Consider the following 41755-nt stretch of genomic DNA (forward strand, 5'->3'; position numbering starts at 1 on the left):
ACGCGACCGCGCCCGCATCCTGCACAGCGCAGCACTTCGTCGCCTGGCCGGCAAAACCCAGGTGGTCACGCCCGGCACACGCAGCCTCGCATGGGACGCCAGCCCCCGCACCCGCCTCACCCACTCCCTGGAATGCGCCCAGGTGGGCCGAGAGCTGGGCGCAGCCCTCGGCTGCGACCCCGACCTGGTGGAAGCGGCCTGCCTCTCGCACGACCTGGGTCACCCGCCCTTCGGCCACAACGGCGAAGTCGCCCTGAACGAATTCGCCGACGACTGCGGCGGTTTCGAGGGCAACGCCCAGTCGCTGAGGCTCCTCACCCGCATCGAGCCCAAGCGCTTCACCCCCGAAGGCTCCGTCGGCCTCAACCTCACCCGCGCCGCCCTGGACGCCGCCACCAAGTACCCCTGGCCGCGCGGCGCCCACCCCACCGTCCCAAAGTCCCCGAAGTTCGGCGTGTACGAGGACGACCGCCCGGTGTTCGACTGGGTCCGCAAGACCGCCCCCGGCACCCGCACCTGCTTCGAGGCCCAGGTCATGGACTGGTCGGACGACGTGGCCTACTCGGTGCACGACGTCGAGGACGGCCTGCATGCCGGCCACATCGACCCCAACTGCCTGCACGCGGAGCCCGAGCGGCAGGCGGTGTTCGAGGTGGCCATCGGCCGCTACGTCCCCGCGGACACCGACCCGGCGGAGCTGGCCGCCGCCCTCGACCGCCTCCAGGACGAGGAGTGGTGGCCGCACGGCTACGACGGCACCGCGGTCGCCCAGGCCCGCCTCAAGGACACCACCAGCCAGCTCATCGGCCGGTTCTGCCTGGCCGCCGAGACCGCCACCCGCGCCGCGTACGGCACCGGCCGGCTCACCCGCTACGGCGCCGAACTCGTCGTACCCCGCGAGACCCGCCTGGAGTGCGCGGTGCTCAAGGCGGTCGCCGACCGGTACGTCATGCAGCGCGCCGAGCAGGAGCGGCTCCGTGCCGACCAGCGGGTGGTCGTCGCCGAGCTGGCCGAGGCGCTCACCGCCCGCGCGCCGGACGGTCTGGAGCCCCAGTTCCGCGCGCTGTTCGAGGAGGCACCCGACGACCACGCGCGCAAGCGGGTGATCGTCGACCAGATCGCCTCCCTCACCGACGCCTCCGCACGCTCGCTGCACGCGACACTGACGGGGCATATGTGAGAGGAACGTGACCCAGGGTGGCCTGATCGGGGCACTCCCTCTTCCCGCATCACGCTGCGTGCGGGACGCTCGCATGTGGCGGCACCCTTACGAGGAGGCATCAAGTGGTCGACGCGGATCAGACATTCGTCATCGTCGGAGGCGGTCTCGCCGGTGCGAAGGCGGCCGAGACGCTCCGGGCGGAGGGCTTCAGCGGCCGGGTGATACTGATCTGCGACGAGCGTGACCACCCGTACGAGCGCCCGCCCCTGTCCAAGGGCTTTCTGCTCGGCAAGGAGGAGCGCGACAGCGTCTTCGTGCACGAGCCGGCCTGGTACGCGCAGAACGACGTCGAGCTGCACCTCGGCCAGACCGTCGACCGGATCGACCGCGGCGCGAAGACGGTCCGCTTCGGCGACGACGGCACCCTCGTCCACTACGACAAGCTCCTGCTCGCCACCGGCGCGGAGCCCCGCCGCCTCGACATCCCCGGCACCGACCTGGTGGGCGTCCACCATCTGCGCCGCCTCGCCCACGCCGAGCGGCTCAAGGGCGTCCTCCAGCACCTCGGCCGGGACAACGGGCACCTCGTGATCGCGGGCGCCGGCTGGATCGGCCTGGAGGTCGCGGCGGCGGCCCGCGAGTACGGCGCCGAGGTCACCGTCATCGAACCGCTGGCGACCCCGCTGCACAGCGTGCTCGGCCCGGAGCTGGGCAACGTCTTCGCCGAGCTGCACCGCGAGCACGGCGTCCGCTTCCGCTTCGGCGTCCGGCTCACCGAGATCGTCGGTCAGGACGGCATGGTCCTCGCGGTGCGCACCGACGACGGCGAGGAGCACCCGGCGCACGCCGTCCTCGCGGCGATCGGCGCGGCGCCGCGGGCCGCGCTCGCGGAGTCGGCGGGGCTGGAGATCGCCGACCGGGCGCACGGGGGCGGTGTCGTCGTGGACGAGCGGCTGTGCACCTCCGACCCGGACATCCACGCGGCCGGCGACGTCGCCGCGTTCCCGCTGGCGCTGTTCGGCACCCGGATCCGGGTGGAGCACTGGGCCAACGCCCTCAACGGCGGCCCGGCCGCCGCCCGCGCCATGCTCGGCAGCGACGTCGTCTACGACCGGGTGCCCTACTTCTTCACCGACCAGTACGACCTCGGGATGGAGTACAGCGGCTGGGCGCCGCCGGGCTCCTACGACGAGGTCGTCATCCGGGGCGACGCGGGCAAGCGGGAGTTCATCGCGTTCTGGATCAAGGAAGGGCGCGTCCTGGCCGGGATGAACGTGAACGTGTGGGATGTCACAGAGCAGATCCAGAACCTGATCCGCTCCCAGGCCCAGGTGAACACGGAGGCGCTGGCGGACCCGCACATTCCGCTCGAAAGCCTCGTCTCATGAGTGTCGGTCCGCCCCCGTAGAATCACCTCGTGGCAGGACGGATCAACGACGAGGACGTGAAGGCGGTACGGGACGCGGTCCCGATCGACGCCGTGGTCTCCGAGTACCTCCAGCTGCGCAACGCCGGTGGCGGCAACCTCAAGGGGCTGTGCCCCTTCCACGACGAGAAGTCGCCGTCCTTCCAGGTCAGCCCGAGCAAGGGACTCTTCCACTGCTTCGGCTGCCAGGAGGGCGGCGACACCATCACCTTCGTCATGAAGGTGGACCACCTCTCCTTCTCGGAGGCGGTCGAGCGCCTGGCCGCCCAGGCCGGCATCACGCTGCGCTACGAGGAGGGCGGGTACAACCCCGCCCACCAGCGCGGCGAGCGCATCCGCCTGGTCGAGGCGCACAAGATCGCCGCCCAGTGGTACGCCGAGCAGCTCGCCACCAGCCCCGAGGCCGAGACCGGCCGGATCTTCCTCGCCGAGCGCGGCTTCGACCAGGCCGCCGCCGTCCACTTCGGCGTCGGCTACAGCCCCCAGGGCTGGGACCACCTCACCCGCTACCTGCGCGGCAAGGGCTTCACGGACAAGGAGCTGGTCCTCTCCGGACTGTCGCAGGAGGGCCGCCGTGGTCCCATCGACCGGTTCCGGGGCCGGCTGATGTGGCCCATCCGGGACATCGGCGGCGAGGTCGTCGGCTTCGGCGCCCGCAAGCTGTACGAGGCGGACAACGGCCCGAAGTACCTGAACACGCCCGATACGGCGATCTACAAGAAGTCCCAGGTCCTGTACGGCATCGACCTCGCCAAGCAGAACATCGCCAAGGCCAGCCGGGCCGTCGTCGTCGAGGGTTACACGGACGTCATGGCCTGCCATCTCGCCGGTGTGACGACGGCCATCGCCACCTGCGGTACGGCCTTCGGCGGCGACCACATCAAGATCCTGCGCCGGCTCCTCATGGACAACGGCTCGGCCAGGGTGATCTTCACCTTCGACGGCGACGCGGCCGGCCAGAAGGCGGCTCTGCGCGCGTTCGAGGACGACCAGAAGTTCGCCGCCGAGACCTACATCGCGATCGCGCCCGACGGCATGGACCCCTGTGAGCTGCGTCTGGCCAAGGGTGACGAGGCGGTCGCCGACCTGGCCGAACCCCGCACCCCGCTGTTCGAGTTCGCGCTGCGTCAGATCGTGAGCCGCTACGACCTCGACACCCCGGCCGGCCGCGCGGCCGCCCTGGACGAGGCCGCGCCGATCGTCGCCCGTATCAAGAACAGCGGCGCCCAGCACGAGGTGGCCGTCGAACTCGCCGGCATGCTCGGCATCCTCGACACCCAGTTCGTGGTCAAGCGCGTGGCCCAGCTGGCCCGCTGGGCCCGCGAGCGCGGCGGCAAGCCGCAGCAGCAGCCCCGCGGCCCCCAGCAGCAGTGGGAGGCCGGCCCCCGCCCCGGCCCCTCCGGCCCGGCCCTCACCCTGCGCAACCCCGTCTTCGCCGCCGAGCGCGAACTCCTCAAACTCGCCCTGCAGCGGCCCGAACTGGTCTCCCCGGCCTTCGACGCGTACGGCATCGACGAGTTCACCGCCCCGCCCTACGCCGCCGTACGCCAGGCGATCGCGGAGGCGGGCGGCGCCGAGTACGGCGTCCCGGACTCGCAGGAGTACCTGGTCCGCGTGCGCGAGGCGGCGCCCGACGACGCCGTCCGCGCGATGGTCACCGAACTGGCCGTCGAGCCGATCCTGCGCCGCACCGTGGACGAGACGTACGCCGGCACGGTGCTGGTGCAGATCCGCCGCCGCGCCGTGGAGCGCCGCATCCGCGACATCCAGTCCCAGCTGACCCGCCTGTCCACCGGCGGCGACCCCGCTCAGCTGGCCGCGGTGCAGAACGAGATGTGGGTTCTGCAGCAGTACGACCAGACCCTGCGCGTGCGGGGCGCGGAGGCGCTCTAGGCCTCCGGGAAGGCCGGCGTCACGGCCCGCAGCAGCCGGTCCGCGAATTCCCGTTCCCGGTCGGCGAACTGGGGGTACTCGCCGGCGAAGTGGTGCCACTCGACGTACCCTGCGGCCTGCGCCACGTCCGCCGGGGTGACCTCCTTGCGGTGCCGGCCGGCCAGGGTCTCGCTGCCCGAGAGGTGGAAGACGCGCAGCAGCAGGTCGTAGGGGAGCGGGTGGCGTTCGGCCAGGAGCACGGCGTCGTAGAGGTCCTTGCCCTGCGGGTACGCGTCGTCGATCAGCCACATGAGCTTCCAGGCGAGCGACAGCGCGGGCGTGGCCGCGAGCAGGACCGGGCCGCCGGGCAACTGCGCCGGCTCGGGCGGTTCGGGCAGCTCCTCGCCGAAGACGAGGTCGAGCTGGACGTGCCCGCCGGGCAGGCCGGGCGCCGACCAGGGCAGCATCAGCCGTCGGCCGGGCACGCGGTCGTAGGTCCAGATGTCCTCGACCACCGCGCCCCGCGCGGAGAGGGACACCCCGTCCCCGTGCGCAGCGGCGAACGCCTCCGCGGCGGCCGTGACGCCGTCGAACATCCGGGTCGTCGCGGCGTCATGGATGTGCCACGAACGCGGTACGACGACGAAGTCCAGGTCACCGGGCTCACGGGCGGCCTCGCCGAACCAGGCCTCCATCAGCACGCTGCCGCGCAGCACCAGCGACTCGACCCACTCCGAGTCCGCGACCGCGGCCAGCACGAGGTGCAGCGCCCGCCGCCGGGCCGTATGCCAGGCCTCGCCCCGGGCCGGGTCGGTGAAAACGGGGTCGGTGGCCCGGTAGGCGTTCTGGTACTGCTTCAGGGCCGGCTCGAAGACGGACCGTTGCACGACGTCGTCACCGGGCACCCGGACCAGCGTCCTCGGCAGGTCCTGCGCCCGGCGCGTCGCGTCGTCCAGGGGCTCCCGGGGGATCTCCGTGTTCCGCCATCCGAAGTCCTGCCAGGTCCCGCTCATGCCCGTACCTCCCGCGTCGGCCCGTCCTCGAGCCACCCCTCGTCCACCGACTCGTCGCTGTCGTAGAGCACGAACTCCCGCTCCACGGACAGCACGTCGAACCCGTCCAGCTCCGCCAGCAGCCGCTCCAGCGCCCGCCCCGCGTCCTCGTCCGCCACGCCCCGGCAGCGCTGCGTCACGAACCGCTCGTGCCGGCCGCCCTGCTGTACCCGCCGGGCGTTCCACGACAGGTGCGCGCCGTGCGGGACGACCCGTGCGGTCAGTGCGCCGAGGTCGGTGTCCGCGTCCAGCAGCAGCTTCACGTGGTGCTCGAAATACTGTCCGCCGGACCGCCCGCCTGCGCACGGCCCGGCCGGCACCTCCGGTGCCCACGGCACCGACTCGATCTTCACCCGGACCGGTGCGAAACCGTTGGCCCGCAGCGCCGCCACGGTCCGGTCCGCCCGCGCCGACTCCTCGGCGTACGACGTCGATCCGGCGAGGGTGAGCATCGGCTGCTGCCGCATCCGGCCGCGGGCCAGCACGATGTGGGTCAGCTTCAGCCCCGCGGCACCGGCCCAGACGCGCAGCCGCTCCGCCTCGGCGGTGGCCGCGCAGGCGACGGTCACATGGGTTTCGTACAGGAGTCCGGGCACCGGGAGATCGTCGCAGACCGGCCGGGGTGCGGCGCCCGGGTTTCCGGCCCTGGTCACCAACCGGTCACGAGCCGGATGCAAAAAGTCACCGCAAGCCCCTCGTGGCGGAGATGTGTCTTCCCCCACACTGGGGGCGGTGCCCGAGTCCCCAGGGCCTGTCCAGGAGCGCAGGCCGTCGACTCTCCGCTCCCGAAGTACCGCTGCCGCACACCTTGAGCAGCGATCATCCTGGAGGTCGCCCCCGTGCAGACCCAGACCCTCAGCCAGACCGACAGCAGCACCAGCGCCACCGCCGACGAGTCGGACGCCGAGTCCGACGTCCTCGTGGCCGTGCCCCCGCAGGGTCGTGCCCTCGGCCACCCGGAAGACGCCTCCGAGCCGGCGGAGCCGCCCGCCGAGGCGCTGCGGGAGGAACCGGACGAGCCCGAGGCGCCGGAGGAGGCCCCCGAACCCGTCGAGGCCCCCGCCGCCGCCCGTGCCGAGACCGGCGGGCCCTCCTCCGACCTGTTCCGGCAGTACCTGCGCGAGATCGGCCGCATCCCGCTCCTCACCGCGGCGGAGGAGGTCGAACTCGCCCGCCGGGTCGAGGCGGGGCTGTTCGCCGAGGAGAAGCTGGGCAACACCCCCGACCTGGACAGCCAGCTCGCGCTCGACCTGGACCGGCTCGTCGTCATGGGCCGGATGGCCAAGCGCCGCCTCATCGAGGCCAACCTGCGGCTCGTGGTCTCCGTCGCCAAGCGGTACGTCGGCCGCGGCCTGACCATGCTCGACCTGGTCCAGGAGGGCAACCTCGGGCTCATCCGGGCCGTGGAGAAGTTCGACTACGCCCGCGGCTACAAGTTCTCCACCTACGCCACCTGGTGGATCCGGCAGGCCATGTCCCGTGCCCTGGCCGACCAGGCGCGCACCATCCGTGTCCCCGTGCACGTGGTGGAGCTGATCAACCGGGTCGTCCGGGTCCAGCGCCGCATGCTCCAGGAACGCGGCTACGAGCCGACGCCGGAAGAGGTCGCCGCGCATCTGGACCTGCCCCCCGAGCGGGTCGGCGAGGTGCTGCGCCTGGCCCAGGAGCCGGTGTCCCTGCACGCCCCGGTCGGCGAGGAGGACGACGTCGCGCTCGGTGACCTCATCGAGGACGGCGACGCCACGAGCCCTGTCGAGTCGGCCGCGTTCCTGCTGCTTCGCGAGCACCTGGAGGCCGTGCTCTCCACCCTCGGCGAGCGGGAACGCAAGGTCGTCCAGCTCCGCTACGGCCTGGCCGACGGCCGCCCGCGCACTCTGGAGGAGATAGGCCGCCTGTTCGGCGTGACCCGGGAACGGATACGGCAGATCGAGTCGAAGACGCTGAACAAGCTCAGGGACCACGCCTTCGCGGACCAGTTGCGGGGATACCTGGACTGAGGGGGCCGCCCACCTGACGTGAGCGACCCCCGGGGATCAGTCGACCTCGGCCACGGCCTGCGCGAACTGGGCCTTGTACAGCCGGGCGTACGCCCCGTCCGCCTCCAGCAGCTCCGTGTGGGCGCCCTGTTCGACGATCGAGCCGTTCTCCATCACCAGGATCGTGTCTGCGTCCCGGATGGTGGAGAGCCGGTGCGCGATGACGAACGAGGTCCGCCCGTCGGCGAGTTTGGCCATCGCCTTCTGGATCAGCACCTCGGTGCGGGTGTCGACGGAGCTGGTCGCCTCGTCCAGCACCAGGATCGTCGGGTCGGACAGGAACGCCCGCGCGATGGTGATGAGCTGCTTCTCACCGGCGCTGACCCCCGTGCCCTCGTCGTCGATCACGGTGTCGTACCCCTCGGGCAGGGTGCGGATGAAGCGGTCCGCGTGGGCCGCCCGCGCCGCCTCCTCGATCTCGCCCCGGGTGACCTCGCGCGAGGCGCCGTACGCGATGTTGTCCGCGATGCTGCCGCCGAACAGCCAGGTGTCCTGCAGCACCATGCCGATCCCGGACCGCAGTTCGTCCCGGGACATCTTCCGGATGTCCACGCCGTCCAGGGCGATCCGTCCGCCCGAGACGTCGTAGAACCGCATCAGCAGGTTGACCAGCGTGGTCTTGCCGGCACCGGTCGGGCCGACGATCGCCACCGTCTGCCCGGGCTCCACCTTCAGCGACAGGTCCTCGATCAGCGGCTTCTCCGGGTCGTACCGGAAGGACACGCCTTCCAGCGCCACCCGCCCGCGCAGTTCCGCCGGCCGCTCGCCCGGTACCGGATCCGCCTCCTGCTCCTCCGCGTCCAGGAGTTCGAAGATCCGCTCGGCCGAGGCGACACCCGACTGCACCAGGTTCGCCATCGACGCGACCTGCGTCAGCGGCATCGAGAACTGCCGCGAGTACTGGATGAAGGCCTGCACGTCACCGATGGACAGCGCGCCCGACGCGACCCTGAGGCCACCGACGACCGCCACCAGCACGTAGTTCAGGTTCGACACGAACATCATCAGCGGCTGCATCACACCGCTGTTGAACTGCGCCTTGAACCCGGCCTCGTACAGCGCCTCGTTCTGCTCGGCGAACTGCTTCGCCGACTCCTGCTGCCGCCCGAAGACCTTCACCAGGGTGTGCCCGGTGTACATCTCCTCGACGTGCGCGTTCAGCTTGCCGGTGGAGCGCCACTGCTGCACGAAGTGCGGCTGCGACCGCTTGCCGACCCGGGTGGCGACCACGAACGACAGCGGCACCGTCACCAGCGCGACCAGCGCGAGGATCCAGGAGACGTAGAACATCATCGCGAGCACGCCGATGATGGTCAGCACCGAGTTGATCAGCTGGCCCATCGACTGCTGCAGCGTCTGCCCGATGTTGTCGATGTCGTTGGTGGCCCGCGAGAGCACCTCGCCGCGCTGGCGCTTGTCGAAGTACGACAGCGGCAGCCGGGACAGCTTCGTCTGCACGTCCTCGCGCATCCGGTACATCGTGCGGTTCACGGCCCGGTTGACCAGCCGGGTGGCGACCGCCATCAGCAGACCGGCGACCAGGAAGGTGCACAGCGCGAGCAGCAGGACGTTCCCGACGGCATCGAAGTCGATGCCCTTGCCGGGGGTGAAGTCGGTGCTCTTCAGCATGTCCGCGATGGAGCCCTGGCCCCGCTCGCGCATCGACTGGAGCACCTGTTCCTTGGTGGCCCCGGCCGGCATCCTCCGGCCGATGATGCCGCCGAACACCAGGTCGGTGGCCCTGCCGAGGATCTTCGGGCCGATCACGTTCAGAGCGACGCTCACGACCACGCACAGCAGCAGGGCGTAGATGGTGACCCGTTCGGGCCTGAACCGGGCGACGAGCCGTTTGCCCGACCCCTTGAAGTCCATCGAGCGCTGGTCGGGGCCGCCCCCGGCCATCATGCGTCCCATGGGCCCGGCCATCAGGCAGCCTCCGCTTCCGTGAGCTGGGAGAGCACGATCTCCCGGTACGTCTCGTTGCTCGCCATCAGCTCGTGGTGCCGGCCTGCGCCGACCACCCGGCCCTCGTCCAGCACGACGATCCGGTCAGCGTCCCGGATGGTCGCCACGCGCTGGGCGACGATGACGACGGTCGCCTCGGCGGTCTCCTCGGCGAGCGCCGAGCGCAGCGCCGCGTCCGTGGCGTAGTCGAGCGCGGAGAAGGAGTCGTCGAAGAGGTAGATCTCCGGGCGCTGTACGAGCGTGCGGGCGATGGCGAGGCGCTGGCGCTGACCGCCCGACACGTTCGTGCCGCCCTGCGCGATCGGCGCGCCCAGGCCGCCCTCCAGCTTCTGCACGAAGTCCTTGGCCTGCGCCACCTCCAGCGCGTGCCACAGTTCCTCGTCGGTGGCGTCCGGATTGCCGTAGCGCAGGTTGGTCGCGACCGTCCCCGCGAACAGGTACGGCTTCTGCGGCACGAGCCCGACGGTCTTCGCGAGCAGCGCCGGCTCGACCTGCTGGACGTCGACACCGTCCACCAGGACCTCTCCCTCGGTGGCGTCGAACAGCCGCGGGACCAGACCGAGCAGCGTCGACTTGCCGCTGCCGGTCGAGCCTATGACGGCGGTCGTCTCACCCGGCCTGGCTACCAGGTCGATGGACTTCAGCACCGGCTCCTCGGCACCCGGATAGCGGAAGCCCGCGCCCCGGATCTCCAGATGCCCGTGCCGGCGCAGCTCGACGACCGGGGAGAGCGGCGGCACCACGCTCGAGTCGGTGTCCAGGACCTCCTGGATGCGCTCGGCGCACACCTCCGCGCGCGGCACCATCATGAACATGAAGGTGGCCATCATCACGGACATGACGATCTGCATCAGATAGGCGAGGAACGCGGTCAGGTCGCCGATCTGCATCCCGCCACTGTCGATGCGGTGCGCGCCGAACCACACCACTGCGATCGACGACAGGTTCACCACCGTCATGACGATCGGGAACATCAGCGCGAGCATCCGGCCGGTGGCCAGCTGCATCTCGGTCAGGTCACCGTTTGCCTTCCCGAACCGGCTCTGCTCGTACTCGTCCCGGACGAAGGCGCGGATCACCCGGTTGCCGGTGATCTGCTCGCGCAGCACCCGGTTCACCGTGTCCAGGCGGACCTGCATGGACCGGAACAGCGGACGCAGCCGGCGCACGATCAGTGTCACGGAGATGCCGAGCACGGGCACGACGGCGATGAGCACCGCGGACAGCGGCACGTCCAGGCCGAGTGCCAGGACGATCCCGCCGACACACATGATGGGCGCCGACACCATCAGCGTGAACGTCATCAGGGCCAGCATCTGGACCTGCTGGACGTCGTTGGTCGTACGGGTGATGAGCGAGGGTGCCCCGAAGTGACCCACCTCACGGGAGGAGAAGGACTGCACCCGGTCGAACACGGCGCCGCGCACGTCCCGGCCGAGCGCGGAGGCGGTGCGGGCGCCGTAGTACACGGCACCGATGTTGCAGACGACCTGGGCCAGCGAGATGCCGATCATCAGGGCGCCGAAGGACAGGATGTAACCCGTGTCGCCCTTCACGACGCCGTTGTCGATGATGTGCGCGTTGAGTGTGGGCAGGTAGAGGGTGGCGCAGGTCTGCAGGAACTGCAGCAGCACCAGGAGAGCTATGGGTTTCTTGTAGGGCCTGAGGTAGGTCCGCAGAAGTCGTATGAGCACGCTACGTCTCTCGGAGTCGGCGGTAGGGGCTGGTCGGTTGCCCCTGGCCCCTATCGTCGAACACTCCACCCGCGTTACCTCAACCGATTAACCCAGCAGCGGTGCCCGTACGGCCTTGTGAGTTTGTGGCGTTATGGGCGAAATGCCCCGGGGTGGGTCTGCTCCCGCACCGACACGTACTGCTGCCGTACGGCCTGACCCACAGCCAGTTGGTCGCCGGGCTCCAGCACCTGCGCGGCCGGCCCCGGCCAGGCCGGCGGGGTGCGCGGGTCGAGTGTGCCCTGCGACACGCCGAGCGCCCACGCGGCCTGCCGGGCCGCGCCGATCGCCGCGTAGTCCGCGGGCTGCGGTACGACGACCTGCGCGCCGAACAGCGAGGGCGCCGCGGCCTGCACGGCGGGCAGCTCGGCGGCCTGTCCCAGCAGGAAGATCCGCCGCACCTCCACACCCCGCCCGCGCAGCACGTCCAGCGCGTCGGCCAGCCCGCACAGCATGCCCTCGAACGAGGCCCGGGCCAGATGCTCGGGCTTCATCGACTCGCGGCGCAGCCCGGCGAGGGTCCCGGCGGTGTGCGGCAGACTCGGCGTCCGCTCACCCTCCAGGTACGGCAGGAGTACCAGCCCGTGCGACCCCGGAGTCGACTTCATCGCCAGGTCGGACAGGCTTTCCAGGTCCGGCAGGCCGAGGAGTTCGGCGGTGCCGCGCAGGGTGCGTACGGCGTTCAGGGTGGTGACGACCGGCAGGTGCATGCCGGTGGCGTCCGCGAGGGACGTGATCATCCCGGCCTGGTCGGCGAGCGCCTCCGGGTGCACGGCCATCACGGACCCGGAGGCCCCGAGCGACACGACCGCGTCCCCGAGCCCGATCCCGAGCCCGAACGCGGCGGCCATGGTCTCCCCGGTCCCGGCCGAGATCAGCAGCCCCTCCGGGGTCGTGCCGGCCGCGTCCGCCGGGCCGATCACCTCGGGCAGCATCGCCTGGTGGCCGAGTGCCAGCTCGACCAGGTCGGGCCGGTAGCCGCCGGTGGCGGCGGACCAGTACCCGGTGCCGGAGGCTCCGCCGCGGTCGGTGGTCCGGCGCACGGGCCGCCCCAGCAGCTGCCACACCAGCCAGTCATGGGCCTGCAGCAGGGCGGCGATTCGGTGCGCGTTCTCGGGTTCGTTCTTCGCGAGCCAGCGCAGCTTGGTCACGGGCTGCGCGGCCTGCGGCACACAGCCGACGGCCTGCGCCCAGGCCTCCCGGCCGCCGAGCGCGTCGATGAGGTCGGCCGCCGCGATCTGCGCCCGCTTGTCGCCGCCGACCAGCGCCGGACGCACCGTGTTGCCCTGGGCGTCCAGCGGGACCAGCGCGTTCTGCTGCGAGGAGACACCGATGGCCTGCACGCCCTCCAGCAGGCCGCCCCCCGCGGCCTCGCCCAGGGACAGCAGCCAGGCCTGCGGATCCACGTCGCTGGGCCGCCCGCCCGCGCCTTCCGGTGCCTCCACCGGATGCGGGGCGTACCCCTGCCTGAGTACGGCGCCCGTGTCCGCGTCGCAGACGACGATGCGCGTGAAATCGGGCGAGCTGTCCAACCCGGCGACTATCCCCATGTCCAAAATTCTGCCGCATCGCGGCGCTTGTTTTGGCCGTGGGCGCCGTGGGAGTTGCTGTGCTTTGCCGGGTGGGGGCGCGACTACGTGTTGCTCGTGCCCCAGTCGTCCTCCGGGAAGCCGTTGGTGTTGCGCTCGCGGAGGGAGCGGACGCGTTGGGTCACCGAGTCGGGGACGTGGTCGCCGACCTTGTGGGTGACCGTGTGGAAGGCCTTGCCCGCGTAGACGCGGCCCTGCTGGGCGGCGGTCTCCGCGGTGTTGCGTACGGCGGGGTTCTGCGCGATCTGACGAGCGGACTTCTTCAGCTGCTCGTAGCGCTCGCGTCCGGCCCTCGTGCCGAGTACGTAACCGAGGGCCACTCCGGCGACGAACGTGAGCCGGTAGCGCATGGCTGCCACCCTTCCCTGGGGTAGGTCTGTGGTGCGACGTCGGGACCGTGGGGAACCGATTGGCGGAGCACCCCCCTGCTTGCGCTAATGTATGTGTCGCAGCGAGCGAGCGCCGCCTGGCGAATACCCAGGTAGGTACGTTCGATGCAACGAGGCGATCCTCCGTAGCTCAATTGGCAGAGCAGCCGGCTGTTAACCGGCAGGTTACTGGTTCGAGTCCAGTCGGGGGAGCTTCGGTCCTCCGTAGCTCAATTGGCAGAGCAGCCGGCTGTTAACCGGCAGGTTACTGGTTCGAGTCCAGTCGGGGGAGCACGCTGAACGAGGACCCTACGGGGTCCTTTTTCATGTCCGTGGGAACCACGGCGCGCGCGCCTAAGTCCTCAAGGTCAGGAAGCAGCGCAGAAGCCGACCATCCGAAGCAGGAGATCGTATGAGCGGCTATGCTGCGGCAGACGGCGCGCACACATGTACGCGACACGCCGCTATGGGGCGGTAGCTCAGCCGGTTAGAGCAGCGGACTCATAATCCGTCGGCCGTGGGTTCGAGTCCCACCCGCCCCACTCTCGCCCGTCGGCGCAGGAACGTTCTCACCTGGGTCGACATTGCGCCCCCGGGACGCCGGAACGGTGGAGCGACACGCCAGGGATCGTCATCCGGCCCACTGCGTGCCCGTAGGGAAGACGATCAAGCTTCTCTCGCCGACTTGGACGCCCCCGCCAGTGCGCCTCGGCACTGGTCGAGACTCGTCTGTGCAGCTACGTAGTCCACGTCACGCCGTGGGCGTCCGTTACGGCGGTTCGCCCCGTGCGGTGGTCGACATGCTGCCGATCTTCGTGCGGAGGCCTCGTGCACCGCGCGGCCTCCCTCGTGCGGCGCCCAGCAGTACCCGGCTGCACGGCCGGCGGCCCGCGACGCCTCCTCGGCGGCGGTCCGTTCCGCCGCCTGTCATCGGCCCGCTTCGCTGACCAGCCGCACCAGACCCAACCCCGTAGCGCACTGGGTGTGGTCGTCGGCGCACTGCTCGCACATGGCGGAGTGAAGCTGCAGGGCCTTCAGGGCGCGAGGGCGGGTGCGGGGGCGGCAGGCGCGCGGGAGCCGGCTGGTGCCGTGGTGAATGTGAGGGCGCCCTGCAGCGGGGTGCCGGCGAGCAGTCCGGACGGTTTGCCGTCGCCGTCGGACGGTGCGCTGTCGCGGCGGCGGACGAGCGCGTCGGGATCCCATGTCGGGGTCGGCAGGCTGTACCCGTCGGGGCAGGCCGGACCCGCGGGACCTCGCTCGCCCTGCGGTCCGGAGGGCCTTGGCTCGCCCTGGGGTCCGGTCGGGCCGACCGGCCCAACGAGACCCGGAGCGCCGGTTGCGCCGGCGGTGCCGGGCTCACCGGCAGGCCCCTCCTGGCCGCTCCTGCCCGGTTCCCCGGACGCTCCAGGTGAGCCGGGTGATCCGGACGGGCCGGGGGATCCCGGCTCGCCCTGAGGCCCTCGTGGCCCCGGAAGGGGGACGGGCGCCCGGGTGCGGTCCCCAAGGTCTTCGGCTGCCTTGCCTGGGTCGGGTGCCTCAGGTGTCCCGCCTGCGGCTTTGCCCTGTGCGAGGGCCCCGGCCGGCGGCGCGGGGCCGCGGGGCGTGGGGGAAGGAGGGGCAGGACGCGGCTTCGTACACGAAGGCGAGTCGCACCTGCGCGCCGGAAGGCGGACAGCTCCGGCACCGGTCCCGTCAGCAGCCGCACAGCGATGAGGTGGGGCAGGACCCCAACCGCACCAGCCTGCCCGCGGCGGAATTCGCGTGTCTCCTCACGCCCGTTGCCCGTTGCCCGTCATCCACCGCACCGCCTGCCGTCTGCCGCGGTCCCCCAACTCTCCATCAGTTGAAGGATGTAACGCCGCAGGGACCCCTCATACGTTGACTCCGTCGCCGCGGGCGACAGCCAGGGTGGGGCGCTTGCTCTCCCGTCCGGCGGACGTTCTGCGGCGCGAGGGCCGGTCATCGAGCCGCCCCGCAGGCAAGAACTGCCGAAGGAGAACAGAAAAGCCATGACCACCAAGCCGACCCCCCACGGGCCAGGGTGGCGGACGGCGGCCGCGTGCGCCGCGGTCGCCTTCGCCGCCCTCGCCACCTCGGTGTCTCCGCTGACGGCCGGAACGGCCCACGCGGACACCTCCGCCTTGGCGGGCCTGTCCCTGTCGCCGCGCCTGCCCCAGGGCGACGGCCTCGCCCCGTCGTTGGACCTGGCGAAGGACTCGCCGGACTACCGGACCGGAATCGTCGTCAACAAGACGCCGATAGCGGACTGGAGCTTCCTGCCCAACGGTGACGGGAGCTTCCTGATCCGCAACGACAAGACGCAGAAGTGCATCGATTTCGACACCGACAACAACCACCTCGTCGAGCCGGTGTACTGCGACCAGAGCAACAGCAAGCAGAACTGGTACCTGCAGCCCTCGGGCAGCGGTGACGGCTACTACCTCATCCGGAACGTCAACACCAACAAGTGCATGGACGTGTTCGGGGGGAGCGGCAACGACGGCACGACGGTCGGCATCTACGACTGCCATGGCGGCAGCAACCAGGAGTGGATCATCGGCCCCACGCCCAGCCCGGGGTCCACGGGTCCCACCCTCGCGGACCTGGCCACCGAGTACGCCCTGAAGCAGTGCAGCAACGGTTCCAGCATCATCAAGTCGTGCGACTACACGGTCACCGGCGACAGCGTGGCAACGGTGGGGAACCTGCAGCGGGTCAGCTCCAACGTGTGGAACAACAGCACCGACGTCGGGGACCGGACCATCACCTGGACGCAGACCACGTCCCAGACCAACACGGTGGGCAGCTCCATCACCGTCACCAGCGAGGTCGGGATCAACGTCGAGTTCGTCACCGTCAAGGTCAGTAGCGCGATCAGCGCACGCTACGAGCACTCCTGGACGCAGACCGACACCGTGAGCGACGCGAACAAGATATCCGTGAAGCCGAACAACTACAGCTGGGCCATGCGGGGCCAGCTGATGAAGACGGTGACGGGTCACTGGACGTTCACCAATGACCTCGGTGACAAGTGGTCGGGCGATGGCACCGCCACCGTCCCCGCGAAGGACGGCACCGACAATCACAGCAGCGACCTGGTGCTGTGCACGAGCGACAGCACCGCTCAGGTGTGCGTCGACAACCGGTGACCGGCCGGAGTGGCTCCCTCGTGATCCGAGAGCCCTCCACCCCGTGATCTGACGGCATCCCGTCGGACGGTTCTCCGGCTCCGTGAACGGAGCCGGAGAACAACGCATCGCCCCACCGGTCCCGACGAGCGCCGAGTACCGGGAGGTCAGTCCTGCGAAGGTGGCCGCCCGGACCTCTGCCGGCGGGTCACCTCCGCGGCGATTTCGACCCGCGAGGTCATCGCCAGCTTTCTGAGGATGCTGGACACATGGGTGCTGACGGTACTTCGGGCGATGGACAGCCGCGCTGCGATCTCGGGATTGGAACACCCTTCGGCCACGTGCTCCGCCACCAGGCGTTCGGTGTGGGTGAGAGCCTCCCAGCCGTCGCGCACGCCGGTCCGGGTCCGGTGTGAGCCCCGCCGGACGGCGACGGCTCGCAGACGGGACGTCGCCCGTGCCGCGTCCCAGTCCGCGCCCAGCTGCGCGAAGGTGTCCAGCGCCTGGTCGAGCAGGACGCGGGCATCATCCAGTTCCCCTCTGCGTGCCAGTATTTCCGCCGCGTCGGTACAGGCATGTGCCGCATTGAGCGGCCGCGGAGCGTTGCGGTAGCAGCGGACCGCTTCCACGAGCAGATCAGGGTCCCCGCTCAGCAGACCTTGACAGCGGTAGGCATCACCGAGGTGATAAAGGCCGCCGCTGTGGTCGGCCCGCCGCTGCGCGGCGGCGGTGTACCGCTGCGCGTTCACGCGGTCCCCTTGGGCCAGGGCGAGGCGGACCAGATCAGGCGTCAGGAAGCTCAGGATCAGCTGACCCGGCAGATGGCCTATGCCGTTGTCGAACGCCTCGGCGAGCCGGGAGCAGGCGCGCCCGGCATCGCCCTGGGCTTCGTCCAGAAGGGCGCCTGCGCACAACGGCAGGTACTCGTAGAAGGCGGCGACCGTCGCATTGTCGAGCTCAGGCACCGCAGCGGTCAGGTGTGCTTCGGCAAGGGGCCGCCGGCCTCTGTGCACGGCGATCAGCGCTGCCAGCGCCCGCAGCGCCCGGCTCATCGCGGTCTGACCTCCGCAGTTGAGGCCTGCTTCGATCTCGGCCGACGCATCGTCCCAGCGCCCCGCGTGGAACGCGAGGAGCGCGCAGGACAGGTGGTACCAGGGCAGATACATCCCTCCGATGTGCTCCGCCGGTCTTCGTACGGTGGCAAGGGCCTGCTGGGCGTCGTGACGGAGATCGAGGTCGGCGTAGCAGTTGACCAGGGCGAGTTGCAGCCCCACCCACTGCGACGGGTGCATCGTGTCGGGCGTGAGCCGGGACGCCTGCCGTGCCAGTTCCACCGCTTCGGCGTCAGGCGTTTCGAGGAACCGCTTGGCGGCCAATACGTACAGGGCGTTGGCCAGGGCGGAGCTGTCACCGGTCCCGTCGGCGGCGCGCCGCGCACGTGAGGCGACCGCGCCGGCTTCGGAGAGGTCGCCCAGCGCGAAGAGACATACCGCGCTGAAGGCCTGGAGCCGCACTTTCTCGGTCGCTGGTACGTCCGCGCTCCGGCATCCGGCCCGCGCCTCGGTCAGCGCCAGATCAGGCCGGCCGCGGGCGAACGCGGCCTGGATGACGACCCAGCGCGTCAAGCATGCCGACCCGGGCTCGGCCGCCTTGGCCAGCGCGCGGCGGGCACTCTCCTCCGCGTCGGCGAGGTGACCGCAGGAGAGCTGAGCGAGGGCGTGGTACAGGCGGAGGTTGCCATACCCCTCATCCGTGGGGTCGCCGAGCTCCAGCGCCGTGGTGAGCAGCCGTAGAGCCATCGACGGTGCCCGCGTGGTGAGCCGTGCCGCGGACCCGTCCAGCCACGTGATCAGGAAGTCCGGGCTCGGCAACCCGTTGAGCAGGTGCTCGGCAACGCGTTCAGGAGCCGCCCCGGCCTCGGAAAGACACCGCGCCGCTCTCCCATGCAGCATGGCTCGGACCGACTCCGGCACGGCGTCGTACAGGGCGTGGCGGATGAGCTCATGGCGGAAGCGCAGGCACGGGCCGGTGTCCTTCAGCACCCCGGATGCCTCGGCCTCCTCCATGATGGTCAGCAAGTCACGCACCGGAATGTCCACGACGGCGGCGAGTTCGGCGGTGGTGCAACCGGCGCCCAGTACGGAGGCGACGCGCAGCACCTGGAGCACGTCGGCACGCAGATGACGGAACCGGTGCGTCACCAGCGCGGTCAGCGGCGGCAGCGGGCAGTCGAGGGCGATCTCCGCCTGCGCCCCGCCGGTCTCGATGGCATGCTCTCGCCTCAGTGCGGCGATCAACTCGCCGAGGTACAGCGGGTTGCCGGCGGCTCCCTCGGCCATGCGCCGCAGCTGCGGACCGGCCTCCTGGCCGCACAGATCCGCCAGCAGCGCCGTCACGGCCTGCGTATCGAGTGGCGCCAGCTCCAGCAGGGTGCGGTTGCCGGCGACCAGGCTCCGTGACAGACGGTCGACTTCCCCGGCTCCTGGCGCGGGTCGGTGGGCGCCCACCACCAGGAGCGGCAGTTGATGCACCGAACGCACCAGCTCGCGCAGCGCCGCCACGCTTGCCTCGTCCGCCCACTGAAGGTCGTCGAGGAACAGTGCCAGCGGCCCTTGCGCACACATCTCCTCGACCAGCCCGAGCATCGCCTCGATCGTCGCGGCATAGGCCCCCGCCGCCTCGCTCGTGGTGCCCGGAAGCCCGTAGCGAGCCTCGCCCCGCAGGACCTCGGCGGCCCGGGCCCGCGGGGCATCCGAGGGAGACTCCTCCAACCTCAGACAGCTCGAGACGACCGCGAACGGGCGTGGCAGTTCCAGGTCCTGGGCACTTCCGTGCAGCACCCGGATGCCCATGCGCTCTGCGTTCGCGGCAGCCTGCTCGAGCACCGCGGTCTTCCCGACACCGGCCTCACCGACGACGAACGCGACCTGTCCCTCGCCCGCGAGCGTGGACTCCGCCAACCCGGACAGCTCCGCCAGCTCGGTCGCACGGCCGACAAGACGACCTTCGAAAGCAGTCATTACCACGTCCCAATGCCATGCAATGCCAGACAGTTCTTAGCACATGTCTTGGATACGCGTAGTGAGTGACCGTCAACCGGTCGAGATCCGTAAGATCCTGAGCCGAGTCCTCATTTGAGATACGGTCCGTCGGTGCCGATCTTGCCGGGCGCTGCGTTGGAGCCGCCCAGGTCCAGGACGTAGACCCGCAGGTTGCCCTTGCCGGAAGCGGGGACGTCGAGGGTGCCGTTGGTGACGGTGACGGACTGGCCGGTGACGGCCTCCTTGTAGGTGCCGTCGAGGATGCCGGTGAAGGTGGCGCCGTTGCCGACCGAGACAAGGGCGTAACTGTCGACGCCGGTGGCCGCGTCGGTGTAGCGGCGCTTGAAAGCCATGTCACCGCTGACGCCCTCGGTGGAGTACTGGCCCATCTGCAGGGCGGGGACGGCCCGGCGGATCTGGTTGAGGCGCTGAAGGTGTTTGACCAGGGGCTGCTGCAGTGTGGTGGCCACGGCACCCGAGGCGCTGGAGACTTCGGAGAAGTCGCTCGCCGTGACCTCGCCCGCCACCTTGTCGCCGTAGTAGGCGCGCCCGGTGTCGGCGAGCGGGCAGGTGGGGCCGCAGTCGATCCGCTTGCCGGCCTGGAACTCGATCTCCGATCCGTAATAGAGGGTGGGAATACCGCGGAACGTCCACATCAGGGACATGTTCTCGGCCCAGGCGTCGGTGCCCCCGGCGTAGCGCGTGCTCGACTTGTTCGGGCCGTAGTCGTGGCTGTCGACGTAGACGACGTTGTAGGTGGCGTCGTTGGTGGAGTCGTCGGAGTCCTTGCCGTTGTTGAAGGCGTTGGACGCGTAGCTGAAATTGTTGTGCATGCGCATGTCGATGATGTTCATGCCGCTGAACCGGCTGTGGTCCGGGGTGTGGTAACTGTTGCCGTCGAGAAAGGCGTTGGCCGACGCGGGCTGGCCGGCGGGGCCCAGGTTCTCCTCGTAGGTGTACTGGTCGAGTGCCGCCTGGACGTCGTCGTCGGTGTAGTCCTTGCGTTCCTTCCACGTGTAGAACTGCGCGGAGTGGTTGACCGAGCCGTGGTTCCACTTGTCGTTGACGAAGGCGGCGACCTCGCCGAAGACGAAGAAGTTCTTTGCCTTGTCCGGGCCGAACCTACGGGTGACTTCGTCGTGGATCGCGGGCAGGAAGCGGCGGTTCCAGGTGATGCGGGGCACGTGTACGGCGGTGTCGATCCGGAAGCCGTCCACGCCCATGTCGATGTACTTGTCGTAGGCGCCGATCAGGTAGTTCTGGACGGTCGCGTTCTCGGTGTCGAAGTCGGCCAGGTCCTCGTGGATCCAGCAGGAGCGGGAGTCCTCGCCCTCCCAGTTGCCCAGCCAGCACTGGTGGTAGAGCGCTGCGGGGAACAGCTTGTTGGTGGGTGAGGGCCACTGGCAGTTGTAGAGGGTGTAGCCCTCGGGGCTGTACTGGCCGGTGGGCTTGCCCCAGTTGAGGCAGGTGTTGCCGCTGGGCTCCGCGGTCGACCACAGATCGCCGTTGTAGTACGACTTGCCGGAGACGGGTTCGACGGTCAGGCCGTCGTAGTCGAAGTCCGCGTTCGGCCGGTCGTAGTACCAGGACCACTGGGAGTCGCGCACGCCGTAGACCTTGGGGACGAACAGGCCCTTGGCGCCCCAGCGGGAGGAGTGGTTGTAGACCACGTCCTGGTAGATCTTCATGCCCTTGGCGTGGGCGGCGTTGATCAGGTCCTGGTAGGAGGCGCCGGCCGACTCCAGGCGCGGGTCGACACGGTAGAAGTCCCAGCCGTGGTACCCGTGGTAGTCGTAGTCCGAGCGGTTGAGGACGACGGGGGTGATCCAGACCGCGGAGAAGCCGAGGGCCTTGATGTAGTCGAGCTTCTGGATCAGGCCCTTGAAGTCGCCGCGGAACATGGGGTCGTTGTTGGCCGCGTTGCCGGACTTCACGTCTTGGCTGCCGCCGCGGTCGTTGGAGCTGTCACCGTCGTAGAAGCGTGCGGTGAGCACGAAGTAGACCGGGTCCTTGCGCGGATCGCCGCCGAGCGGAGTACCCGAGGCGGCGGGCGGCGGTGCGTCGCCGGTGATGGCGCACTCCGACGCGCTCGCGGCGGAGAGGTTGCCCGCCGAGTCCAGGGCCTTCACGGTCCAGCAGTAGGAGGTGCGGGTCTCCAGGCCGCTCACGGAGAGGACGGTGGAAGAGGTGTTGGTCACCGAGGTGCCGCCGCTGCCGCCGGTGCGGGTGATCTGGTAGCCGGTGACGCCCACATCGTCGGTGGCTGCGTTCCAGGTGAGCACCACGGAGGTGTCGGTGACGCTCGCGCTCACGCCCGTGGGCGCGCCGGGCGCGGTGGTGTCGGGTGCGGAGGCGGCGCAGGGGTCGGTGGCGTCGGCCGTCACCGTGTGGTCCTTGACCTTCGAATTGCCCTGGGGGAGCTGGTAGTTGGCGCCGTTGTCGTTGTCCCAGACACCGTTGCCGTTGTTGAACGTGGCCTGCCAGGTGGTGGCGGAGCCCAGGTCGACGGTCTTCTTCACCCAGCCGGTGCAGGCCGGGTCCATGCCGACGCCCGGGACGGTGGTCCAGCTTCCGCCCGCGGGCGCCCAGTGCAGGTTGACGGTGGGCCAGCCGACGGTGGCGGTCGAGTACCAGACGGTCGCAGTGTTGCCCGCCGGGGGCTGGGTCGAACCGCACGGGTCGCTGTGGGCGACCACGCCGTCCCTGACCGTGATCTTTCCGGTGCCGAGCTGGTAGTTGGCGCCGTTGTTGTTGTCCCAGGTGCCGGAGCCGTTGTCGAAGGTCGCCTGCCAGGTGGTGGCGGAGCCCAGGTCGACGGTCAGCTTGACCCAGTCGGTGCAGGCGGAGTCCATTCGGGTGCCGGGGACGGTGGTCCAGCTACCGCCGGAGGGCGCCCAGTGGAGGTAGTACGACGACCAGTTCCGGGTCGGCGTGTAGTAGAAGACCGTGGCCGTGTTCGTCGCGGCGACGGCGTTCGTCACCGCGTGCGCGGGCGCGCCGGACAGCAGCGGCGCGAGCAGTCCGAGCAGTGCGGCGAGGAGAGCGGTCAGCGGCCGGGGCCGGCGCCTTCTGCCAGGTGGGCGTGCGCGGTCCATGGTGGGGGGAACTCCTCGTGCCGGGGGCCGCGGCGGGGCGCGGCCGTGCGGGTGGTGGTGCGAATCCGGCGGTCACTTGGCGATCAGGACCAGGACGGCGCGGCCGTGCAGCCGGTACACGGTGCCGGTGCCGCCGATCGAGGCCTCGCTGCCGGGGCGGGCGACCTGGTCGGCGCCCTCGGCCCAGGCGGAGGTGTCGGTGACGCGGTACCAGGTCTTGCGCGCGCCGGGGGACGGGAGCGTGAAGTCGACGTCGCCCGACCAGCCGTTGTTGGCGACGTAGATCGCGCTGCTCGGGTCGCCGAGTTCGGTGCCGTCGTAGCGCCAGGCGAGGGCGTGGTTGTTGGGGTTGCCCCAGTAGGTGCCGTCGGGTGCACTGCCCGTGGGGGTGAACCAGTCCAGCTCGTCCATGCCGTTGCCGTTGCCGTCGGCGGCGCTGTAGAAGTCCGCCGGGCGCAGGGCCGGGTGGGCCTTGCGGAAGGCGATCATGCGCTCGGCGTAGGTGTGGAAGGTGCTCTGGTCGCCGGTGAGGGACGTGGTGAGCCAGTTGGCCGAGGAGTCCAGGTTGTAGGGGTTGTTGTTGCAGCGGATCGAGCGCAGGTACTCGTCGCCGCCGGTCATCATCGGCGTACCGGCCGACAGCATCAGGAACGCGAAGCCGTTGCGGGCGGCCTTGCGCTGATCGGCCGCGACTCCTCCCTGGTCCCAGGACAGGTTGTAGTCCGATCCGCCGTCGGACGGGCCGTAGGGCCAGGCCTGGGTGTTGTTCTTGGTGGTGCAGCGGTAGAGGTCGGCGAGGGTGAAACCGTCGTGCGCGACCATGAAGTTGACGGAGTTGAAGGGCGCGCGGCCGTTCGGCTGATAGAGGTCGGAGGAGCCGGCGAAGCGGGTGGCCAGGTCGCTGGGGGTGACGTTCTCCACGCCCATGGCGTTCTGGTCGCGGCGCATGGTGTCACGGAACTTGTCGTTCCATTCGGACCATCCGGCGGGGAAGTTGCCGACCTGGTAGGTGCCGCTGCCCAGGGCCCAGGGCTCGGCGATCCAGTCGGTGCCGGTTCCGCCGGTTGCGGGACGGGCGGGCATCAGGGCGGTGATGCGGTTCAGCGCGGTGTCCGGGTCGGTGCGGCTGTACTGGAAGCAGCCGTGCTGACAGGTGTTGCCGAGGACCGGCGCGAGGTCGAAGCGGAAGCCGTCGACGCCGAGGCTGTCCTTCCAGTACGCCAGTGAGTCGGTGATCAGGTTTCGTGTGACGGGGTTGTACGTGTTGACGTTGCCGCCGACGCCGGTGTTGTCCCACGGACTCTGCATGTCGCTGGTGAGCGAGTAGTAGGTGGGGTTGTCCAGGCCGCGCAGGGAGAACAGGTTGTAGGTGTTCTTGTCGCCCGCGTTCCATGGGCCGCCCTCGCCGGTGTGGTTGTAGACCACGTCCGTGAAGACCTTGATCCCGGCGTCGTGGAAGGCCTTCACCATCTCCTTGAACTCGCGGGTGGGGCCTCCGGCGCTCCGGTCGGCAGCGTAGCGGCGGTCCGGCGCGAAGTAGTCGAGGGTGGAGTAGCCCCAGTAGTTGTCCCCCGTCGTGCTGGTCGGGTCCACGTCGTTGGCGTCGTTCTGCGTCTCCTGCACGGGCAGGAACTCCACCGCGGTGACGCCGAGGGCGGCGAGGTCGGTGGCCTTGAGGGCGGCGCCCTTGTAGGTGCCGCGGTAGGCGGCAGGGACGGAGGGGTCGTTCTGGGTGAGTCCGCGGACGTGCACCTCGTAGACGACGTCGTCCTTCAGGGAGCGGGTCGGCTTGGTGCCGGTGCTCGTGGTGCCGGCGGCGAGGACGATGCCCTTGGGGGCCTGCGGGGCGCTGTCGACGGCGCGGTGCTGGGGGCCGGTGCCGTAGACCGAGGCGTCGGTGTTGGTGGGGGTGACCGGGTCGTGGGTGAGCTCCCGGGCGTAGGGGTCGGTCAGCAGCTTGTTCGGGTTGAACCGGTTGCCGGCCGCATCGACGTCCGCCACGAAGCCGGCGGTGGAGCCCTTGGTCCACGCAGGGTCGTAGGGCCAGTTGGCGCCCCAGGCCCGGTAGCCGTAGTAGACGGGGCCGGTGATGCCGTACTGCTGCTGGAGCGTGGTCACGGGGACGGTCACGGACCAGACGTCGGTCGTGGCGTCCTTGGTGAGCGGGACGGCGGCGGCCTCCTGGCTGCCGGTCGGCGTGGCGTAGAGGTACAGGTCGATGCGGGTGGCGCGGGAGGAGTAGACCCGGAACTCCACGTTCGCGCCGGTCGCGTCGTAACGGGCACCCAGCGGACCGCCGGTCGCGGCCGCGGCCGGGGTGGCGAGGCTGCCGGGGGCAAGCGGTGCGGCGAAGGCGGCGGTGGCGGCGAGGACCGCTGTCGCGGCACGTATGCCGAGGCGGCGTCTTCTCCGTGTGCGGACAGGGGGGTACGAAGACACGGCGGCTCCTGAGGGCAGGCAGGGCAAGCCCCGGCGCTGGTCCCGAAGCGCCGCCGGCTTGAAAGGAGTTGCTGAATCTTGCCGGAAAGTAGTGCAAGCTTTGAGTACCGTAAAGACCTCGCGCACGATCGGCAGGTTCGGAATCGCAGGGCGGATCAGCGGGGCGGATCGCGTGGCCCACGCCCCTTGCGCGCCGGGCTCGACCGGGTCCAAGATCCGTCGCGTCGCTCACCTGCAACGTCCTTGGGGCATCGGGGGATTGTCATGCTCAGAACGCGATTCATGGCGTCGTTGGCGCTGTCCGCGCTGTTCGTGGTGCCGCTCGCGGCCGGATGCACCGGTGACGGGAAGAGCGAGGGCGGCCGTGGCGAGCCGTCGGCGTCGGCGTCCCGGGACGACTTCGGCTGCCTGGGCGGCGATCAGCTCGACGGGTCGATCGAGTTCGAGGTGGGAGGCTTCCCGGTCGGCGGCTATCTGACGGGCAAGGGAGCCACCGGCGTCGTGCTGTCACACATGGCGAACAGTGACGTGTGCTCCTGGGTGCCGCAGGCCGACCAACTCGCCGGCGAGGGCTACCGGGTGCTGGCCGTGCAGAGCATCGGCGACGAGGCGGCCGAGATCACCGCGGCGGCCGGACTGCTGTCCGACAAGGGCGCCACCAAGGTCATCCTCATGGGTGCCTCCAAGGGGGGCACGGCCTCGGTCGTCGCTGCCCCGAAGATCGTCAAACCCCCCGTCGCCGCGGTGATCAACCTCTCCGGGCCCAGCGTCTACCAGGGCATGGACGCCGAAGCGGCCGCCGCGCACCTGACCGTCCCCGTGCTGTACGTGGCCGCCAAGCAGGACTCCGGCTTCGCGCAGGACGTGACGGCCCAGGACAGGCAGTCCAGGAAGTCACCGGACGCGAGGCTGCACCTCGTCGACGGCAACGCCCACGGCACCGACATGTTCGGCGCCGACCCCCGGGTGTGGGTGGACGTCAAGGCGTTCATGGCCAAGTACAAGTGACCCCGCGCGGGCGGTTGTTCGCTCAGCCTGCCCGGGTCACAACGGTGCGGGCCCACAGCCCGTGCTGCCGCGAGGTGGGGCGCGCCTCCATTACGGCCCTCGAAAGCCCGGACGTAACGTCCCCGTGACTCCGAAGCCACACACCGGATTCGGAGCACGCACGGCTGCCTTCCCCGCCCCCGCCCGTCGCGATCTCCAGGTGGCACGATGAACCCCACTTCACCCCCATCCGTACCACGCCGCTCATGGCGCCTGACATGGCCCCGTCCCGCCTCCGCGGCGGCGACGGTCCTGTCCCTGATCGCCGTGGTCCTCGGACTCTCCCCGGCTCCGGCGCAGGCCGCGAGCCTGCAGGAGGTCACGGGCTTCGGCTCCAACCCGGGCAGTCTGCAGATGTTCCAGTACGTTCCCGACGGCCTGCCCTCCGGGGCGCCGCTGGTCGTGGCCCTGCACGGTTGCACCCAGAGTGCGAGCGACTACTACGGCCACTCCGGCTGGCCCAAGTACGCCGACCTGTACGGCTTCGCGGTGGTCTTCCCGCAGACCACCGGTTCCAACAACGTCAACTCCTGCTTCAACTGGTTCCAGTCCTCCGACTACACCCGGGGTCAGGGCGAGGCGCTGTCGATCAAGCAGATGGTGGACTACGCCAAGTCCCACTACGGCAGCGACCCCAGTCGCGTCTACGTCACCGGGCTGTCGGCCGGCGGCGCGATGACCTCGGTCATGCTCGCCGACTACCCCGACGTGTTCGCGGGCGGTGCGATCGACTCCGGCATCCCGGCGGGCTGCGCGACCGACCTCCCCAGCGGTCTGACCTGCCAGAACAGCGCGGTCAGCAAGACCCCGCAGCAGTGGGGCGACGCGGTCCGCACCGCCTCCGGCAACTGGGGCGGGCCCTGGCCGCGCGTCGCGATCTGGCAGGGCACCGGCGACACCACGGTCAACCCGGCCAACGCCGCCGAGGAACGGGACCAGTGGACCGACGTTCAGGGCATCGGCCGGACCCCGTCCTCGACCACCACCCTGACCGGCGGCACCACGCAGGCCGTGTACAACGACTCGAGCGGCAAGCCCGCGGTGGAGACCTTCTCCGTCTCCGGCATGGCACACGGCCTCGCGGTCAACCCCGGCTCCGGCACCGACCAGTGCGGCAGCACGGGGACCTACTACCTCAACTACATCTGCTCGTCGTACTGGACCGCGAAGTTCTGGGGCCTGGACACCTCGGGCGGGGGCGGCACCAGCAGCCTCCCGGCACCCACCGGGCTCACGGTCACCGGCACGGCCGACACCACGGTGTCGCTTTCCTGGTCCGCGGTGAGCGGCGCGGCCTCGTACAACGTGTACCGCGGCGGCAGCAAGGTCGGCTCGACCACCGGCACGTCGTTCGACGACACGGGGCTCAACTCCGGCACGCACTACAGCTACACCGTCGCCGCGGTGGACTCCGCCGGCGCGGTCGGCACCCGGTCGTCGACGGTCTCGGCCACCACCACCGGGTATCAGCCGCAGTGCTTCACGGACAACAACTACAACCAGGTCGCGGCCGGCCGAGCCCACCAGAGCCTCGGCTACGTCCATGCCAACGGCTCCAACCAGAACATGGGCCTCTACAACGTCGCCGTCACCCACACCCTTGAGGAGACCTCGTCCGGCTACTACGTGATCGCCGACTCGGGCTGCCCGTCCTGACGCCAGGCTCTTGAGCGGGTGACCGCTCAAGAGCCAAGACATGGCCTGTACTTGGCTTGGACATGCTCTGTCCTGGGCACGCACCTCCTACGGGAGCCGCCACGGGAGCGGTGCCGGCAGGAGGAGGGCGTCATGGACCGTCGGATCCGGGTACGTGTCATTCGTCGGCCCGCCGCCCCGCGCGGGCAGGAGATCGACCGCAGGACGCCCTCGGGGCGCATCCTGCCGTACTGACGACCTGAAGAACGGGGAAGCCCGCGCCGCGCGGGTCGCCTCAGGCGGCCAGCGGGCCGAGGAGCAGCGGCTCGATCCGGCCCTCCATCATGGCCCCGAGACCCTGTACGACACACACGTCGGGCCGTTCGGCGATGTGCACCGGGATGCCGATCGCCTGGCGCAGCATCTGGTCCAGGCCGGGCAGCAGCGCGGAGCCGCCGACCATCGTGATCCCGCGGTCGGCGAGGTCGGCCACCAGGTCGGGCGGGCAGTCGCGCAGCACCTTGCCGATCCCGTCCAGGACCGCCGTCAGCGGGGCATGGACGGCGTCGCGTACGGCGGCGGTGTCGACGTGCACGCTGCGCGGGAGCCCGGTGGCCACGTCCCGCCCATGGATCTCCGTCGAGGCCGGCCCGTGCGGGGTGAGACCGTTGCCGGACAGGGCGAGCTGCAGCGGCCGTACGGCCTGGCTGGGCAGCATCAGCTCGTGCTCGTGCCGCAGATGCTGCACGATCGCGTGGTCCACGGCCTCCCCGCCCACCGGGATCCGCTCGGCGACCACGATGGACCCCAGCGACAGCACGGCCACCTGCGTGGTCGCCGCCCCGCACACCATGACCATGGTGGCCTCGGGCTGCTCCACGGGCAGCCCGCACCCCACCGCGGCCGCGATGAGCGTGTCCACCAGCTCCACCCGCCGCGCACCCAGCCCGACCAGCGTCTCGATCGTCGCCCGCTGGGCCAGCGGGTCCGCGTTGTGCGGGGTGCAGGCCGCCGCGCGCAGCCGGGGCTTGCGGCGCAGCGCCCTGCGCATCTTGTCGCCGAGCAGGTGGCGCAGCATGCGCTGGGCCATCTCGATGTCGACGACCGTGCCGCCGGAGACGGGCCGTTGGACCCTGATGAAACCCGGCGTCTTCCCGGTCATCTTCTCCGCGGACTCGCCCACCGCGATGAGGCCACCGGTACGCGTGTTCACGGCCACGACCGAGGGCTGGTCGACGACGAGACCGGCACCCTTCACGTACACCCGGGTACGGGCCGCACCCAGATCGACGGCGACGTGGCAACGGCGCAGCTGCTCCAGACTGACGGTCACGGCAGATCCTCCCGAGTGCGCAGGTCTTGCGGCCGGACGGTGGCTTCTTTCGCATCCTCTGGGGGATTCTGTTGGCGCGCCTGCGGGAGGGGGCCGGGTGGGGCGCGGCTGAATGGGGGGTTTCAGAGGGAGCGGGCGGCGTCGAGGAGGGGGCGGAGGCCGTCCTTCCCGGGGACGCCGAGGACGGGGGCCTCGTCGATGGTCGTGCGGGTGGCGCCCACCCAGATGTACTTGACGCCCAGGACGTGCGCCGCGGCCGCCTCGGCCACGGTGGCGGCGATGACCAGGCATCTGCGACGGCGGACGCGCGTGGCGCGGACGGCTTCGTCCAGGGTGTTGCCGATGGGCCTCGGCGGGAAGTCGCTGCCGTGGCGTCGGTGGACTCCACCCCCCAGTTCACTCATGAGCCGGCGCCGCCACAGGTACGGCTCTGCGGCCTGCCTCGCACAGTCGGCGACCACGGCGAGCGTCCGGCCGCGGTCGGCGAGGGTGCGCACCAGGAGGTCGGCGTCGGGCACGGGGTCCGCCAGCAGGGCGGCCGTCGTCTCCAGCGCTGCGAGGCGGGTGCGCAGGTCCGGTTGCGCCCGGTGGAGTTCGTTGCTTGGAGCAGGTCCAGCGGACGACCGTGCGGGGAATCGGCCAGGAACTCGAACTCCCGCCGAAGCGACGGGACATGCGTGCAGGTCAGCACCGTACGGGGAGCCACCAGGAAGCCTGCTCCGGCCGCCGCGCCCCCGCACTCGATCCGAGCGTGCCGGGCCGCGCCGCTCATGACCGGGCGGTGGGCTCCGGACCCGCGCCGGACGCGACAGGACCGGCGTCGCCCATGACAGGGCCCGTGCCGTCAGGGGCAGGACGCGCGTCGCCCACGACAGAATCCGCGCCGTCCGCGGCAGCCGGCGGCGGGTCCTTCGAGGACCAGCTCAGCTTCACCACCAGCTGCCCCTCCGCCGCCCCCTTGGCGATGACCGCCCCCGCCTCCGCGCTCAGCTTCACTCCGAACTCCAGCTCCACGGAGTCGGGCCGCAGCGTGCCGTCGCGGAAGACACGGAGTGCGGACTGGGCCGCCGAGCGGACGCCGTCCAGGGTGCCCTCGAAGGTGCGGGCGGCCTGGGCCGCCGGGCCGCCGTTCTCGCCGCGGGAGACGAGCCGGGTGCCGCTCGCGCCGTCCGTGGCCTCCACCACGACGACGGCACCGTCCTCCGTGGTGAATTCCATCAGCTTGTTCATGGCGCCTTACCCCCGTGTTCCTGATCGACGGCCAAGTCCATTGTTGCGGACGGGGAGTGAGGCTGTCCCCGGTTCGACCCGTGCAGCGCGCCGCCGGTGGCGGGAAGCCGCCAGGACGCCTTTCCGCCACCGACGGTCAACACCCCTGCAACACACGGCACATGACACTCGTCCCAGCACTCGACGCACTCGACACGAGAAGAGGCGTGGATGACCAGAGGACCAGTCAGCCGCGGAGCGGCGCTGCTGTCGGCGGGGCTAGTGATCGCCCTGTTGCCGACGGGTTCGGCGGGCGCGCGAGAGGCCGTCACCGCGGCCCCGCGCACCCCCGGCTCCGCCACCGCCACCGCCACCGTCACCCTCGTCACCGGCGACAAGGTGACTGTCACCGACCTCGGCAACGACCGCAAGACGGTCACCGTGCAGCGGCCCCGGGGGGCCACCGGTGTCGTACGGACGCAGATGAACGGCGGCGACATCACCGTCGTACCGGACGAGGCCCTGCCCTATCTGCGGGCCGGCACCCTGGACCGGCGGCTGTTCGACGTGAGCGGGCTGATCCGGCAGGGGTTCACGGACGCCAAGGCGGACGCGCTGCCGCTGATCGTCACCTACGGCAGGTCCCGCTCCGCCGCCGCCCCGGCCGGCGCCGAGCGGACCCGGAGCCTGCCGAGTCTGCGCGGGGCCGCCGTCGAGGCGCACCGGGGGCGCACCTTCTGGCGGTCCTTCACACGTGGCGACAGCGTCGGCAAGGTCTGGCTCGACGGGCGCGTGAAGGCCGACATGGCCGAGAGCAACGCCCAGATCGGGACGCAGTCGGCCTGGGACGCCGGGCTCACCGGCAAGGGCGTCACCGTCGCGGTCCTCGACACCGGTGCCGACCTGAGCCACCCCGACCTCAAGGACCGGGTGACCACCACCAGGAGCTTCATCGACGGGCAGGAGGTCGCCGACCGCAACGGCCACGGCACCCACACCACCTCCACCGTCGGCGGCAGCGGTGCCGCCTCCGACGGCAAGGAGAAGGGCGTCGCGCCCGACGCCACCCTCGCGGTCGGCAAGGTGCTCAGCGACCAGGGCTCGGGCAGCGAGTCCCAGATCATCGCGGGCATGGAGTGGGCGGCGCGGGACGTGCACGCCCGGGTGATCTCCATGAGCCTCGGCTCCACCGAGGCCAGCGACGGCACCGACCCCATGGCCCAGGCGGTGAACACCCTCTCCGAGGAGACCGGCGCCCTCTTCGTCATCGCCGCCGGCAACACCGGCGCCCCGTCGTCCATCGGCTCGCCCGGCGCCGCCGACGCGGCCCTCACCGTCGGCGCGGTGGACTCCGCCGACCAGGCCGCCTACTTCACCAGCGCCGGCCCCCGGTACGGCGACAACGCCCTGAAGCCGGACATCTCGGCGCCCGGCGTCGACATCCTCGCCGCCCGCTCCCAGCTCGTCTCCGGCAGCGGCTATTACACCTCGATGAGCGGTACGTCCATGGCGACCCCGCACGTCGCCGGAGCGGCCGCCCTGCTCGCCCAGGCCCACCCCGACTGGACCGGCGCGCAGCTGAAGGACGCCCTGATGTCCAGCTCCGAGCGGCTGGACGCGTCCGCGTACGAGCTGGGAGCGGGCCGGCTCAGCGTCTCCGGCGCCGTGCAGGCGGACGTCACCGCCACCGGCAGCGCCGACCTCGGCTTCTACAGCTGGCCGTACGACCAGAACAAGCCCGTCACCCGGACCCTCACCTACCGCAACTCGTCCGACCAGGACGTGCAGCTGAAGCTCTCCGCGCAGGGCGCCCCGGACGGCGTCGCCACCCTGGCCGACTCCACCCTCACCGTCCCCGCGCACGGCACCGCCTCCACCACCGTCACCGGTGACGGCTCCAGGGCACCGGTCGGCGAGACCAGTGGCCAGATCGTGGCCACCGGCACGGACGGCACCCCGCTCGCGCACACCGCCTTCGGGCTGGTCAAGGAGGAGGAGCGGTACACGCTCACCGTCCATGTGAAGGACCGCGACGGCGCGCCCACCGCCGCCTACCTCGCCGTGCAGACACTCGCCGCGGGCGTGGACGCGTTCCCCGCGCAGGTCGGCGACTCCGGCACGCTCGAGCTGCGCCTGAAACCGGGCACCTACAGCCTCACCTCCTTCCTCGACGTACGCGGCAGCCACGGCGCCGACTCGCTCGGCCTCGGCTTCCTCGCCGCCCCCGAGATCACCCTTGACCGCGACCGCGAAGTCACCCTGGACGGGAGGACGTTGCGCGAGATCAGGGCGGACGTCGACCGACGCACCGAGACCCAGCAGCTGATCATGGAGTACGACCGCGACGCGAACGGATCCGACCTGTTCGACGCGGCTCAGGTGCCCCTGACCTACGACAGCATCTTCGCCGCACCCACCCGGAAGGTCACTCAGGGCACCTTCGAGTACCGGACCGTATGGCGGCTCGGCAAGCCGATGCTGGAGGTCAAGGGCGTCGGCGACGCGACCGTACAGGCGGGCGGCACGCTCATCGAAGGGCGGACCAGGCTGCCGCTGGTGGACGTCGGGGACGGACCGTTCACCGGGGTGTCGGGCAAGGCGGTGCTCGCGCGGCTCGCCGAGGGCGCCGACCCGGCCGCTCTCGCCCAGGCCGCCCAGGACGCGGGCGCCAAGGCCCTGTTCGTGACGGACGACGCACCCGGTCGGCTGATGCGCTGGTGGGGCACGGCCGACGGCGCCGACCGGCCCCTGCAGATCGCCACGGTCGACGCGGCGGACGCGGCGCGGCTGCGGGCGGCGGGCACGGCCGACATGACCGGCACCCGCAACTCGCCGTACGAGTACGACCTTTCCCAGGGCCACCGGGGCGCGGTCCCGGACCGTGACCTCACCTACGCCCCCACCGGGGATCAACTGGCCTCCATACATGTCAAGTTCCACGCGGCCCGGCCGGTGAGCGGCGGCGAGTTCCGGTACTCGATCACCGACACCTTCAAGCTCGGGCTCGGCTTCCAGCAGCGCGTCGACTTCCCTGCCGAGCGCACCGACTACGTCTCCACCGGCCCCGGCGAGCGCTGGCACGAGTCCGTCACCGCCCGCGACGGCGCCCTCGAAGAGCGCAGCGGGCTGGTGCGCTACGAGGGCGGAACCCGGACGCAGCGGAACTGGTTCCGGCCCGTGTGGCACCCGTGGCTGGGCACCGGGCTCGGCTGGGGACAGCAACGCGCGGGCAACGAGATCCAGTTGAACACCCCCGGCTGGGGCGACTCCGGGCCCGACCACACCGGCTTCGGTGACCCGTGGAGCCCGGACAGCGGGATGACCCAGACCACCGCCGTCTACCTGGACGGCACCCTGGTCGACCGGGTGCGCACCGGCTCCGCCGCCTACGTCTGGAGCGCCCCCGCCGACGAGCACACCTACAAGGTGGTCACCGACACCGCCCTGGACGCCGGCACGTGGCAGCCCGCCTCGAAGGGCCACAGCGAGTGGACCTTCCGGTCGGCCGCCACCCCGGACGACCACTGGACCTACCTGCCGCTGATCAACCTCGCCTTCGACATCGACACCGACCTCGCGGGCAAGGTGCGCGGCGGACAGCGCGTCCCGGTCCGGATCGGCGCCGAGTACGTGGCGAAGGCGGCCGGCACCGGAACCCTCGGCGGCGGCAGGCTCGAGGTGTCGTACGACGACGGCACGACCTGGCGGACGGTCCCCCTGGCCAACGGCCCGGGCGCCTCCTGGCGCGGCATGCTGACCGTGCCGCGCGGCGCCGCCCATGTCTCCCTGCGGGCCTCGGCCCACGACGACAAGGGCGGCTCGGTGACCCAGGAGATCATCCGGGCGGTGGCCGTGAAGTAGCTCAGGGCCGGGGGTGGTCCGCGGTGGCGGTGATGCCGACGATGCCGCGGACCACCCCCAGCTCCACCAGGTCCTGGGGCCGGATGCGCAGCTGTCCCGCGGTCGCCTCCACCTCCTCGGGCGGGCGCTTGAGGATCGCCGCGGCGAGTTCCGGGGCGATCACCGAGAAGTAACTGTCCGGTGTGGCCCAGGTGTTGCCGGGTGCGGCCAGCGCGAGCGCCCCGCCGGAGCCGCCCTCGCCGATCACGAGCGTGGTGATCGGAACCCGGGTGGCGGCCACCGCCCCGAACACGTCGGCGATCGCGGCCCCGGCGCCCTGCCGCTCCGCCTCGGCGTCATTGGCCGCGCCCGGTGTGTCCACCAGCGTCAGCACCGGGATGTCGAGCCGGTCCGCGAGCCGGATCAGCCGGGCCGCGGTGCGGTACCCGGCGGGCCGGGTGGCCGCCCCGGTCTGCGCCGCGTACGCCACGGTACGGCCGTCCCGCTCACCGAACCCGCACAGCATGCCGTCGGGATCCGTGCCGCCGCAGCGGTCGCCGCCGAGGGAGACCCGGTGGGTGAAATAGGCGTCCAAGTAGGCCTGTGCGCGGGGGCGTTCGGGGGAGCGGGCGCGGCGGACGGCTTCCCAGCCGGTGGCCGGGAGGTCCGGGGTACCGAGGGCCTGGGGTGCCGAGGCCTCCGCCGCCGGGGTCGTGAGCAGCCGCAGCCAGCGCCCCAGCGTCTCCCGCAGCTCCTCGGGCCGTACCACCGCGTCCGCCGACCCCACCGCCACCTGCGCCTCGGCCGTGTAGGCGGCCGGGTCCGCGTCCGGGGGACGGACCCGGGAACCAGCGAAGCCCACCTGGGCGCCCGGGAGCGCCAGGATCACGTCGGCTCCGGCACCGAGGGTGGCCCAGCCGCCGCCGGTCGTGGGGTCCCGCAACACCGCGATCTGCGGCAGGCCCGCCTCCCGGGTGAGCGCCGACTCGCGGGCCACGCGCTGCAGTTGGGTGAGAGCCAGCATGCCCTCCTGCATCCGGCTGCCGCCGGTGGCGACCAACGGCACGACCGGGAGCCGGTGGGCACGGGCGTGGTGGTAGGCCGCCTCCAGGCGGTCGCCGGTGCGCTCGCCCAGGGAACCGCCGAGGAAGCCGAACTCGAACGCGATCAGCACGGCCCGGGTGCCCCCGACGCTCGCGGTGCCGCAGACGACGGACTCCTCCTCGCCGGTGCGCTCGGCGGCACGGGCGCGCGAGGCGTCGTAACCCGCCCAGCCGAGCGGGCCGTCCGCCTTCGGTTCCCTTATCAGGCCGGGGAGTTCACCGAAGGTCGCCTCGTCCGCGACCAGGGTCAGGATCTCCCGCGCCGACAGTCGCTCAGGCATCGGCCACCAGTGCCCGCTTCATGATCTTCCCCATGTCGTTGCGGGGAAGCGCGTCCAGGTAGTGGACCACGCGCGGCCGCTTGTGCGGCGCCAGCCGGCGAGCCACATGGTCGGCCAACTCCTCGGCGGCGGGAGGCGCTTGCGGGTCCGCCGGGACGATCCATGCCACGATCCGCTCGCCCAGGTCCGCGTCCGGCTCCCCGGTGACCGCGGCCTCCCGCACCCCCGGATGCTCCAGCAGCGCGTTCTCGATCTCGCCCGCCCCGATCTTGTAACCGCCGCTCTTGATCAGGTCGGTGGCCTTGCGCCCGACGATCCGGACGTATCCGTCGTTCTCCCGTACCGCCATGTCGCCGGTGCGGAACCAGCCGTCGGCGGTGAAGGCCGCGGCGGTCGCGTCGGGCCGGTTGAGGTACTCGGTGAACAGGTTCGGGCCGCGCACCTGGATCTCGCCGACGGTCTCCCCGTCCAGCGAGGCCACCTCCGTGCCGTCCTCCTCCACGAGCCGCAGTTCGACCCCGGGCAGCGGCACCCCGACGGTGCCCGCGCGGGCCTCCCCGTCGGCCCGCACGCTGGTGTTCATCAGCGTCTCCGTCATGCCGTAGCGCTCGATCACCCGCCGGCCGGTCGCGGCGGCGATCCGCTCGTGGTCGTGCACGGGCAGCGCGGCCGAGCCGGAGACCAGCAGCCGGGCTCCGGCCAGGGCCTTGGCCAGCTCCGGGTCGTCCGGGAGGGCCTCGGCGATGCGGTGGTACATCGTGGGCACCCCGAACAGCATGGTCGCGCCGCCGTTCAGCTCCCGGGCCACGCCCTCGGTGCCGAACCGCCCCAGGTGCCGCACCGAGCCGCCGCGGCGCAGCGGGCCGAGGACGCCCAGCACGAGCCCGTGCACATGGAACAGGGGCAGCCCGTGCACCAGCACGTCGTCCCCGGTCCACTGCCAGGCGTCGGCGAGCGCGTCCAGGGTCGCGGCGAGCGCCCGGCGCGGAATGACCGCGCCCTTGGGCGGGCCGGTGGTGCCGGAGGTGTAGACGACGAGTGCCGGGTCACCGTCGCGGGCCTGCTCCTCCGGGACGGTGCCCACCTCGGACGCGTCCACGTCGAGGCGGGCCAACTCGCCCAGGACAGCGGGAAGTTCCGCGCCCGGTGCCGTCAGGATCAGGTCCGGCGCGCTGTCGTGGACGATGTGCGCCAGCTCCTTCTCGCCCGACTTGGGGTTGAGCGGCACCGCGGCCACCCCGGCGAGCAACGCGCCCGTCACCGCCACGGCGGTCTCCAGCTCCGGGGTCGCCCACACGGCCACCCGGCCGGCGCCGCGGACCCGGGCGGCGAGCGCACCCGCCGCGCCCGCGAGCCCGCCGTACGTCAACGACCGTTCGCCGAACCGCAGGGCGACCCTTCCCCAGACTTCGTCCGGGGGGACCCCCATCTCGCTGCGCTCGCCGGGACCGGCCGCCAGGGCGGGAAAGAGGGAGGACACGCGGCGCACTCCTTGGCTGTCGGAAAAGCTCTCGGAAAGGCTCTCGGCACCCTTCCTACACCAGGAGTCTCGTTCCGACGACCGTGCTCAGGTCGGGTGCGAGCCGCAGTTCCGTCGCGCGGAGGGCGGGATGCTCCAACCAGTGCAGCCGGGCGAGGTCCGGCACGCCCTCGTGCAGCGGCGGCCACCCGGTCGCCGGGGTGAAGTCGTCGACGACGACGGTCCCGCCCGGCGCGAGCAGCCGCTCGACGTCGGCGGGCGCGTCCCCGGGCACCTTGCCCTGCCCGCCGCCGTCGAGCACGAGCAGGTCGAAGGGGCCGTACTCCTCGATGCGCCGCCAGTCGCCGCTCAGCACCCGGACGTCGGGGCGGTCGGCGAACACCTCGGCCGCCGACCGCGCCCGCTCCGGATCCCGCTCCACGCTGTACAGCCGCACCCCCGGCCCCGCCCCCGAGGCCAGCCAGGCCAGGCCGACGCCCAGCCCCGTCCCCGTCTCCCCGATCCGAACCCGGGCACCGCCCGCCAAGGCGTGCAGCAGACGGCCCTGTTCGGGGCGGCAGGAGTAGGGGAAGCCGGAGGCGCGGGCGGAGGTGAGGGCGTGTTGCACCAGGGGCGGGAGGCTGTCGAGACCGGCGTACGCGTCGGTGCCGTCAGTCGCCATGGGCTCATTTCTGTCCGTACGCGCCTACGGCGGTCAGTGTTTCTTCAGGGCTTCGATGAAGGGGGTGAAGGCATCGGCCGGGAAGGTGAGGGTTGCCCTGGCCGGGGCCTTGGAGTCGCGTATGCCTATGTGGGTGGGCGAGTTTGCGATCTCCACGCAGGCGTTGCCATCGTCGGGGCCTGAGTAGGACGACTTACGCCAGTTGTCCATGGGGTGCCTCACAGCTCCTTTGTCAGCCGGTGCATGAAGTCACGCGACCGCTCCGGGTCGAGTGATGCGGCTTCCACTTTACGGAAGCGCGTTCGAAAGACGCTGAGCTGTGCTTCAGAGTCGATGAAGGCTGAGCCATGGGGTACGTCTCGGACCACCGTGTCGAGTTTGGGGACGGGGCCGCCGTACGACATGGTGCTGGCGGCTCTGGCGAAGTCGTCCAGGTCGAAGGGGATGACACGCACGGTGATGTCATCCGCTTCGGAGAGTTCCAGGAGCTTGTTGAGCTGAGTCCGGGAGGTGGCACGGTCGCGGACCCTGAGGCGTAGGGCCGCCTCGTGGAGCACCAACGTGTACGGGATGGTGATCTGCTGGCGCCTCATTCGGTGCCGGACGCGCAACTCGAGTTCTGCGCTGGTGAGTTCGGGCACCCTGGCAGAGAACACCGCGCGGGCGTAGTCCTCGGTCTGCAGCAGGCCCGGTACATACAGGATCGCCACCTCGTGCAGGAACATGGCGTGGTGCTCCAACTCGGCGAGGTCCAGGAAAGACGTGGGCAGTTGGCCCCGGTACTCCTCCCACCAGCCGCACGTCCGGTCGGTGGCCATCACGACCAGGGCGTCGATGAACTTCCCGTCCGTGCATGCGTAGTGGGACGCGAGGCGGCGTACCCGCTCTTCGCTCACGCCCACGAGCCCGGATTCGATGTGGCTCATCTGGACACGATTCGCCCCAAGTAGCGCTGCTGCCTGGATGGCGGTGAGTCCTGCCGCCTCGCGGAGCCTGCGCAGTTCGATCCCCAGGCGCCTCTGGCGTGCGGTTGGTTCGCGCCTCTGGACCATCGATTGCTCCTCGTTCGGGGACGGATTGCGCGATCGGCTTGCTCGGGGTTACAGGTTACCCCTACCGTCAGTGACGCGATGCACACGCAGCGGAAGTGCACCGTGCCGTCCCGCCATGACGGGTGCGGCAATGCCACCGCGCGTGAAATCCCTCCATCACCGAGTCGGAGTTGACGCATGCCCGAAACCTGGGACTACACCCTCTACATCCCCAACGACCTCAGAGCCGTCACGATCTGCCGCCGCACCCTGCGCCTGATCCTGACGATGCACGGGCTGATGGGGCTCGTGGACACGGCGGAGCTGCTCGCGACGGAGCTGGTCTCGAACGCCGTACGTCACACGAAGGGGCCGGCTGCGCTCAGGGTTCGCCGAACGGCGGAGGGGGTGGTGTGGATCGGGGCGTGGGACACGGATCCCGAGCCGCCGGGGCCACCCCAGCCGTTGGAGCAGGTGGGTGACTCGGAGAAGGGGCGAGGGCTGGGCCTGGTCCGGGCTTGCGCGGACTACTGGGGCTGGCAGCCGTCGGCCCGGTTCGGGAACCGGGGGAAGTTCGTGTGGTGTGAACTGGAGGCGGCGTAGATGGTGGGCTCGTCGCATGAGGCGCTGCACTGGTGGGCGGTGCGCGCCACGGAAGCGGCTGAGGTGTTCGCCAAGGGGTGAGGCTGAGGGTGGGAGCGGTGGCCCGCGGAGCAGTTGGGTCACCGCCCGTCGGTATGGCCACTGAAAGCTGAGCCAGGGCCTGCCGGGAGCAGGCATCACAATCCGATGGGCTTCGACCATGTCTCGGTATCAGCCCCCGGACTCCTCGGTGCGGCTCTGCGCGGGAAACATCCCCTCGGTGTGAACAGTCAGATGCTGACGTCGACGCTACCTCTGCTCCATGGAGGCCAAGATTCTGCTCTTCTCTGACTCGTAAGTCTCGAGGGCTCTCCGGTCACGATCGTAATAGGCTTCCCAGAAGCCTGGCCGACCCCAGGGCTCCGGGCGAAGTGCGAACGAGCCGGATTCAAACTGAAAGTAGCGCCAGGAAGGTGGGATGGAGGAAGAGATCACTGTGAAAGCCCTGCTGTCGAAGAGCGCGGGATCTTCTCCTTCGGTGAACTCCAAGCGAAACAGGGCACTCTTACCGTGCGGTGCAAATACTTCGAGAACCACGTATTCGACGTCCTCCCTGAGGGCATCAATGCCTTGGACCTCGGCTTTCGCAGCTCGCTGTGCCATGAATCGAACGAGCATCCCGTCATCTCCTGTTCATGACGACCTTGTAGTCGAATTTCAGCACTCTGCCTGTCACGTGATTGTAATAGTAGTGCACTTGGAAGTCGCCATATGGTGACTGATGCGTTCTCGTTGTGTACTTACCCCAATCACTGAGATTGCTTCCGTCGGAGATCATGAGTTCGCGCACTTCCTCGTTCCCGAGTTCCTCGCCAGGGATGACTAGCCGGGACTCCGCTATCGCCTGAGGGGTGAGCCATCCGTTCTCGTTGAAGAGGGAACTGGCCGATTCCCTTCGCAGCTGATCTGCCAGTTGTTGTCCGTCAGCTGTTCCGGATATGAAGTTTTCGTTGACGTCCTTTCCCTCCTGGCCTGTGTCGTTCAGGCATCTCGGAGCAAGGCCTAGGGGGTCGGTCCAGACGTGCGGGTTGTGAATGTAGGTGACGGGGTTGGGGGCAGGTGCGAGCCCAAGCACGTCGGGCGTGAGGTACCGGGCGGTTTCGGGGTCGTAGTGGCGGAAGTAGTTGTAGTGGAGGCCGGTTTCGGGGTCGTAGTACTGGCCCGGGAAGCGTAGCGGTGTGTATGCCGTGCTGTTGGCCGCCCATGCCGTCGTTCCCCAGAGGGCGCTGCGGGTGTGCCAGGCGATGTTGCCCTGCTCGTCGATGAGTTCACTCGGAGTGCCGACAAGGTCGGTGACGATGGTGAAGAAGCGGGAGTCGATCTCGTCCTGGGGTGTGTCTGCCGAGGTGATGCGTTCTGTCTGGGTTAGGGGGCGCAGGCCTTGGTGGTCCCAGGTGAGGGTGACCGGGTTGGGGAGGTTTGCGGACGTTGTGGTCTGTTCGCAGAGGGTGGTGCCGTCCCAGGTGAAGTCGACGCGTTCGACGACCGTTTCGCCGTCCGCCGCCAGGCGAAGCTTTGCCGTGCGGCGGCCCAGGGGGTCGTAGGTGTAGCGCCAGCGCGTGCCGTCGGGGGTCACCACTGACGTCAGGCGGTCTGTGGCGTCCCATTCGTAGCGCCAGGTGTCGGGCTTGCGGGACAGGCGGGTTTTCTGGCGGAGGGTGATGCGACCGAGGACGTCGTGTTCATAGCGGACGTTGCCCGCGCGGATGATGCGGGTGCCGGCGTAGGCGCGGGGGCCGACTGCCTCCTGACCCGGGTGGTGCGTCGGCCAGGATGCCTGGGTCTGGTTGCCCGCCTCGTCGTACGCGTACCGTTCCGTCCAGCCCGGTGCGTGTACCGCCGTCACTCGGCCCGTCGCGTCCAGGTCGAATCGGCGGGAGCCGGAGAGGTGGTCATCAATGCCGATGACGTTGCCGTCGGCACGGTAGGTGTACGTCCGGTGTTGCACCGTGCGGTGCTCGGCGCCGGTGACGGACTGGGTGGTCAGGCGGCCCAGGGCGTCGAAGTTGTGCTCAAGGGTGACTGTCTCGCCGATACGCCGAGACAGTTCACGGCCCGCCTCGTCGTAGGTGAAGTCGATGGCCCGGCCGGAGGCCACCATGCCTGTGCGATGCCCGGTCGCGTCATACGACCACGTGGTTTCGGCGCCAGTGGGGGTCGTGCGCCCTGTGCGGCGGCCCAGCACGTCGTACGTGTACGTCTGGGTGCGGCCGTCGACAGTCTCCGAGCGCAGGCGGCCGTAGCGGTCACGTAGAAGCGTGAGCGTCGTACCGTCCGGGCCGGTGGCCTGTGCGAGCTGGTCCGTGAAGTCGTAGGCGTAGGTCGTGACCTGGCCCGCCGCGTCCTTGCGGGTCACCTGGCCGAGTTCGTTCCGCTCGAAGGACATCACCTCGCCGAGAACGTTTCTGCGGGAGGCGAGGCGACCTGCGGGGTCGTACGTGTACGTCAGGGTGCGGTCGTCGAAGTCCGTCTCCGTGACCAGGCGGCCGGCTGCGTCGTACTCGTACGTCCACGTCAGGCCCTGCGGGTTCGTGACCTTCGTCAGGCGCAGTTCCATGTCGTGGTCGAACTCGTAGCGGACACCGTC

The 41755-nt window shown here is 70.5% G+C and carries 27 protein-coding genes, 3 tRNA genes and 1 pseudogene (1 of these 31 only partly in view); 12 read left to right on the plus strand and 19 right to left on the minus strand.

The window, feature by feature from the left end; all coding sequences use genetic code 11:
• The 3 genes from ACIF83_RS03340 to dnaG form a co-directional block, all read left to right on the plus strand.
• On the plus strand, positions 1-1180 hold the 3' portion of the coding sequence (locus ACIF83_RS03340; RefSeq protein ID WP_399723088.1) for a deoxyguanosinetriphosphate triphosphohydrolase. Its footprint begins 95 nt before the window's first position; only the last 1180 of its 1275 coding nucleotides appear in the window; the start codon falls outside the window, past its left edge; its stop codon occupies positions 1178-1180.
• Between the two features lie 104 nt (positions 1181-1284).
• Positions 1285-2550 carry an NAD(P)/FAD-dependent oxidoreductase gene (locus tag ACIF83_RS03345; protein WP_393465409.1) on the plus strand — a complete coding sequence of 422 codons (1266 nt, stop codon included), beginning with the start codon at positions 1285-1287 and terminating at the stop codon, positions 2548-2550.
• Positions 2551-2579: 29 nt separating this feature from the next.
• Positions 2580-4481, plus strand: a complete 1902-nt coding sequence (gene dnaG / locus ACIF83_RS03350) for a DNA primase (protein ID WP_393465412.1) — start codon at positions 2580-2582, stop codon at positions 4479-4481.
• Here the strand turns inward: dnaG and ACIF83_RS03355 are convergent.
• Both ACIF83_RS03355 and ACIF83_RS03360 read right to left on the minus strand, forming a co-directional pair.
• Positions 4478-5473, minus strand: a complete 996-nt coding sequence (locus tag ACIF83_RS03355) for a nucleotidyl transferase AbiEii/AbiGii toxin family protein (protein WP_398137379.1) — start codon at positions 5471-5473, stop codon at positions 4478-4480. The genes dnaG and ACIF83_RS03355 overlap by 4 nt on opposite strands.
• On the minus strand, positions 5470-6108 hold the full coding sequence (locus ACIF83_RS03360) for a hypothetical protein (protein WP_399723090.1): 639 nt from the start codon (positions 6106-6108) through the stop codon (positions 5470-5472). Before ACIF83_RS03360 ends, ACIF83_RS03355 begins: the two co-directional genes overlap by 4 nt.
• Positions 6109-6308: 200 nt before the next feature.
• On the opposite strand from ACIF83_RS03360, the pseudogene ACIF83_RS03365 reads away from it, so the two are divergent.
• A pseudogene (locus ACIF83_RS03365) lies at positions 6309-7509 on the plus strand (RNA polymerase sigma factor).
• Positions 7510-7545: 36 nt separating this feature from the next.
• Here the strand turns inward: ACIF83_RS03365 and ACIF83_RS03370 are convergent.
• From ACIF83_RS03370 to ACIF83_RS03385, 4 genes are all read right to left on the minus strand, one after another.
• Complete coding sequence (locus ACIF83_RS03370) at positions 7546-9474, minus strand: ABC transporter ATP-binding protein (RefSeq protein WP_399723092.1); 1929 nt, start codon at positions 9472-9474, stop codon at positions 7546-7548.
• The gene (locus ACIF83_RS03375) at positions 9474-11207 is read right to left on the minus strand and encodes an ABC transporter ATP-binding protein (RefSeq protein ID WP_399723094.1); all 1734 of its coding nucleotides are present in this window, start codon (positions 11205-11207) and stop codon (positions 9474-9476) included. The genes ACIF83_RS03370 and ACIF83_RS03375 overlap by 1 nt, the downstream gene beginning before the upstream one ends.
• 131 nt (positions 11208-11338) lie before the next feature.
• On the minus strand, positions 11339-12796 hold the full coding sequence (locus tag ACIF83_RS03380) for an FGGY-family carbohydrate kinase (protein ID WP_393465425.1): 1458 nt from the start codon (positions 12794-12796) through the stop codon (positions 11339-11341).
• Between the two features lie 83 nt (positions 12797-12879).
• Positions 12880-13185, minus strand: coding sequence for a YtxH domain-containing protein (locus tag ACIF83_RS03385; protein WP_393465428.1), 306 nt, complete (start codon positions 13183-13185; stop codon positions 12880-12882).
• Between the two features lie 158 nt (positions 13186-13343).
• Between ACIF83_RS03385 and ACIF83_RS03390 the strand changes: the two genes are divergently transcribed.
• The 4 genes from ACIF83_RS03390 (at position 13344) to ACIF83_RS03405 (ending at position 16352) form a co-directional block, all read left to right on the plus strand.
• Positions 13344-13416: transfer RNA gene (locus ACIF83_RS03390), tRNA-Asn, on the plus strand.
• A 6-nt stretch (positions 13417-13422) separates the two neighbouring features.
• Positions 13423-13495: transfer RNA gene (locus tag ACIF83_RS03395), tRNA-Asn, on the plus strand.
• A 176-nt stretch (positions 13496-13671) separates the two neighbouring features.
• Positions 13672-13745, plus strand: a tRNA-Ile gene (locus ACIF83_RS03400).
• Positions 13746-15212: 1467 nt separating this feature from the next.
• The gene (locus ACIF83_RS03405; protein WP_393465431.1) at positions 15213-16352 is read left to right on the plus strand and encodes an RICIN domain-containing protein; all 1140 of its coding nucleotides are present in this window, start codon (positions 15213-15215) and stop codon (positions 16350-16352) included.
• Positions 16353-16498: 146 nt separating this feature from the next.
• On the opposite strand, the gene ACIF83_RS03410 is transcribed toward ACIF83_RS03405, so the two are convergent.
• The 3 genes from ACIF83_RS03410 to ACIF83_RS03420 all read right to left on the minus strand — a co-directional run bounded on the left by ACIF83_RS03410 (position 16499) and on the right by ACIF83_RS03420 (position 24906).
• Positions 16499-19351, minus strand: a complete 2853-nt coding sequence (locus tag ACIF83_RS03410) for an AAA family ATPase (RefSeq protein WP_399723097.1) — start codon at positions 19349-19351, stop codon at positions 16499-16501.
• Between the two features lie 110 nt (positions 19352-19461).
• On the minus strand, positions 19462-22467 hold the full coding sequence (locus ACIF83_RS03415; RefSeq protein WP_399723099.1) for a carbohydrate binding domain-containing protein: 3006 nt from the start codon (positions 22465-22467) through the stop codon (positions 19462-19464).
• Between the two features lie 72 nt (positions 22468-22539).
• Positions 22540-24906, minus strand: a complete 2367-nt coding sequence (locus tag ACIF83_RS03420) for a glycogen debranching protein (RefSeq protein WP_399723101.1) — start codon at positions 24904-24906, stop codon at positions 22540-22542.
• A 264-nt stretch (positions 24907-25170) separates the two neighbouring features.
• Between ACIF83_RS03420 and ACIF83_RS03425 the strand changes: the two genes are divergently transcribed.
• Entirely contained in the window at positions 25171-25914 is a 744-nt protein-coding gene (locus ACIF83_RS03425; protein ID WP_399723103.1) for an alpha/beta hydrolase, read from the plus strand.
• Between the two features lie 207 nt (positions 25915-26121).
• Positions 26122-27609 (plus strand): PHB depolymerase family esterase, encoded by a 1488-nt coding sequence (locus ACIF83_RS03430; protein WP_399723105.1) that lies wholly within the window; start codon positions 26122-26124, stop codon positions 27607-27609.
• A gap of 274 nt (positions 27610-27883) precedes the next feature.
• On the opposite strand, the gene ACIF83_RS03435 is transcribed toward ACIF83_RS03430, so the two are convergent.
• From ACIF83_RS03435 to ACIF83_RS03445, 3 genes are all read right to left on the minus strand, one after another.
• Positions 27884-28921 carry a rod shape-determining protein gene (locus tag ACIF83_RS03435; protein WP_399723107.1) on the minus strand — a complete coding sequence of 346 codons (1038 nt, stop codon included), beginning with the start codon at positions 28919-28921 and terminating at the stop codon, positions 27884-27886.
• A 122-nt stretch (positions 28922-29043) separates the two neighbouring features.
• The gene (locus ACIF83_RS03440) at positions 29044-29439 is read right to left on the minus strand and encodes a hypothetical protein (protein ID WP_399723109.1); all 396 of its coding nucleotides are present in this window, start codon (positions 29437-29439) and stop codon (positions 29044-29046) included.
• A gap of 250 nt (positions 29440-29689) precedes the next feature.
• The gene (locus tag ACIF83_RS03445; protein WP_399723111.1) at positions 29690-30151 is read right to left on the minus strand and encodes a CU044_2847 family protein; all 462 of its coding nucleotides are present in this window, start codon (positions 30149-30151) and stop codon (positions 29690-29692) included.
• 210 nt (positions 30152-30361) lie between these two features.
• On the opposite strand from ACIF83_RS03445, the gene ACIF83_RS03450 reads away from it, so the two are divergent.
• A complete protein-coding gene (locus ACIF83_RS03450; RefSeq protein WP_399723113.1) occupies positions 30362-33991 on the plus strand; it encodes a S8 family serine peptidase in 3630 nt (1209 codons plus the stop codon).
• Between the two features lies 1 nt (position 33992).
• Here the strand turns inward: ACIF83_RS03450 and ACIF83_RS03455 are convergent, their stop codons facing one another.
• Genes ACIF83_RS03455 through ACIF83_RS03475 form a run of 5 tightly spaced genes read right to left on the minus strand, consistent with a single transcriptional unit; the run spans position 33993 to position 38547 of the window.
• Positions 33993-35354 (minus strand): carboxyl transferase domain-containing protein, encoded by a 1362-nt coding sequence (locus ACIF83_RS03455; protein ID WP_393465456.1) that lies wholly within the window; start codon positions 35352-35354, stop codon positions 33993-33995.
• Positions 35347-36834 carry an acyl-CoA synthetase gene (locus ACIF83_RS03460; RefSeq protein WP_393465458.1) on the minus strand — a complete coding sequence of 496 codons (1488 nt, stop codon included), beginning with the start codon at positions 36832-36834 and terminating at the stop codon, positions 35347-35349. Before ACIF83_RS03460 ends, ACIF83_RS03455 begins: the two co-directional genes overlap by 8 nt.
• A 55-nt stretch (positions 36835-36889) precedes the next feature.
• Positions 36890-37495, minus strand: a complete 606-nt coding sequence (locus ACIF83_RS03465) for an O-methyltransferase (RefSeq protein WP_399723116.1) — start codon at positions 37493-37495, stop codon at positions 36890-36892.
• A 33-nt stretch (positions 37496-37528) separates the two neighbouring features.
• Positions 37529-37705 carry a DUF397 domain-containing protein gene (locus tag ACIF83_RS03470; protein WP_399723118.1) on the minus strand — a complete coding sequence of 59 codons (177 nt, stop codon included), beginning with the start codon at positions 37703-37705 and terminating at the stop codon, positions 37529-37531.
• Positions 37706-37713: 8 nt separating this feature from the next.
• Positions 37714-38547: a helix-turn-helix domain-containing protein gene (locus ACIF83_RS03475; RefSeq protein WP_399723120.1), complete on the minus strand. Its 834-nt coding sequence runs from the start codon at positions 38545-38547 to the stop codon at positions 37714-37716.
• A gap of 177 nt (positions 38548-38724) precedes the next feature.
• Between ACIF83_RS03475 and ACIF83_RS03480 the strand changes: the two genes are divergently transcribed.
• Positions 38725-39129 (plus strand): ATP-binding protein, encoded by a 405-nt coding sequence (locus ACIF83_RS03480; protein WP_399723122.1) that lies wholly within the window; start codon positions 38725-38727, stop codon positions 39127-39129.
• A 288-nt stretch (positions 39130-39417) separates the two neighbouring features.
• Here ACIF83_RS03480 and ACIF83_RS03485 read toward each other — a convergent pair whose 3' ends face one another.
• Both ACIF83_RS03485 and ACIF83_RS03490 read right to left on the minus strand, forming a co-directional pair.
• Positions 39418-39786: a hypothetical protein gene (locus ACIF83_RS03485; protein WP_399723124.1), complete on the minus strand. Its 369-nt coding sequence runs from the start codon at positions 39784-39786 to the stop codon at positions 39418-39420.
• Positions 39787-39790: 4 nt separating this feature from the next.
• On the minus strand, positions 39791-41755 hold a 1965-nt coding region (locus tag ACIF83_RS03490), incomplete at its 5' end, for an RHS repeat-associated core domain-containing protein (protein ID WP_399723126.1).

Origin of the sequence: Streptomyces sp. NPDC085866 (genome assembly GCF_044541035.1) — a bacterium.
In the GTDB taxonomy this organism is placed as follows: Bacteria; Actinomycetota; Actinomycetes; order Streptomycetales; family Streptomycetaceae; genus Streptomyces.

Excerpts from the sequence above, each read along its gene's own strand:
- ACIF83_RS03385 (WP_393465428.1), bottom strand. The coding sequence starts at position 13,185 with ATGCGCTACCGGCTCACGTTCGTCGCCGGAGTGGCCCTCGGTTACGTA.
- ACIF83_RS03370 (WP_399723092.1), bottom strand. The coding sequence starts at position 9,474 with ATGGCCGGGCCCATGGGACGCATGATGGCCGGGGGCGGCCCCGACCAG.
- ACIF83_RS03425 (WP_399723103.1), top strand. The coding sequence starts at position 25,171 with ATGCTCAGAACGCGATTCATGGCGTCGTTGGCGCTGTCCGCGCTGTTC.
- ACIF83_RS03430 (WP_399723105.1), top strand. The coding sequence starts at position 26,122 with ATGAACCCCACTTCACCCCCATCCGTACCACGCCGCTCATGGCGCCTG.
- ACIF83_RS03415 (WP_399723099.1), bottom strand. The coding sequence starts at position 22,467 with ATGGACCGCGCACGCCCACCTGGCAGAAGGCGCCGGCCCCGGCCGCTG.
- ACIF83_RS03410 (WP_399723097.1), bottom strand. The coding sequence starts at position 19,351 with ATGACTGCTTTCGAAGGTCGTCTTGTCGGCCGTGCGACCGAGCTGGCG.
- ACIF83_RS03405 (WP_393465431.1), top strand. The coding sequence starts at position 15,213 with ATGACCACCAAGCCGACCCCCCACGGGCCAGGGTGGCGGACGGCGGCC.
- ACIF83_RS03480 (WP_399723122.1), top strand. The coding sequence starts at position 38,725 with ATGCCCGAAACCTGGGACTACACCCTCTACATCCCCAACGACCTCAGA.
- ACIF83_RS03455 (WP_393465456.1), bottom strand. The coding sequence starts at position 35,354 with ATGCCTGAGCGACTGTCGGCGCGGGAGATCCTGACCCTGGTCGCGGAC.
- ACIF83_RS03445 (WP_399723111.1), bottom strand. The coding sequence starts at position 30,151 with ATGAACAAGCTGATGGAATTCACCACGGAGGACGGTGCCGTCGTCGTG.
- ACIF83_RS03485 (WP_399723124.1), bottom strand. The coding sequence starts at position 39,786 with ATGCTCGTTCGATTCATGGCACAGCGAGCTGCGAAAGCCGAGGTCCAA.
- ACIF83_RS03355 (WP_398137379.1), bottom strand. The coding sequence starts at position 5,473 with ATGAGCGGGACCTGGCAGGACTTCGGATGGCGGAACACGGAGATCCCC.
- ACIF83_RS03465 (WP_399723116.1), bottom strand. The coding sequence starts at position 37,495 with ATGGCGACTGACGGCACCGACGCGTACGCCGGTCTCGACAGCCTCCCG.
- ACIF83_RS03470 (WP_399723118.1), bottom strand. The coding sequence starts at position 37,705 with ATGGACAACTGGCGTAAGTCGTCCTACTCAGGCCCCGACGATGGCAAC.
- ACIF83_RS03450 (WP_399723113.1), top strand. The coding sequence starts at position 30,362 with ATGACCAGAGGACCAGTCAGCCGCGGAGCGGCGCTGCTGTCGGCGGGG.
- ACIF83_RS03475 (WP_399723120.1), bottom strand. The coding sequence starts at position 38,547 with ATGGTCCAGAGGCGCGAACCAACCGCACGCCAGAGGCGCCTGGGGATC.
- ACIF83_RS03380 (WP_393465425.1), bottom strand. The coding sequence starts at position 12,796 with ATGGGGATAGTCGCCGGGTTGGACAGCTCGCCCGATTTCACGCGCATC.